The organism is Mycobacteriales bacterium (assembly GCA_030697205.1).
GTDB lineage: Bacteria > Actinomycetota > Actinomycetes > Mycobacteriales > SCTD01 > JAUYQP01.
Map to the genome: position 1 here is coordinate 1 of JAUYQP010000024.1, position 51,148 is coordinate 51,148.

The 51,148-nt window shown below is 71.7% G+C and carries 49 protein-coding genes, 1 pseudogene and 1 other annotated feature; of the genes and pseudogenes, 36 read left to right on the plus strand and 14 right to left on the minus strand.

From position 1 onward, the window contains the following. Positions 1 to 408: hypothetical protein (locus Q8R60_07750; GenBank protein MDP3712362.1), on the minus strand; the 408-nt coding region annotated here is incomplete at its 3' end. 158 nt (positions 409 to 566) lie between these two features. Between Q8R60_07750 and Q8R60_07755 the strand changes: the two genes are divergently transcribed. Continuing rightward, positions 567 to 1,505: a hypothetical protein gene (locus Q8R60_07755; GenBank protein MDP3712363.1), complete on the plus strand. Its 939-nt coding sequence runs from the start codon at positions 567 to 569 to the stop codon at positions 1,503 to 1,505. A gap of 372 nt (positions 1,506 to 1,877) precedes the next feature. Here Q8R60_07755 and Q8R60_07760 read toward each other — a convergent pair whose 3' ends face one another. Then, positions 1,878 to 2,387: a hypothetical protein gene (locus Q8R60_07760; protein ID MDP3712364.1), complete on the minus strand. Its 510-nt coding sequence runs from the start codon at positions 2,385 to 2,387 to the stop codon at positions 1,878 to 1,880. 137 nt (positions 2,388 to 2,524) lie between these two features. Then, positions 2,525 to 5,629: an isoleucine--tRNA ligase gene (gene ileS / locus Q8R60_07765; GenBank protein MDP3712365.1), complete on the minus strand. Its 3,105-nt coding sequence runs from the start codon at positions 5,627 to 5,629 to the stop codon at positions 2,525 to 2,527. A gap of 824 nt (positions 5,630 to 6,453) precedes the next feature. On the opposite strand from ileS, the gene Q8R60_07770 reads away from it, so the two are divergent. From Q8R60_07770 to Q8R60_07790, 5 genes are read left to right on the plus strand one after another with little or no spacing between them, the layout of a single operon-like run. After that, positions 6,454 to 7,158, plus strand: a complete 705-nt coding sequence (locus tag Q8R60_07770; GenBank protein ID MDP3712366.1) for a TraR/DksA C4-type zinc finger protein — start codon at positions 6,454 to 6,456, stop codon at positions 7,156 to 7,158. Further along, complete coding sequence (gene lspA / locus Q8R60_07775; protein MDP3712367.1) at positions 7,122 to 7,688, plus strand: signal peptidase II; 567 nt, start codon at positions 7,122 to 7,124, stop codon at positions 7,686 to 7,688. The genes Q8R60_07770 and lspA overlap by 37 nt, the downstream gene beginning before the upstream one ends. 7 nt (positions 7,689 to 7,695) lie before the next feature. Then, positions 7,696 to 8,625: an RluA family pseudouridine synthase gene (locus tag Q8R60_07780; protein ID MDP3712368.1), complete on the plus strand. Its 930-nt coding sequence runs from the start codon at positions 7,696 to 7,698 to the stop codon at positions 8,623 to 8,625. Then, positions 8,622 to 9,614, plus strand: coding sequence for a hypothetical protein (locus Q8R60_07785; protein ID MDP3712369.1), 993 nt, complete (start codon positions 8,622 to 8,624; stop codon positions 9,612 to 9,614). Before Q8R60_07780 ends, Q8R60_07785 begins: the two co-directional genes overlap by 4 nt. Further along, positions 9,611 to 10,072, plus strand: coding sequence for a GNAT family N-acetyltransferase (locus Q8R60_07790; GenBank protein ID MDP3712370.1), 462 nt, complete (start codon positions 9,611 to 9,613; stop codon positions 10,070 to 10,072). The genes Q8R60_07785 and Q8R60_07790 overlap by 4 nt, the downstream gene beginning before the upstream one ends. Here Q8R60_07790 and Q8R60_07795 read toward each other — a convergent pair. Continuing rightward, positions 10,064 to 10,258 carry a hypothetical protein gene (locus Q8R60_07795; protein MDP3712371.1) on the minus strand — a complete coding sequence of 65 codons (195 nt, stop codon included), beginning with the start codon at positions 10,256 to 10,258 and terminating at the stop codon, positions 10,064 to 10,066. The two genes, Q8R60_07790 and Q8R60_07795, sit on opposite strands and share 9 nt — an antisense overlap. Beyond that, the gene (locus Q8R60_07800) at positions 10,255 to 10,893 is read right to left on the minus strand and encodes a hypothetical protein (protein ID MDP3712372.1); all 639 of its coding nucleotides are present in this window, start codon (positions 10,891 to 10,893) and stop codon (positions 10,255 to 10,257) included. The genes Q8R60_07795 and Q8R60_07800 overlap by 4 nt, the downstream gene beginning before the upstream one ends. 48 nt (positions 10,894 to 10,941) lie before the next feature. On the opposite strand from Q8R60_07800, the gene Q8R60_07805 reads away from it, so the two are divergent. The 7 genes and pseudogenes from Q8R60_07805 to Q8R60_07835 all read left to right on the plus strand — a co-directional run bounded on the left by Q8R60_07805 (position 10,942) and on the right by Q8R60_07835 (position 20,920). After that, complete coding sequence (locus tag Q8R60_07805; protein ID MDP3712373.1) at positions 10,942 to 11,370, plus strand: GNAT family N-acetyltransferase; 429 nt, start codon at positions 10,942 to 10,944, stop codon at positions 11,368 to 11,370. Positions 11,371 to 11,559: 189 nt separating this feature from the next. Then, complete coding sequence (gene dnaE / locus Q8R60_07810) at positions 11,560 to 15,084, plus strand: DNA polymerase III subunit alpha (GenBank protein ID MDP3712374.1); 3,525 nt, start codon at positions 11,560 to 11,562, stop codon at positions 15,082 to 15,084. Between the two features lie 79 nt (positions 15,085 to 15,163). Beyond that, positions 15,164 to 15,364 carry a hypothetical protein gene (locus Q8R60_07815; GenBank protein MDP3712375.1) on the plus strand — a complete coding sequence of 67 codons (201 nt, stop codon included), beginning with the start codon at positions 15,164 to 15,166 and terminating at the stop codon, positions 15,362 to 15,364. Positions 15,365 to 15,394: 30 nt separating this feature from the next. Then, positions 15,395 to 16,641 (plus strand): annotated as a pseudogene (locus Q8R60_07820) (IS3 family transposase). Next, positions 15,673 to 15,801, plus strand: a sequence feature (AL1L pseudoknot). (Overlaps the previous pseudogene by 129 nt.) A 139-nt stretch (positions 16,642 to 16,780) precedes the next feature. After that, positions 16,781 to 18,007, plus strand: coding sequence for an FIST N-terminal domain-containing protein (locus Q8R60_07825; protein ID MDP3712376.1), 1,227 nt, complete (start codon positions 16,781 to 16,783; stop codon positions 18,005 to 18,007). Continuing rightward, positions 18,004 to 19,299, plus strand: a complete 1,296-nt coding sequence (locus tag Q8R60_07830) for an adenylate/guanylate cyclase domain-containing protein (protein ID MDP3712377.1) — start codon at positions 18,004 to 18,006, stop codon at positions 19,297 to 19,299. The genes Q8R60_07825 and Q8R60_07830 overlap by 4 nt, the downstream gene beginning before the upstream one ends. Before the next feature lies 1 nt (position 19,300). Further along, on the plus strand, positions 19,301 to 20,920 hold the full coding sequence (locus Q8R60_07835; protein MDP3712378.1) for a sialidase family protein: 1,620 nt from the start codon (positions 19,301 to 19,303) through the stop codon (positions 20,918 to 20,920). Positions 20,921 to 21,283: 363 nt separating this feature from the next. On the opposite strand, the gene Q8R60_07840 is transcribed toward Q8R60_07835, so the two are convergent. The 3 genes from Q8R60_07840 to Q8R60_07850 form a co-directional block, all read right to left on the minus strand. Next, entirely contained in the window at positions 21,284 to 22,567 is a 1,284-nt protein-coding gene (locus Q8R60_07840; protein MDP3712379.1) for a site-specific integrase, read from the minus strand. A 433-nt stretch (positions 22,568 to 23,000) separates the two neighbouring features. Further along, complete coding sequence (locus Q8R60_07845; protein MDP3712380.1) at positions 23,001 to 24,284, minus strand: MFS transporter; 1,284 nt, start codon at positions 24,282 to 24,284, stop codon at positions 23,001 to 23,003. Then, entirely contained in the window at positions 24,281 to 25,639 is a 1,359-nt protein-coding gene (locus Q8R60_07850; GenBank protein MDP3712381.1) for a rhodanese-like domain-containing protein, read from the minus strand. The genes Q8R60_07845 and Q8R60_07850 overlap by 4 nt, the downstream gene beginning before the upstream one ends. A gap of 143 nt (positions 25,640 to 25,782) precedes the next feature. On the opposite strand from Q8R60_07850, the gene Q8R60_07855 reads away from it, so the two are divergent. The 11 genes from Q8R60_07855 (at position 25,783) to Q8R60_07905 (ending at position 36,195) form a co-directional block, all read left to right on the plus strand. Next, a complete protein-coding gene (locus Q8R60_07855; GenBank protein ID MDP3712382.1) occupies positions 25,783 to 26,451 on the plus strand; it encodes a metalloregulator ArsR/SmtB family transcription factor in 669 nt (222 codons plus the stop codon). 17 nt (positions 26,452 to 26,468) lie between these two features. Continuing rightward, a complete protein-coding gene (locus tag Q8R60_07860; protein MDP3712383.1) occupies positions 26,469 to 28,013 on the plus strand; it encodes an HD domain-containing phosphohydrolase in 1,545 nt (514 codons plus the stop codon). Between the two features lie 62 nt (positions 28,014 to 28,075). Then, a complete protein-coding gene (locus Q8R60_07865) occupies positions 28,076 to 28,492 on the plus strand; it encodes a nuclear transport factor 2 family protein (GenBank protein MDP3712384.1) in 417 nt (138 codons plus the stop codon). Between the two features lie 41 nt (positions 28,493 to 28,533). Further along, positions 28,534 to 28,896, plus strand: coding sequence for a DsrE family protein (locus Q8R60_07870; GenBank protein MDP3712385.1), 363 nt, complete (start codon positions 28,534 to 28,536; stop codon positions 28,894 to 28,896). Positions 28,897 to 28,906: 10 nt separating this feature from the next. Further along, on the plus strand, positions 28,907 to 29,623 hold the full coding sequence (locus Q8R60_07875) for a hypothetical protein (protein MDP3712386.1): 717 nt from the start codon (positions 28,907 to 28,909) through the stop codon (positions 29,621 to 29,623). Further along, complete coding sequence (locus tag Q8R60_07880) at positions 29,620 to 30,399, plus strand: methyltransferase domain-containing protein (GenBank protein ID MDP3712387.1); 780 nt, start codon at positions 29,620 to 29,622, stop codon at positions 30,397 to 30,399. Before Q8R60_07875 ends, Q8R60_07880 begins: the two co-directional genes overlap by 4 nt. A gap of 338 nt (positions 30,400 to 30,737) precedes the next feature. Next, entirely contained in the window at positions 30,738 to 31,481 is a 744-nt protein-coding gene (locus Q8R60_07885; GenBank protein MDP3712388.1) for a GAF and ANTAR domain-containing protein, read from the plus strand. A gap of 198 nt (positions 31,482 to 31,679) precedes the next feature. After that, positions 31,680 to 32,393, plus strand: a complete 714-nt coding sequence (locus Q8R60_07890) for a response regulator (protein MDP3712389.1) — start codon at positions 31,680 to 31,682, stop codon at positions 32,391 to 32,393. Continuing rightward, positions 32,390 to 33,880 (plus strand): bifunctional diguanylate cyclase/phosphodiesterase, encoded by a 1,491-nt coding sequence (locus tag Q8R60_07895; protein ID MDP3712390.1) that lies wholly within the window; start codon positions 32,390 to 32,392, stop codon positions 33,878 to 33,880. Before Q8R60_07890 ends, Q8R60_07895 begins: the two co-directional genes overlap by 4 nt. After that, complete coding sequence (locus tag Q8R60_07900) at positions 33,877 to 34,917, plus strand: EAL domain-containing protein (protein ID MDP3712391.1); 1,041 nt, start codon at positions 33,877 to 33,879, stop codon at positions 34,915 to 34,917. Before Q8R60_07895 ends, Q8R60_07900 begins: the two co-directional genes overlap by 4 nt. 75 nt (positions 34,918 to 34,992) lie before the next feature. Beyond that, complete coding sequence (locus tag Q8R60_07905; protein MDP3712392.1) at positions 34,993 to 36,195, plus strand: PP2C family protein-serine/threonine phosphatase; 1,203 nt, start codon at positions 34,993 to 34,995, stop codon at positions 36,193 to 36,195. A gap of 33 nt (positions 36,196 to 36,228) precedes the next feature. On the opposite strand, the gene Q8R60_07910 is transcribed toward Q8R60_07905, so the two are convergent. Continuing rightward, on the minus strand, positions 36,229 to 37,380 hold the full coding sequence (locus tag Q8R60_07910) for a helix-turn-helix domain-containing protein (protein MDP3712393.1): 1,152 nt from the start codon (positions 37,378 to 37,380) through the stop codon (positions 36,229 to 36,231). A gap of 85 nt (positions 37,381 to 37,465) precedes the next feature. Here Q8R60_07910 and Q8R60_07915 point away from each other — a divergent pair, with 85 nt between their 5' ends. From Q8R60_07915 to Q8R60_07935, 5 genes are all read left to right on the plus strand, one after another. Then, positions 37,466 to 38,536 carry a ferredoxin reductase gene (locus Q8R60_07915; protein MDP3712394.1) on the plus strand — a complete coding sequence of 357 codons (1,071 nt, stop codon included), beginning with the start codon at positions 37,466 to 37,468 and terminating at the stop codon, positions 38,534 to 38,536. A 15-nt stretch (positions 38,537 to 38,551) separates the two neighbouring features. After that, a complete protein-coding gene (locus tag Q8R60_07920) occupies positions 38,552 to 39,679 on the plus strand; it encodes an acyl-CoA desaturase (protein MDP3712395.1) in 1,128 nt (375 codons plus the stop codon). A 109-nt stretch (positions 39,680 to 39,788) separates the two neighbouring features. Then, positions 39,789 to 40,673, plus strand: a complete 885-nt coding sequence (locus Q8R60_07925) for a universal stress protein (protein ID MDP3712396.1) — start codon at positions 39,789 to 39,791, stop codon at positions 40,671 to 40,673. A 127-nt stretch (positions 40,674 to 40,800) separates the two neighbouring features. Further along, positions 40,801 to 42,342 (plus strand): diguanylate cyclase, encoded by a 1,542-nt coding sequence (locus Q8R60_07930; GenBank protein ID MDP3712397.1) that lies wholly within the window; start codon positions 40,801 to 40,803, stop codon positions 42,340 to 42,342. A 59-nt stretch (positions 42,343 to 42,401) separates the two neighbouring features. Beyond that, on the plus strand, positions 42,402 to 42,575 hold the full coding sequence (locus Q8R60_07935; protein ID MDP3712398.1) for a hypothetical protein: 174 nt from the start codon (positions 42,402 to 42,404) through the stop codon (positions 42,573 to 42,575). A 6-nt stretch (positions 42,576 to 42,581) separates the two neighbouring features. Here the strand turns inward: Q8R60_07935 and Q8R60_07940 are convergent, their stop codons facing one another. After that, positions 42,582 to 43,697, minus strand: coding sequence for a PLP-dependent cysteine synthase family protein (locus Q8R60_07940; protein MDP3712399.1), 1,116 nt, complete (start codon positions 43,695 to 43,697; stop codon positions 42,582 to 42,584). Between the two features lie 31 nt (positions 43,698 to 43,728). On the opposite strand from Q8R60_07940, the gene Q8R60_07945 reads away from it, so the two are divergent. From Q8R60_07945 to Q8R60_07960, 4 genes are all read left to right on the plus strand, one after another. Then, positions 43,729 to 44,589, plus strand: coding sequence for a 3-methyladenine DNA glycosylase (locus tag Q8R60_07945; GenBank protein ID MDP3712400.1), 861 nt, complete (start codon positions 43,729 to 43,731; stop codon positions 44,587 to 44,589). A gap of 38 nt (positions 44,590 to 44,627) precedes the next feature. Further along, positions 44,628 to 45,377 carry a pirin family protein gene (locus Q8R60_07950; GenBank protein MDP3712401.1) on the plus strand — a complete coding sequence of 250 codons (750 nt, stop codon included), beginning with the start codon at positions 44,628 to 44,630 and terminating at the stop codon, positions 45,375 to 45,377. Continuing rightward, positions 45,374 to 45,844, plus strand: coding sequence for a VOC family protein (locus tag Q8R60_07955; protein MDP3712402.1), 471 nt, complete (start codon positions 45,374 to 45,376; stop codon positions 45,842 to 45,844). Before Q8R60_07950 ends, Q8R60_07955 begins: the two co-directional genes overlap by 4 nt. Before the next feature lie 94 nt (positions 45,845 to 45,938). Further along, the gene (locus tag Q8R60_07960; protein MDP3712403.1) at positions 45,939 to 46,127 is read left to right on the plus strand and encodes a DUF1508 domain-containing protein; all 189 of its coding nucleotides are present in this window, start codon (positions 45,939 to 45,941) and stop codon (positions 46,125 to 46,127) included. Between the two features lie 110 nt (positions 46,128 to 46,237). On the opposite strand, the gene Q8R60_07965 is transcribed toward Q8R60_07960, so the two are convergent. The 3 genes from Q8R60_07965 to Q8R60_07975 form a co-directional block, all read right to left on the minus strand. Next, on the minus strand, positions 46,238 to 46,447 hold the full coding sequence (locus Q8R60_07965; protein ID MDP3712404.1) for a hypothetical protein: 210 nt from the start codon (positions 46,445 to 46,447) through the stop codon (positions 46,238 to 46,240). A gap of 354 nt (positions 46,448 to 46,801) precedes the next feature. Beyond that, positions 46,802 to 47,026: a hypothetical protein gene (locus Q8R60_07970; protein ID MDP3712405.1), complete on the minus strand. Its 225-nt coding sequence runs from the start codon at positions 47,024 to 47,026 to the stop codon at positions 46,802 to 46,804. Positions 47,027 to 47,047: 21 nt separating this feature from the next. Beyond that, positions 47,048 to 47,584, minus strand: coding sequence for a VOC family protein (locus Q8R60_07975; GenBank protein ID MDP3712406.1), 537 nt, complete (start codon positions 47,582 to 47,584; stop codon positions 47,048 to 47,050). A 79-nt stretch (positions 47,585 to 47,663) separates the two neighbouring features. Here Q8R60_07975 and Q8R60_07980 point away from each other — a divergent pair, with 79 nt between their 5' ends. Beyond that, positions 47,664 to 48,146, plus strand: a complete 483-nt coding sequence (locus Q8R60_07980; GenBank protein MDP3712407.1) for a MarR family transcriptional regulator — start codon at positions 47,664 to 47,666, stop codon at positions 48,144 to 48,146. Here Q8R60_07980 and Q8R60_07985 read toward each other — a convergent pair. Beyond that, entirely contained in the window at positions 48,143 to 49,336 is a 1,194-nt protein-coding gene (locus tag Q8R60_07985) for a right-handed parallel beta-helix repeat-containing protein (GenBank protein ID MDP3712408.1), read from the minus strand. The two genes, Q8R60_07980 and Q8R60_07985, sit on opposite strands and share 4 nt — an antisense overlap. A 267-nt stretch (positions 49,337 to 49,603) precedes the next feature. Between Q8R60_07985 and msrA the strand changes: the two genes are divergently transcribed. Beyond that, on the plus strand, positions 49,604 to 50,266 hold the full coding sequence (msrA, locus tag Q8R60_07990; GenBank protein MDP3712409.1) for a peptide-methionine (S)-S-oxide reductase MsrA: 663 nt from the start codon (positions 49,604 to 49,606) through the stop codon (positions 50,264 to 50,266). Positions 50,267 to 50,297: 31 nt separating this feature from the next. Then, entirely contained in the window at positions 50,298 to 51,011 is a 714-nt protein-coding gene (locus Q8R60_07995) for a hypothetical protein (protein ID MDP3712410.1), read from the plus strand. Positions 51,012 to 51,148 lie beyond the last annotated feature (137 nt).

The window sequence follows — 51,148 nt, forward strand, 5'->3', positions numbered from 1 at the left end:
GCCGCCTGCCGCGCCGCCTGCCGCGCCGCTTCTCGTTGCGCGACCCGTCCCCGCTACCCCCGCCGCTCCTGCGGCACCGCCCGCGCCCGCGCCCGCCGGACCCGCCCCCGTGGCGCTCTCACCGGCGTCCCAGCCCGTGGCACCGCCGACTGCGCCGCCCCAGCCCTTCTCGGCGGCGCCCAGGCCGAGCATCAGCACCCTACCTACGGACAGCGAGACGGACAGCGAGACGGACAGCGGCACGGACAGCGACGGGGTCAGGCAGACCCCCGCCTTCGGGGGGAGCTCGGCGCTTGCCGACGCCGCGAGGGAGCTGGCCGACCGAGTCCCGCCCCGACCGGAGAGCCCGCTGCGCGCTGTGCCGCCGCTGACGACGGAGACCGGACCCGAGCCGGTGGGTCCCTTCACGGTCGTTCCCCCGAGCGGGATCGTGGAGCAGGTCGACGACGGTCCCGAGCCCGGGGACCGAACGTGACGCGCGTCGCGACGTCCGCCGCTCCTACCGCCGCTACGATGCCGACGACCTCAGCACCTGTCGTGCTGGACCTGCCAGAGGGACCTCATCTGTGATCGTGATCAGCGGTGCGCTTGTCGCCGTCGCCTTCGTCCTGCTCGTGATCGGGCTCTTCACGCCCGAGCTCGACTTCGTCTACGCCTCCATCGCGGTGAGCGCAGCGGCCTTCGTCTTCCTCATCATCGGGATCTTCCAGCGCCGTGGCGAGGTCAGCGAGGCCGCGGACGCGACCTCGCCGACCGTCGCGCTCGCCGACGCGTCGGCGGCGGAGCCATCCGTCACGACCATCCCGACCTCGCGCGAGACGCCTGCGGCGTCTGAAACCGACACCGACACCGGGGCCCTGTCCGGCACGGTGCTCGTCGTCGCCGACCGCCCGCGCTACCACGTCGCGGGTTGCCGCTACCTGGCCGGCAAAGACGCCGAGGAGGTCGAGGTCCGCGAGGCTCGCGCCGAGGGCTTCACGCCCTGCGGTGTCTGCAAGCCTGACGCGCAGCTCGTCACCGCGACGTCTGCGGACACCGTCCTCGACACCGACGAGGACGGCGAGCTCGTCGACGAGCCCGCGCCCGTCGAGAAGGCCGATGCCCTCGAGCGGGAGGACGCCGTCGTCGCCGCGCCCACGCCGCGTCGCGGGACGGCTGCGGTGAAGAAGGCGCCGGCCAAGACCGCTGCCCCTGCGAAGAAGGCCGCTCCCGCGAAGGCTGCTCCCGCGAAGGCTGCGTCCGCCATCAAGGCTGCCCCCACGAAGGCTGCCCCCACGAAGGCCGCCGCTGCCAAGGCCGCGCCTGCGAAGAAGGCCGCTCCTGCGAAGGCTGCCAAGGCCGCCGCGCCGGCCACGAAGCCCGGGACCGTCGTGGTCATCCCGGACCGCGGCAAGTTCCACACCGCCGAGTGCCGCTACGTCCGCGGCGTCGACGGCGCGCAGGAGCTCACCAAGGCTCAGGCCACCCGACAGGGCTACGACGCCTGCGGGGTCTGCAAGCCCTGACCTTCCCGCACCGCCACGAGGCCGGCCCCCGCAGAGCGGGAGCCGGCCTCGTGGCGTGAGGGGGCGGGCGCGGTGGTCGCGGCCGCGCGATCCGTTGTGCTTCCAGTCCCGGGCCAGCGCGGACCCGTGACGCGTGGGCGTCCGCGCGGCACGTAGGGACTGGAAGTCCGTCGGATCGCCTCCTACGCCGCGACCCGGCCCGGACACCCGACCCGGCCCGGACGCCCGACCCGGCCCGGACGCCCGACCCGGCCGGACACCCGACCCGGCCGGACACCCGACCCGGCCGGACACCCGACCCGGCCGGACACGGGACCGGCCGCCGGCCCGGGGGGAGTGGGTCGGCGGCCGGTCGGGCCGTACGGGGAAGGACTAGCGGAGCAGCTCGCGCTCCTGCTCCGAACGGGCCACGAGGTCGACCGAGCGGAAGGGGTCGCGCGGAGGCGGGACCGGCAGCGTCACGCGGTCGCCCTCCAGCGAGAGCCCCGCGAGGTTGAGGACCCGGGCGAGGACCGAGTTGGTCGTCTCGCCGGCCTCGACGCCTGACGCGGTGACGAGCACGCGGTAGATGGTGATGTAGTGCCGGACGGGGGTGTCGTAGCTCCAGTCGACTGAGCCCAGGTGCACCGCGGAGCCCTTGCTGCCGCCGACGCCGTCCCAGGGGCCGCTCCACACCTGGATGCCCGCGGGGCCGGCCGAGTAGCAGCCGCTGCCGCCGACGTCCTCGCGGCCGGCCGCAGTGAGCAGCGCCCGGCCCTCGCGCTCAGGCAGGACCATCGCCGGGCGGACCTGGCTCGACAGCGCCGTCGGCGCGCCGGGACGGGTCAGGCGGAAGCTCCGGTGCACCGGGCGGGGGTCGAGCTCGACGGTGTGCACGGTCACCGGGTCCTCCTGGGTGGTTCGACGCTGCTCCGAGCGGATCAGTCGCATGAGGCATCGGATCCGGCAGAGCCTGTTCTGACGGGGCCATCCGGGTGATGTTGGTCCGACTGCGCCGAGCGCTCAGCCGTTCGGCGCAGTCACGCGCCCGCCTGCCGCAGCCAGAAGACGAGGCCGAGGTCGGGGTCCTCGTGCGGCTTGAGCGCGGCGGCGGGACTACCTGCCGTCACCGACACCGCGAGGACCTCCTCGCCGAGCCGGGCGGCACCCTCGGTGACCGCCTCCGCCAGCTCTCCCTGCGCCGACCACCACAGCTCGATGCGGTCGCTCACGTCGAGGCCCGTGCTCTTGCGGGCCTCCTGCACGAGTCGCACGACGTCGCGCACCAGCCCCTGCCGGCGCAGCTCGGGGGTGATCTCCAGGTCGAGCGCCACCGTCTCACCCTGCCCTGAGGCCACCGCCCAGCCCTCGCGCGGCGTCTCGGTGACGACGACCTCGTCCGGCGAGAGGGCAACGGTCTCGCCGTCGACGACGACGGACGCGGTGCCGGCCCGCAGGGCGGTCGCGAGCGCAGCGGCGTCCGCGGCCGCGACGGCGGCCGCGACGGCCTGCACGCCCTTGCCGAAGCGCGCGCCCAGTGCCCGGAAGTTGGCCTTGGCCGTGACGTCGACGAGGTCACCCGACAGGCCCTCGAGGGTGACGACGTTGAGCTCGGCGGCGACGACGGCCTGCAGCTCCGCGGGCAGCCGCTCCCAGCCGGTCGCGGACACCAGCGCCCGGCCGAGTGGCTGGCGGGTCTTCACCTTCGACTCGGCGCGGGCGGTCCGCCCGAGGTCGACGAGCCGGCGGACCAGCGCGACCTGCTCGAGCAGCTCGGCGTCGACGAGCGAGCCGTCGACGACGGGCCAGCGCGCCAGGTGCACCGAGTCCGGCAGCTCCGACCCCGGGCCCGTGAACAGCCCGTCCCAGACCTCGTCGGCAAGGAACGGCGTGAACGGCGCGAGCAGCAGCGTCACGACGTGCAGGCACTCGTGCAGCGTCGCGAGCGCCGACGGGTCGCCGTCCCAGAAGCGGCGGCGCGAGGTCCGGACGTACCAGTTGGACAGGTCGTCGACGACGGTCGCGATCCGCCGGCCGGCCCGCAGCGAGTCGAAGTCCTCCAGGGCGGCCGTCACCTCCAGCGCGGCTGCGTGCACCTGCGCCAGCGCCCAGCGGTCCGTGAGCGGCCGCTCGGAGACGGCAGGGGCGACGGAGCCGGGCTCCCACGCGTTCGCCCCGGCGTACAGCGTGTGGAAGGCCGCGGTGTTCCAGTACGTCAGCAGGACCTTGCGCACGACCTCCTCGACCTGCTCGTGACCGATCCGGCGGGCAGCCCACGGGCTGCCGCCGCAGAGCATGTACCAGCGCAGGGCGTCGGCGCCGTGGCGCTCCATCAGCTCGAAGGGGTCGAGCACGTTGCCGAGGTGCTTGCTCATCTTGCGGCCGTCGGCGTCGAGGATGTGCCCGAGGCACAGCACGGTCTCGTAGGAGCTCCGGTCGAAGACCAGCGTCCCGATCGCCATCAGCGTGTAGAACCAGCCGCGGGTCTGGTCGATGGCCTCGGCGATGAACTGCGCCGGGTACGCCGGCTCGACGCCGCTGTGGGGGTACCCGACCTGGGCGAACGGCATCGAGCCCGCGTCGTACCAGCAGTCGATGACCTCGGGGACTCGTCGGGCCTCGGCCCTGCAGGTCGTGCACGGCACGACCACGTCGTCGACGAAGGGGCGGTGCGGATCGAGCGCCGACAGGTCCTGTCCCGCGAGCGCGCCCAGCTCGGCGAGCGACCCGACAACGGTGAGGTGCGCCGCGTCGGCGGTGCAGCGCCAGACCGGAAGCGGCGTGCCCCAGTAGCGGTTGCGCGACAGCGCCCAGTCGATGTTGTTCTCGAGCCAGTCGCCGTAGCGGCCGGTCCGGATCGTCGCGGGGTGCCAGTCGGTCTTGGCGTTCTCCTCGAGCAGCCGGTCCTTCTTCGCGGTCGTGCGGACGTACCAGGACGGCAGCGCGTAGTAGATGAGCGCGGTGTCGCAGCGCCAGCAGTGCGGGTAGGCGTGCTCGTAGGGCTTGTCGAGGTAGAGCAGCCCGCGCTCGCGCAGGTCCTGGACCAGGCGGGCGTCGGCGGCCTTGAAGAACACCCCGCCCACCAGGGGCACCGACTCCTCGAAGGTGCCGTCGAGGCGGACCGGGTTGACGACCGGCAGGCCGTAGGCCTTCGCGACCTGGAGGTCCTCCGCGCCGAAGGCGGGGGACTGGTGGACCAGGCCCGTGCCGGACTCGGTCGTGACGTAGTCGGCGAGGCCGACGAAGTGCGCGTCGGGGATGTCGACCCAGTCGAAGGGGCGGGAGTAGGTCGTGCGCTCCAGCGCGGTGCCGGGGAAGCGCTCGAGCACCTCGACGTCGTCACCGAGCACGTGCAGCAACGGCTCCGCCACGACCAGGACCTCGTCGCCGGTGCGCGCGCTGACGTAGGTGACGCCCGGGTGCACCGCGACGGCGGTGTTGGACACCAGCGTCCACGGCGTCGTCGTCCAGACCAGCAGCGCCGCACCCTGGGCCGCGAGCGGCCCGCTCGTCACCGGGAAGCGCACGTAGACCGACGGGTCGACCACGTCCTGGTAGCCCTGGGCCACCTCGTGGTCGGACAGGCCGGTGCCGCAGCGCGGGCAGTAGGGCGTGACGCGGTGGTCCTCGACGAGCAACCCGTCGTCGTAGACCTTCTTCAGCGACCACCACACCGACTCGACGTAGGCCGGGTCCATCGTGCGGTAGGCGCTGGCCATGTCGACCCAGTAGCCCATCCGTCGGGTGAGCTCCTCGAACTCGCCGACGTGGCGCAGCACCGACTCGCGGCACTTCGCGTTGAAGGCCGCGATGCCGTAGCCCTCGATGTCGCCCTTGCCGGAGAAGCCGAGCTCCTTCTCCACGGCGAGCTCGACGGGCAGCCCGTGGCAGTCCCAGCCGGCGCGGCGCGGCACCGAGCGACCCTGCATCGTCTTGAAGCGCGGGAAGAGGTCCTTGAAGACGCGCGCCTCGACGTGGTGCGTGCCGGGCTTGCCGTTGGCGGTCGGCGGGCCCTCGTAGAACACCCACGGCTCGCCGTCGGCGGTCTGCTCGAGGGTGCGCTCGAAGACGCGGTCGCGCTCCCAGCGCGCGAGCACCCGGTGCTCGAGGGCGGGCAGGTCGACCTGCGCGGGCAGCTGCTTCACGGTGGCTCCTCCGTCGGTGGTGCTCGACAGAGGGACGAGAGCTCGCGCTCCCGCGGTACCACCCTCCTTGGGGTGCTGGGCACCCCCGCTCTGGGTCCTGCGGGTGACGCTCAGGGGGTGATCTTCACGACGCGCACGCCCCCGGGCTCACACCGTCCCCGGATCGCTCTGCGCTGCGTGCGCCGCTACTCGTCCCCATCACTGCGTCGGGGCGAGCCTAGTCGGGTCTGCCACGCGCAGACAACGACGTTGCCTCGGGAGTGCCACCCGCGTGCCAGGACGTGCCACGGGGGTGCCACGGGGTTCCCCTTCGGTAAGACCTCACCTGCCTCGAAGGGACCCAGACGTACGACGGAGGCGCGCTGGCCCCTCGTGCCGTGTGGATCCCGCGCGTCGGCGCACGGCGTGGTGCTTCGACGCGGGCCTGCGCGACCCGTATCCTCGCCAACGCTCGTGATCATGCCGAAACCGACGATCCGGACACGCGAGGGGGCCCGATGGCTGCGGACAAGGCCCGTGGCGGCGGAGTGCGCAGGTTGTTCGGCCGCGGCAAGAAGGACGACGCGTCCCTCGCTGCTGCCCCTACGCCTGCCTCGTCGTCCGCACCTGTGTCGAAGCCCGCCGCGCCCGCGTCGCGTTCCGCGGGGACGCCGGCACCGAAGGCCGTGGCGAGGCCTGCCGCGAAGGCTCCAGCGAAACCCGTAGGTCCGGCCAAGGTCGTCACGAGCTCGTCCGCGCCCGCCACGCCGGCGCCGTCCAAGCCTGCGACGATCAAGGCTCGACCGTCCACGCCGGCGACGATCACGAAGGCAGCGTCCACACCTGTGAAGAAGGCCGCGAAGGCGCCCGCACCCCCCGCGCCCGCCACCAAGGCTGCTCCGGCGAAGAAGGCCGCGCCTGCGAAGGCGGCTCCGGCGAAGAAGGCCGCGCCCGCGAAGGCCGCGCCCGCGAAGGCCGCTCCGGCGAAGAAGGCCGCGCCCGCAAAGGCGGCTCCGGTGAAGGCTGCTCCGGTCAAGGTGGCGCCCGCCAAGGCGCCCGCCAAGGCGCCCGCGAAGGCGGCGGCTCCCGTCGTACCCCCTGCTCCTGCTCCCGTGAAGGCCGCTCCTGCCAAGGCGCCCGCGAAGAAGGCCGTCCCGATCCCGTCCGGGCCGCTGACCGGTGCCGACGCGTGGAGCAAGTCCGAGCTCAACGCGGTGCGCAAGGAGCTCGAGGCGCAGGCACTCGACCTGCGCGGGGAGATCGACGACGCCGAGCAGATGACGCAGAGCCTCAAGCGCGACGCCGGGTCCGAGGGCACCGGTGACGAGGCCGACGCGGGCACCAAGACCTTCGAGCGCGAGCACGAGATGTCGCTGGCCAACAACAGCCGCGACCTGCTGCAGCAGGTCGAGCGGGCGCTGTCCCGGCTCGACGACGGGACCTACGGGCGCTGCGAGAACTGCGGCAACCCGATCCCGAAGATGCGGCTGCAGGCGTTCCCGCGGGCGACGCTGTGCGTGAGCTGCAAGCAGCGCGAGGAACGGCGCTGACCGACCAGCCCGACCAGCCCGACGAGCCCGCGCAGTCCGTCCTCCCGGCCCGTCGCGCGGGCCTGCTCGCCGTGGTCGCCCTCGTCGGCTACGTCCTCGACGTCGCCACCAAGGTCGCGGTCGTGGCCGAGCTCGAGGGCCGTCGCACGATCGACCTCGGGCCGTTGACGCTGCGGGTGAGCCGCAACCCGGGCGCGGCGTTCTCCTTCGCGGAGGGCTACACCGTGGTCTTCACCCTCGTTGCGGTCGCGGTGGTCGTCGTGATCGCCCGCACCGCGACCCGGCTGCGCTCGGTCGGCTGGGCGCTCAGCCTCGGGCTGCTCCTCGCCGGCGCACTCGGCAACCTCACCGACCGCCTGCTGCGCGACCCGGGTTTTGCGCGCGGCGCCGTCGTCGACTTCCTCGACCTCGGCTGGTGGCCGAGCTTCAACGTCGCGGACAGCTGCATCGTCGTCGGGGGCGCCCTCGCGGTGCTGCTGTCGGCGCGAGGTCGCGACATCGACGGGACCCGCGAGCACGAGACGGCATGATGGTGGGGTGACCCAGCGCCGCACCCTGCCCGTCCCCGAGGGGCTCGACGGGCTGCGCCTCGACGCCGCGATCAGCCGGCTGTTCGGCCTGTCGCGCACCGCCGCGGCCGACATCGTCAGCGCGGGTGGAGCCACCCTCGACGGCAAGGCGACGATCAAGAGCGACCGGGTCCTCGCCGGCGCGAGCCTCGAGGTCGACCTGCCGAGCCCTGACGTCACGCCGTCCGCACCCCCGGAGGTCGTCCCCGGCCTGCGCGTCATCCACGAGGACGACGACGTCATCGTCGTCGACAAGCCGATCGGTGTCGCTGCGCACCCGAGCCCCGGCTGGGAGGGCCCGACCGTCATCGGCGGGCTGGCCGCCGCCGGCCACCGGGTCAGCACCAGCGGGGCCGAGGAGCGCCAGGGCGTCGTGCACCGCCTCGACGTCGGCACCAGCGGGGTCATGGTCGTCGCCAAGAGCGAGCGCGCCTACACCGTGCTCAAGGACGCCTTCCGCGAGCGCACCGTCGACAAGCGCTACCACGCGCTGGTCCAGGGCCACCCCGACCCGCACACCGGCACCGTCGACGCCCCCATCGACCGCCACCCGACCAGCGCCTACCGCTTCGCCGTCGTCGCTGGCGGCCGCCCGAGCGTCACGCACTACGAGACGATCGAGGCCTTCCGCCACGCGAGCCTGCTCGACATCCACCTCGAGACCGGCCGCACCCACCAGATCCGGGTGCACATGGCCGCGCTCAAGCACCCCTGCGTCGGAGACATCACCTACGGCGCCGACCCGACGCTGTCCAAGCGGCTCGGGCTCGAGCGGCAGTGGCTGCACGCCGTCCGGCTCGGCTTCGCCCACCCCGACGACGGTCGTTGGGTGGAGTTCGAGAGCGCCTACGCCGAGGACCTCCAGCGGGCTCTCGACCGGGTGGCAGGCGCCTCGTGAGCAGGCTCTCCGAGCTCGACGACCGGATCGTCCCCCTCCTCGCCGCACGTCTGCGCGCGCTGGTCGACGGCGTGGGCGGCGGCGCTGCCGGGGTCCGTGGCCGGGTCGTGGGGCTGCGCTCCGGTCTCGTGGGCGTGCTGCGCAACCCGCGGGGTGGCCTGCTCCAGCGGCTCGACGACCGCTACGCCGCGCGCGGCCCCCTTGCGCTGCTGCGCGAGGTCCCGCAGCTGGGCCTGCTCGTCGTCGCCGCGCTGTTCCTCGGTGGTGCCGGGGTCGCGCTCGCCCGCTCCGGTCCGTCCGGCGAGGCGCCGGGCGGTCCCGGCTCGGCGATCGGGGCGGGGGAGGTCGTCACCGTCGGTCCCGAGGTGGGCGACACCGTGGCCTCCTACATCGACGCGACGAAGGCCCGGGTCGTCGACCTCAATCGCGCTGACCCCGACAAGCGCTACACCGCGCTCGTCAGCTTCGTCGCCTACGCCAAGGTCGAGGACATCGCGACGCTGGTCGAGGAGGTCGCGACCGAGCGCGTCTTCAGCCGCGCCAAGGCCGCGGGGATGACCTCGGAGGTCCTCGAGATCGAGGTCGACCAGATCGTCCCCGACACGCTGCGGGTCTTCGCCGCGACCGCAGAGCGCAAGGCCCTCGACCAGGAGGCCAACCTCAGCCAGGCGCGGTCGATCACCAGCACCGTCCCGACCGAGGTTGCCTTCAAGGCCGAGTTCGTCCGCCAGGCCGCGGTCGAGGGCAAGGAGGCCGCGGCCTACCGCACCAGCTGCGAGTGCGTCTTCGCGGTGCTCGTCGAGGCGACCGCGCGCCAGCTGTCGGAGCTCGTGTCGGTGCCGGGGGTCCGCACGGTCGACGTCGCCGTCGCGGGGGCCACGGCCAAGGACGTCGACGTCGAGCAGTACTTCCTGCCCGAGGACAAGGGCAGCATCCCCGCGCGGCCGCGACCCTTCGCGCAGGACTACGCCGCGACGGGCGGCTCGTGAGCGACGAGCTCGAGGTACGGCTCGCCACGACCGACGACATGCCCGCCGTCTTCGCGCTGCGCCACGAGGTCTTCGTCGTCGGCCAGGGCGTCCCCGAGGAGCTCGAGCGCGACGACATCGACCCGCTCTGCGACCACGCTGTCGCGCTGCGCGGCGACCGGGTCGTGGCGACGGGTCGGCTCGTCCCCGGCACCGTCAGCGTCGACAACGTCCTCACCCCCGGGCCGGTCTCGACCGTCGGCCGGATGGCGGTCGATGAGTCCGAGCGGGGCGAGGGCATCGGGGCGCTCGTGCTCGGGCTGCTCGAGCAGCAGGCCCGCGAGCGCGGGGTCGAGGTCGTCGAGCTCCATGCCCAGACCACGGCCCGCCGCTTCTACGACCGGGCCGGCTACACCCCTGTCGGCGAGGTCTACCTCGAGGCCGGCATCGAGCACCTCACGATGCAGAAGTCACTCTGACGGTCGCTGGTAGCGCCCCCGCACGATGTCGAGCAGCGTCATGAAGACCGTGAAGGTCAGCACCACCAGCGCCGACTGGCCCGCCGACGCGCCGAGGGCGTAGTCGCACAGCACGAAGACGAGCACGCCCACGACGACCGCGGTCACGACGCCCTCGCGCGGCGACTTCGGGGGCAGCGCGCTCACAGGCTGCTCGGCTGGGGGAAGCCCGCGTGGGTGACGCCCCACCCGGCGAGCACGGTCACGGCGGGGACGAAGGCCCAGAGCAGCAGCGACCCCGCTGTACGCCGGGTGCGCGCGCCCCACCCGACGAACGCGAGCGCGACCGCCAGCGAGCCGACCGCCGTGCCGCCCTCGAGGCCGTTGGTGGCCCAGGTCGTCCCCACTGCCACGGCGAGCGCGACCGGGACCAGCCCGCGGGGGCGCGGCTCAGCGACGAGAGCCCGCGCGAGCGCGAGCAGCACGAGGGCGAGCCCGGCGTACCAGACGTAGTGGCCCACGACCTCGTCCCACAGGTGGGTGACGTCGGACGGGGTGCGGCCGGCGGCCTCGGTCTCGTCGGAGACGGAGTTGGCGGCGAGGTGGATGCCGTGGCCGTGGGTGTAGGCGAGCGCGCCCACGCCGGCAAGCACCCAGCCGGTGCGGTCGGGGCGCACGGCGAGCAGTGCGGCCAGTGCGGTGCCGAGGACGAGCCACGGTGTGGCCAGGTCGACCAGCGTCGCGACCGTCACGTCACCGACCGCGCCGAGGTCGACGGCCCCGATGTGGTGGGTCAGTGACACGGCCGTGGCACACAGTGCCACCCGCTGCCACGTCGTCACTCGCGAACCCTGCCACGGCAGCGCCGTCCGGTGCTGCATCCTGTCGGCGTGGTGCTGCTGCGGGAGGTGAGGGACGGCGACCTGCCGGCGCTGTTCGCGCACCAGGCCGACCCGGTCGCCGCGGCGATGGCCGACTTCCCCTCGCGCGACCAGGCCGCCTTCGACGCCCACTGGGCCCGCATCCGGGCCGACCCGACGTGCCTGGTCCGCGCGGTGGTCGTCGACGGCGAGGTCGTGGGCAACATCGGGTCGTGGGTCGGCGAGGACGGCCGCGAGCTCGGCTACTGGATCGGACAGCCCCACTGGGGCCGCGGCATCGCGACTGCGGCCGTCGGCGCCCTCCTCCGGCTCGACCCGGTGCGGCCGCTGCACGCGCACGTCGTCGCCCACAACCTCGCGTCCCTCAGGGTGCTGGGCACGCACGGCTTCGCCGTCGTCGCCACCGGCCCGGACGTCGTCGACCTCGTCCTCAGGTGAGTGCGCCTGCCCTGACGGGCGGTCACGCTTGCGGGAGGCGCGCGCGCACCCGGCTTCCCGTCGTACGTCCTGCGAGTCTCCGCCGAACCGTCGGACCGGCGTGGAACACTGGGGACCCCGCACAGCACGGCCCGCCTTCCCCTCGGACCGACGCTGCTCTTCTGGCGTACCCGTAGGAGCGACACCACCGTGGCCGACTCGTTCGTGCACCTGCACGTGCACACCGAGTACTCCATGCTCGACGGCGCGGCGCGCCTCGACGACCTGTTCAAGAAGGCCGTCGAGCTGGAGATGCCGGCGATCGCGATGACCGACCACGGCAACGTGTTCGGTGCCTTCGACTTCTACAAGAAGGCCAAGGCCCACGGCATCAAGCCGATCATCGGCCAGGAGTCCTACCTCGCGCCGGGCAGCCGGTTCGACAAGACCCGCGTGAAGTGGGGCGCGGGTGGCGAGGACGACGTGTCGGGCGGTGGCGCCTACACGCACATGACCATGCTCGCGACCAGCACCGCGGGCATGCACGCGCTGTTTCGCATGTCGAGCCTGGCGAGCCTCGAGGGCTACTACTACAAGCCGCGGATGGACAAGGCGCTGCTCTCCGAGCACGCCAAGGACATCATCGGCACGACCGGCTGCCCGTCGGGTGAGATCCAGACTTACCTGCGGATGGGGCAGTACGAGAAGGCCAAGGCGAGCGCGGGGGAGTTCCGCGACATCTTCGGCGCGGAGAACTTCTACTGCGAGCTGATGGACCACGGCATCGACATCGAGCGCCGCGCGCAGAAGGACCTCATCCGGCTGGCGAAGGAGATGGGGATCCCGTTCCTCGCCACCAACGACCTGCACTACACCCACCCCGAGGACGCCAAGGCCCACGAGGTGCTGCTGTGCGTCCAGTCCGGCAAGACGATGGCCGACCCGGGGCGCTTCAAGTTCGACGCGCAGGACTTCTACCTCAAGAGCGCGCGCGAGATGCGCGAGCTGTGGAGCGAGTTCCCCGAGGCCTGCGACAACACGCTGCTCATCGCCGAGCGCTGCGAGGTCGAGTTCAACGAGGGCGCCGACCTCATGCCGCGCGTCGACGTCCCCGAGGGCCACACCGAGCAGTCGTTCCTGCGCGAGGAGGTCCACCGCGGCCTGGCCCGCCGCTTCGACGGCGAGGTCCCCGAGGCCCACCGGGTGCAGGCCGACTACGAGGTCGACGTCATCTGCCAGATGGGCTTCCCCGGCTACTTCCTGGTGACCGCCGACCTGTGCCGCTACGCCAAGGACAACGGCATCCGCGTCGGTCCCGGTCGTGGCTCCGCCGCGGGGTCACTGGTCGCCTACGCGATGGCCATCACCGACCTCGACCCGATCAAGCACAAGCTGCTCTTCGAGCGGTTCCTCAACCCCGAGCGCATCTCGATGCCCGACATCGACCTCGACTTCGACGAGCGCCGGCGCGGCGACATGATCCGCTACGCCACGGAGAAGTACGGCGAGGAGCGGGTCTCGCAGATCATCACCTACGGCACCATCAAGGCCAAGCAGGCCGTCAAGGACAGCGCGCGCGTCCTCGGCTACCCCTTCGGCGTCGGCGACAAGATCACCAAGGCGATGCCGCCCGCGGTCATGGGCAAGGACATCCCGCTCGCCGGCATCTTCGACCCGAGCCACAAGAGGTACGCCGAAGCCGGTGAGTTCCGCGCCCTCTACGAAGCCGACCCCGATGCCAAGGCCGTCGTCGACACCGCCCTGGGCCTCGAGGGCCTGAAGCGGCAGTGGGGCGTCCACGCCGCCGGCGTCATCCTGTGCCGCGAGCCGCTGCTCGACGTCATCCCGATCCAGCGCCGCGAGGCCGACGGCGCGATCATCACGCAGTTCGACATGGGCGCCTGCGAGACGCTCGGCCTGCTGAAGATGGACTTCCTCGGCCTGCGCAACCTCACCGTCCTCGACGACTGCCTGCGTCACATCACCGACAACCGCGGTGAGACGGTGGTGCTCGAAACCCTCGACGAGATGGTCCCGGACAAGCTCACCTACGAGCTGCTGTCGCGGGGCGACACCCTCGGGGTCTTCCAGCTCGACGGCGGGCCGATGCGCTCGCTGCTGCGCTCGATGCAGCCGGACTCGTTCGAGACGATCTCCGCGGTGCTCGCGCTCTACCGGCCGGGGCCGATGGGCGCCAACGCGCACAACGACTACGCCGACCGCAAGACCGGGCGCAAGCCGGTGGTGCCGATCCACCCCGAGCTCGCCGAGCCCCTCGAGGAGATCCTGGGCGACACCTACGGGTTGATCGTCTACCAGGAGCAGGTCATGGCGATCGCGCAGAAGCTCGCCGGCTACACCCTCGGCGCCGCCGACCTGCTGCGTCGCGCGATGGGCAAGAAGAAGAAGGAGATCCTCGACAAGGAGTACGTCCCGTTCCGCGACGGCATGGTCGCCAACGGCTACTCCGAGGGTGCGATCAAGACGCTCTGGGACATCCTCGTCCCCTTCTCCGACTACGCCTTCAACCGCGCCCACACCGCCGGCTACGGGCTGGTCAGCTTCTGGACCGCCTACCTCAAGGCCAACTTCCCCGCCGAGTACATGGCGGCGCTGCTCACCTCGGTCAAGGACGACAAGGACAAGAGCGCCCTCTACCTCGCCGAATGCCGGCGGATGGGCATCAAGGTCCTGCCGCCCGACGTCAACGACTCCGACTCCGACTTCACGCCGCGCGGCACCGACATCCGCTTCGGGCTGTCGGCGATCCGCAACGTCGGGACCAACGTCGTCGCCTCGATCGTCGCGACCCGGACCTCCAAGGGCCGCTTCAGCGACTTCAGCGACTTCCTGCGCAAGGTCGAGGCGGTCGCCTGCAACAAGAAGACCGTCGAGTCGCTCATCAAGGCCGGCGCCTTCGACTCCCTCGGCCACACCCGCAAGGGCCTGGTCCACGTGCACGCCGAGTCCATCGACGCGGTCATGGAGACCAAGCGCGCGGAGGCGATCGGGCAGTACGACCTGTTCGGCTCGATGGGCGAGCCCGACGACGGCAGCGGGCCCGGCTCGGTTTTCGAGGTCGCGATCCCGATGGGGGAGTGGGACAAGACCCTGCTGCTCGCCTACGAGCGCGAGATGCTCGGCCTCTACGTCTCGGACCACCCGCTGTTCGGCGTCGAGCACGTCATCGCCGCCGCGGTCGACTGCCCGGTGTCGGCGCTGCAGGACCGCGACGACGGCTCGACCGTCGTGCTCGGCGGCATCCTGTCCTCGGTCACCCGCAAGATGACCAAGAAGGGCGACGCCTGGGCGCTCGTCGTGCTCGAGGACCTCGAGGGCGCGGTGGAGTGCATGTTCTTCCCGCAGAGCTACCAGGCCGCCGCGGTCCAGCTCGTCGAGGACGCCGTCGTGCTCGTGCGCGGCCGGGTCGACAAGCGCGACGACGTCCCGAAGATCATCGCCAACGAGGTCATCGTCCCGGACCTCTCGACCGGCCCGCGTGGTCCCGTCGTCGTGTCCCTGCCGACGCAGCGCTGTACCCCGCCGGTGGTCGAGCGGTTCAAGGACGTCCTCGCCTCGCACCCCGGCACGACCGAGGTGCACCTGCAGCTGGTCAACGCCGGCAAGACCACAGTCGTCCGCCTCGACGACCGGCTGCGGGTCACCGCCACGCCGGCGCTGTTCGCGGACCTCAAGGCGCTGCTCGGCCCGGGTTGCCTGCCCGTCGCCGGCTGACGCGCGCGAACCCGCCGAGAGGCTACGGGCTCTTCCTCGCATGACACGTCGTCCCGTCGGGCTGTTACTCGCTGTCGCCTTGGCCACCTGCTGGGTGCCCGACGCAGCCGCAGCCCGCGCCACGGGGGCGGTTGCCACTCCCGTGGTCGCGGTCATCGACAGCGGCCTGCGCGCCAGCCACCAGGAGTTCGACTACCGGGGGGCGCGCTCGGCGACCGACCAGGTCGTGGCGTGGTGGGACTTCACCGCCACCCGGGGGCCTGTCTCGTGCCGGGTTTGATGGAGACCATCAAGCCACGGAGGATGACGGATGGCGGCACCACGGAAGTACCCGGATGAGCTTCGGGAGAGAGCGATCCGGCTGACGCTGGACGCGCGCAAGGATCCGGCCTCGCGGCCGGGGGCGTGTGCGCGGATCGGTGAGCAGCTGTTGGTGAACCCGGAGACGCTGCGTGGCTGGGTCACGCAGGCCGAGATCAACGAGGGGCAGCGGCCGGGGACGACGACCTCGGACGCGGACAAGCTCGACAAGCTCGAGCGGGAGGTCAAGGAGCTGCGTCGGGCGAACGCGATCTTGCGTTCGGCGTCGGCTTTTTTCGCGGCGGAGCTCGACCGCCCGTCTCGCTGATCGTGGACTACATCGATCAGCACAAGCAGGAGCAGGGGGTCGAGCCGATCTGTGCCGCGTTGACTAGCGCGGAGCTCAAGATCGCCCCGAGCACCTACTACGCAGCGAAGAAGCGCATGCCGTCGGCACGCGCGATCCGCGACGAGGAGCTCAAGCCCGTGATCGCGAGGGTCCACGAGGAGAACTACGGCGTGTACGGGATCCGCAAGATGCACGCCGCGCTCGCGCGGGAGCCGGTGCTGGCCGACAGCCGGCCAGTCGCGCGCTGCACGGCCCAAAGGTTGATGGCCGAGCTCGGCCTACGGGGGATCTCGCGCGCGAAGGGCCCTCGCACGACGATCCCGGGCAGCGGCCCGGACACCCGCCCCGACCTGGTGGACCGCCAGTTCACTGCCGAGGGCCCCGATCAGCTGTGGGTCGCCGACATCACCTACTGCCGGACCTTCGCCGGCTGGGTCTACGCCGCGTTCATCCTCGACGTCTTCAGCCGCCGCGTCATCGGATGGCAGCTGTCGACCTCGCTACGCACCGACCTGGCCCTCGATGCCCTGAACATGGGCCTGTGGACCCGGCAGCGTGAGAACCATGACACCAGCGCGCTGGTCCATCACAGCGACAAGGGCGTGCAGTACCTCGCGATTCGCTACACCGAGCGACTCGCCGAGGCCGGGCTCGTCGCGTCAGTCGGAAGCACCGGCGACAGCTATGACAACGCCATGGCCGAAGCCTTCAACAGCCTGTTCAAGGCCGAGCTCGTCCGCAACCGCGGGCCCTGGAAGAACATCGACGACCTCGAGATCGCCGTTGCCGAATACATCGACTGGTTCAACCATCGACGCCTTCACGGCGAGATTGGGCTGCTCCCACCGGTCGAGTACGAGACCCTGCACCGCAAGTCCAGCCTCACCGAAGCAACCCGCTTCGCGTGAGTTCAGACCCTCCATCAAACCCGGTACTTGACAGGGGTCGTGCCGTTCTGCGGACACGGACCTCGCCTCCATGGCCGCTGTGTCTCGGCTGGGCTACCGTCGGTGCGTTGCGCAGCAGACCATCCGGGGGTAGGTCCAGGTGAGCGATCAGGTGTTGCCGCGGGCGGGTTCGGCGTACGTCGACCTTCCTTCGTCGCGTGACGCGGGCACCGCGGCGGCACGCGCTGCTCTCGACAGCGCGGGGCTGCAGACGGCGGATCTGGCGTTCTGCTTCCACCACGGACGTCATGACCCGGCCGAGGTCGTCGCTGGTGTGCGCGAGGCGCTGGGCCCGACAACGCGGATCGTCGGCGGCACCGCGATGGGCGTCATCACCAACGCGGATGTCAGCTACGAAGGGCATCAGGTGGGCGTCGCCGTGCTCGGTGGGCTCGACCCCGCCAGCGTCGTCTTCGCCTCCGCGTCCGGGTTGGCGGCGCGCTCCGAGTACGACGTCGGGCGAGACCTGGCTTCGGATCTGTCGGCCGCGTCCGACCTTGCGGCCCTCGACGTGCTCCTGCTCTACAGCTCGATCGCTCGCGGGCTGACGCATCCCGATGGGCTTGCTCTCAACTTCGGCACCCCTCTGCTCGCCGGGCTCCTGGAGGTCGCGGGTGCGCCGAGGTCGGTGTCCGGTGCCGGGCTCGTCGACTCGGGTCAGCCGACGTGGTCGCACGTGTACGTCGATGACGTCGCCGACCGGGACGCCGCTGTCGCGGTCGGCTTCCAGGGCAGTCTCCGGATGGACACGGTCGTCCTGCACGGCTGTCGACCCGCCGGCTCCTACCGAACGATCACCAAGACGGCCGGGCCGGTCGTGCTGGAGATCGACGGTCGTCCTGCCCTCGAGGTGGTCGATGAGCTGCTCGGCGGGGCGCTGCCTCGCGCGGAGTACCCGTTCAACGTGATCCTCGGCGTCAACCGGGGCGATCGCTTTGCGGACTTCGACGAGGAGCAGTACCAGACGCGGCTGTGCCTGGCCGTCGACGAGTCGAGTGGTGGTCTGGTCATGTTCGAGCCGGACCTGGAGGCAGGCTCGCTGGTGCAGCTGATGCGGGTCTCCACCGACTTCGCCTACGTCGAGGACCGCGTCGCCAGCGTCCTTGCTCAGGTCGGAGACCGGACCCCGCTGCTCGCGCTCTACCTCGACTGCGCCGGACGGTGCGTGATGGGTTCCGCGATGCCCGAGGAGGAAGGCCACGCCGTACGACGGGCTCTGGGTGACATCCCCCTGCTCGGTGCCTACACGGGCATCGAGATCGCTCCCGTCGTCGGGACGCCCCGACCGCTGGACTGGACCGGGGTGCTGTGCCTGATCAGCCGTTGACCGAGGCTGAGGCAGAGCTCCGTTACCTGCGCCGGCAGCTGGACGAGGTCGCTGCCGAGACGGTGAAGCTCACCCGTCGTGCGCAGTCCGCCGGCGGTGAGCTGGAAGTACGGCGGCGCGGGTTCTCGCTGCTGGCGAGCCTGGGTCAGTCGCTGGGTGCGCACACCAGCCTGGAGCCCGCGCTTGCCTCCGTGCTGCCGCTCGTCGAGGCGAAGCTGCACGTCCAGCGGACGGTCGCACTGCGGCGTTTCGGTGCGGTGTACGAGCCCTACTCCTGGACCGGCTTCCCGCCCAGTTCGCCACCGACCGGACCGGTCGAGCTCCCGGACTCGATCTTCGAGGCGGACGGGGTAGCTGTCGCTTCGGACGAGCAGGTGGCCGAGTGGGTCGCGGCGGCTCGCTTGAGCTTCGGGGTGCCCGAGTTCATCGCGGTTCCGGTGGTCGACGGTGAGTGCGTGCTGGTAGTCGGGCGGTTGGGGGCGCGCTCCGGTTTCTTCGCTTCGCTGAACGAGGTGGACCTCGACACCGTGCGCGCGGTCGCCGGCCTCGTCGGCGCGGCGGTCCAGAACGCGAAGATGGCGGCGTTGAACGAGGTGCGCCGGTTCCTGGCGCCGGCGGTGGTCGAGGAGCTCATGCAGGGCCATCTGACCCGTACCGAGGTCCACGAGCGCCGGGAGGTCACGATCCTGTCCGCCGACATGGTCGGCTTCACCGCATTGGCGGACCGGGTCTCACCGGCCGTCCTGGCGCGTGTCCTGGACTCCTACCTGCGTGACATGACCTCGGTGGCCTACGCGCACCAGGGGACAGTCGGAACATTCGCCGGTGACGGCATCCTCGTCATCTTCGGTGCCCCGACGGTGATGACCGCCGAGGAGCACGCCTGGAACGCCGCCCAGGCAGCCTTCGCGATGAGGTCGCAGATGCCACGTCTGGTCGAGGCGCTGAGCGCCGAGGTCGGCCCGCTTGAGCTGCAGGTGCGCATCGGCGTCAACACCGGGTCCTGCGCGGTCGGCGTCTTCGGCTCTGACACCCACCGCGTCTACACGGCGATCGGCATGCCTACGAACCTGGCCGCGCGCCTCGAGGGTGCCGCGGCACCTGGCGAGGTCCTCGTGTCGCCGCGGACGCTCGAGCTCCTGACCGGACGTGTGACCGGCACCTCGCGCGGTCCGCTGACGCTCAAGGGCATCTCCGCCCCCGTCGTCGCCTCTGCGATCGAGCCCACTGACGGCTGTCGAGTTCCCGACAGTCCGGCAGGAGACGACGGCCGGGAGTGGGAAGGTCACTAGCGTGCGCCGACTCGCTGTTCCGGTTCTGGTTCTTTCGCTGATGCCGGCTGCTCTTGGGCAGCCGGCCGGCGCTGCCAGCAGCAATGTCGTGCGGGTGTCGGGTGCGAGTCCGTACGCGGCCGACTGCTTCGACGTCGAGGACGGCGGGTTCGGGACCGGTTTCAGCGACGCGGAGACCGAGGTGACGCTCGCGGCTGACCCGCGTCGCCCGACGCATCTGGTCGCCGGGTGGATGCAGGACCTCTACAACGGCTACGTCACCGCGACCTCCGTCGACGGCGGTCGGACGTGGTCACGCCCGACCGTCGTACCCGGCGTCTCGGCCTGCTCGGGCGGCGACGCAGACCTGGGCTTGGATCCCTGGGTGTCCATCGGCGCCGACGGCACGGCCTACCTCTCGGGCTTCTCGCTCGACCTCCCCGACGCGACCGTGCCGGCTCCTGTGCGGTCCCGCCTTCAGGTCAGCACCTCTCAGGACCTCGGCCGGCAGTGGTCGCGGCCGCGTGTCATCACCGACGACCCAGTCGTTCTGAACGACAAGCCGGCGGTGACGGCAGACCCGAAGAAGGCGGGCCGCGCCTACCTGGTGTGGACGCGCGAGTCGACGGCCTTCGGGCCGCTGTCGACCGGGATCTCCTTCACGCGGACCGATGACGGCGGTGCGACCTGGAGCGAAGCCCGCACCGTGCTCGCGCCCAACCCGCCGACGCTTATCCCGCACGGCAGTGAGCTGCTCGTCCTGCCGGATGGCTCGCTTCTCGTGATCGCCACCATGCTTCCGGGGCTGGTGCCGGACACGGGCCGCTTCCTCCCGCACACCGTGCAGGCGGTGCGCTCCACCGACGGCGGTCAGACGTGGTCAGCGCCCGTGACCGTCGCGGAGTTCACCACCGCCGATGGCAGCTTCCACTCGGGTGCGGACCCGGACAGCGGCGACCGGTTGCAGGCGCCGAGCGCCTTCACTGGCGTGGACGTCGCGCCCGACGGCACGGTGTACCTGGTGTGGCGGCACGCCCTGTCCGAGCAGCAGAGTGAGCTGCGCTTGTCCCGCAGCGCTGACGGTGGACGGACCTGGTCCTCCCCGCGCGCCGTCACTGCGCCCAGGACCGCGACGTTCCTGCCCCACCTCGCGGTGGCCGGTGACGGGACCGTCGGACTCAGCTACCACGACACCCGTCGAGACGTTGCGGGCGATGACGCGTTCACCGCCGACGTGTGGTTGGCGCGTTCGCGTGACGGGGGGCGGACGTGGCAGGAGGAAGCCCTGATCGGACCGGTGGACCTGCGCCGGGCTCCGATGCGGGAGATCCCCCAGGCAGGTCGGTTCGTCGGCGACTACCACGGATTCGTCGGGCTCCCGCAGGGGTTCCTGGCAGCTCTCGCGCTCCCAGCTCCCATCGCGCAGGTGGGGACGACGGACGTGTTCGCCGTCCAACGGTCCTCGTCCGTGACCCGACGCCCGGCGGCACCTGTGGACCGGCCTGCAGGTCCAGCGGGACTGGCCACAGGACAGCTGCCCGCCACCGGCATTCAGGAAAGCGCTGCAGCACTCGGATTCGCGAACATGCTTGCGCTGGCGGTAGTCGTCCGACGGCGTCGACAGCCCTCCGTGCGCGGGTAGCGCCGAAGGGGGTCCGGCCACTCGCTTCCCAGCGCTCGGCGGCCAGCGAGCAACGCCCTTTCCCCGTCGCCGGGGAACAGACCCTGAGGCTTGCTCTCAAGCCGCCGCGGGCACATCCTGAACAGGGACGAAGCCCGACCTGGACGGAGGTGCGATCACAGTGCGTGACACCCGACTGGCTCCCACATCGCGCGCCCTCCGTAGCACGCCCGGCGTGCCCGCTACGTGCCCGATCGAGAGAGATCTCTACAGCTCCAGAGCGCCTACAACAACTCCAGAGCGCCTGGAAAATAAGGAAAGTAGGCTCATCACGAGGGGCTAAGTCCGAACTGGCAGTGTGGAGGTCGGCGAGCCCGCGGCCGGTCAGCTAGGACGCTTGCGAATCCGTGCAAGCGCGTCCAACGCAGTGTCGTCGGCCGTAGGCAGTGTGTGCAGGTAGCGCTCGGTCGTGGCGATGCTTGCATGACCGAGCCGCTCCTTTACGACCTGCAGGTCGGCACCACCGGCGAGAAGCCATGACGCATGGGCGTGGCGTAGGTCATGCATGCGCACGCTCCCCTCGAGGCCGGCGGCCTTGCATGCCGGTGTCCACACGTTGTTGCGGAACCAGTCACGGGACAGGTGCCCGTCACCGGCGACGACACGAGGCTGGCTGCCCCCGTCGCTGCCCCCGGCGCGCCGACGGGCGCGGTAGGCGGCGAACACCGCCCGGCACAGCGCGCAGCGGCACCTGCCGGCGGTGTAGGCCGACAGAGTCGCGTGCCGGTAGGTCCGGCCCTTGTCGTTCGGCTCGGTGCGGCCGCTCTCCGCACTCGGGACGGGCACCAGCCGCGGCGGGGCCTCCGGCTCCGGCTGGGTGAAAAGCAGGTCGTCCGGCGCCAACCCGTTGTCCCGCACGTACTCGGCGACCCGTGCGGCGACGGCGGTGCTGAGCTTGAAGCGGCGGCTCAGCTTGCCCTTCGGGTAGGGCTTGACGTGGAACCTGCCGCCCTCCGGATGGAACTTCGGGTTCACCATCACCACGGCCCGGCTGACCGTCAGGATCCGGCTCGCCGCGTCGAGGTCGGCCGGACGCAGCTCGGTGATCTCGCCCCACCGCAGCCCGGAGTCGATCGCCACCTCGACGAGCAGCTGGCTCATCTCGTCCGGCAGCGCGTCGTAGATCGTCTCGAACTGCTCCGGCGTGACGATCCGGAACTCCTTGCGCGCCACCGTCGGGGTCTTCACCCCACGGCACGGATGCAGCTGCACCACCGCGTCGTTGAGCGCGGTCGTGAAGATCGCCGACAGGATGATCTTCTGGTGCCGGATGTTCGCCGGGCTGACACCGGCCGCTACGCGGTCGCTGACCCACTCGCGGACGTGGCTGGGCAGGATGGTGGTCATGCGCATCGTGCCGAAGAACGGCACCAGGTGCTTGTCGATGGAGTAGCGGTAGGACTCGCGGGTGCTCGGCTCGAGCACGTGGTGCGGGAACCACACCTCGTCCACGTACCGCTTGAACGGCAGCTTGCCGACGTCGGCACCCGAGAGCTTGCCCTGCCCGACCAGCACCGAGGCCTGCGCAGCGGCGGCGGCCGCCTCCCGCTTGCTGGCAAAGGTGCCGGCGCTGCGGGTCTGGCCGCGGGCGTCGCGGTAGCAGGCCATGAACCCCGGCCGGCCGTCGTCGCAGGGGCGGGCGCGCACCCAACCGAGCGGCACCGCGTCCACCTCCTCTGACGTCCGTGCGGCCCGAGGGTCGCTGATGTCCGCAGAATGTCCGCAAACTCAGACGACTCTGAGCGACCGGGAGCGTTCTGCAGCGACCCAGAAATACCCTCTGACCTGCGGTTTTGCCAAGTGTACGCCCATCGGGACTGTTGGTAAACGCCGCTCATAACCCAGAGGTCGTAGGTTCAAATCCTACCCCCGCTACACATATCAGAGGGCCCCTCACAGTTCGACTGTGCGGGGCCCTCTGCATTGTGCGACACGGCTCAGACGTGCGTAGGCCCAGAACGAGGGCAGGGCTTCGGGATCGTGGCTGTCCAGGACCAGTCCCAACAGGCGTACGGACACGTGGCCTTCAGCACGGCTTCGGTCACGGCGACTGTGTCGCGGCTACAGGCCGGTGGGTCTCGTACATCCGCACCGCGACGACAGCGCCGGAGGCAGCGGTGATGGCGGCGACCGCCCAGACTGCGGTCGGGATGCCATAGGCGTCGGCGAGGACGCCGGCGAGCACTGCGCCGACGGCGAAGCCACCGTCACGCCAGAGCCGGTAGACGCCTACGGATCGGGCCCGCCAGGCGGGGTGGGCGACGTCGCCGATCGCGGCGAGCAGCGTCGGGTAGACCATCGCGGTGCCGGCGCCGAGAAGCACGGCGGCGACCGCCCAGGTGCTGAACGTGTTGCCGAGCGCGTACAGACCAAGCGCCAATGCCTGGACCCACATGCCGGCGGCGATGAGCCACTTGCGCCCGATCCGGTCCGACAGGCCGCCGGTGATGAGTTGCCCGATGCCCCAGACGGCCGGGTAGAGCGCGGCGAGGACGCCGACCTGGCTGATCGTCAGGCCGTGCTGGGTGAACAGCAGCGGGAACAATCCCCAGGCGAGGCCGTCGTTGAGGTTGTTCACCATGCCGGCCTGGCTGGCGGCCGACAGGGCCTTCTCCTTGAGGGAGGTGAGCATCAGGATCTCGCGGGTGGTGAGCTCGCCGTGCAGGTCGCTGTTGGTGGTGACGTGTGCGGCGGCTTCGTGCAGGGCGTGCCCGCGGGTCTCCTTCACGCCGAGAGTGGACAGGCCGAGGCCGAGGGCGATGTAGGCGGCTCCCAGCAGGAAGGGCGCCGGTCGCAGGCCGTAGGTCTGGGCGAGCCAGCCGGTGGCCAAAGCGGTGATGGCGAGCGCGCCGTAGCCAGCGGCTTCGTTGAAGCCCATCGCGAGTCCGCGCCGGGCTGGTCCCACGAGGTCGATCTTCATGATGACGGTGGTGGACCAGGTCAGGCCCTGGTTGATCCCGAGCAGCACGTTGGCGGCGATGACCCACCACCAGCTGGGAGCCCAGATCAGCAGCGCCGGGACGGGCAACGCGACCAGCCAGCCAGCGACGAGCACGGGCTTGCGGCCGTACCGGTCGGAGAGGGTGCCGGCGAAGAAGTTGGTGGCGGCCTTCACCAGTCCGAAGGCGACGATGAAGGTCAGGGCGGCGCTGTAGCCGTCGAGGTCGAAGGTCTGCTTGGCCAGCAGTGGGACGACGGTGCGCTCCTGGCCGAGCGTGCCGCCGACGAGGGCGTTGACGGCGACGAGGAGGCTGAACTGGGCCAGGTTCTCCTTCAGGCCCAGCCGGATCCCGCCCCGCTCGGCCGGCTGGTGCAACACCGTCACGGACCGACCTCGAGGGACGCGCCGTGCGCCGCGGACCAGTCGCCAGGGCCGCCGGTGACGATGCTGACGTCCTCGCACCCGCTGGCAGCGAGCAGGCTCGCGGCTGTCGCGGCGCGTTCGCCGTGGCCGCAGATGGTCTGCAGCGGACCCGTCAGTCCCGCGGTGCTCACGGTGGCGAGCTCGGCGTTGCGGGCCCCGGGGAGATGCCCGGCGGCAAACTCGTTGCGTTGGCGGATGTCGACGACCCGTGTCGGATCCGCGTGCGCCGCCTCGATCAGCGGCAGCGAACGCACGGTCCCGCCCGCGGCCTGCCACGCTGCGAGGCCGCCGCCGAGTTCGCCGGCGAGCTGCTCGACGCCGACCTTGAGGGCCTGCCAGACGATCTCGTCCGGGTCCTGGTCAGGGTTGCGCACGATGACGACCGGCCGGGTGGGATCGGTGAGCCAGCCGAGCCAGGTCGCGAACGCGGCGCGCAGCTCGATGGACAACGATCCGGGTACGTGCCCGGCGGCGAACTCGGTGATGGGGCGAGCGTCGATGACCTGCGCGCCTTCACCCTGCAGCCCTACGACCTGCTCGACGGTGAGTGGTGCCAGACCCGGTGTGCCGGACAGGACGGCCGGGCCGCGCCGGTTGAGCTCGCCAAGGCGCCCGAAGTACGCCGGGTACGAACCGAGGCTGTCGAGCAAGGTCCGCACGAAGGCGTCCTCATCAGGAGCCGCGAGCAGCGGGTTGGTGGCCCTCTGCTCCCCGATCGTGGTGGTCCGGGCCGCCCCGGGCGGGGCGGAGCAGAACGAGCCGGCGCCATGGGTGGGCAGCACGGCTGTCTCGTCATCGAGCTCGTCGACGAGACGGTGCAGCGAGCGGTACTGCGCGCGGGTGAGTGCCTCGGTGTTCTCGGCGCCGGCGAGGTCGGTGCGGGCTGCCGCCCCGACGATGAGTGACCCGCCGGTGAACACTGCGAGCTGCTCCGAGCCATCCATCAGCAGATAGGACAGGTGCTCCGGCGTGTGGCCAGGAGTGACCAGGGCGCGCAGCGTGAGTCCGCCGAGGTCGACCTCATCGCCCTCGACGAGCCCGCGGTGATCGAAGCGTCGATGTCCGGTCGCGGAGCCGAGAACCTGGGCGCCCTGGTCGGCGGCAAGCTGCACCGAGCCGGTGAGGAAGTCCGCGTGCAGGTGCGTCTCGGCAGTGAACGCCACCGTCAGGCTGTGGAGGCCAGCAGCCTCGCGAAGCGACCGCAGGTCCCGGGACGGGTCGACGGCCAGGGCACGACCATCGCCGAGGTCGACGAGGTACGCAGAGTTGCCCAGCCCCTCGTCGACGAGGGGGACGATCAGCGGGCTGTTCTTCACGAGCTCTCCAAGGCGCGTCCGCGGTCTGAGCACGTGCCGGACATGCTCAAGTGATCCCTTGAGGAAGGTTCGTCGACGGCCTCGGCCATTGTCAAGTGTTCGTTTGAATGGATACTGTCGCTGTGTGCTGGCGGGTGCGCAAGATGGGTGACCGAGCGTCCAAGGACGCCTTGTTCGATGGCTTCGCGCTGGTCGGCAAGGCGCTGGGCAACGGACGGCGCGCCGAGCTCGTCGACGTGCTGGCGCAGGGTGAGCGTTCCGTCGAGGAGCTGGCCGGCGAGATCGGGCAGAGCGTCGCGAACACCTCGCAGCACTTGCAGCAGCTCCTGCGCGCCGGTCTGGTCACGACCCGCAGGGAAGGCACCCGGGTCTACTACGCACTTTCCAGCGCGCAGGTGCGGGACCTGTGGCAGGGGCTGCGTGAGGTGGCTGCCGCGCACGTCGCCGAGCTGGACCGGCTCGCCGAGGCCTACCTGGGCGATCGTGCCGGACTGGAGTCGATCGGCCAGTCCGAGCTGCGCAGCAGGCTCCGAGCCGGTGACGTGGTCGTGCTGGACGTCCGGCCGACACCGGAGTACGCGGCGGGGCACATCGCCGGCGCGCGTTCCCTTCCGCTGGCCGACCTGGCCCGACGACTGAAGGACCTCCCCAAGGACACCGAGGTCGTCGCGTACTGCCGCGGTCCCTACTGCGTCTACGCCGACGACGCGGTGCGGCTCCTGTGCCGTCGGGGCTACCGGGCCAGCCGGCTCGTGGACGGGTTTCCGGAGTGGGAACGTGCGGGGCTCCCCACAGCCTCGGATGCGCTGTGACAGGTGCTGCGGGTGGAGTGCGGCTGGCCGAGCTCGTGGCTGCCCTGTCGCTCGCGACCGATCTGGGGCTGGGGCAGCCGCAGGAGCACATCATCCGGCAGACCCTGATCGCGATGCGGGTCGCGGAGCTCGAGAACCTGTCCGACGACGAGCGGGCGGCGATCTTCTACGTGTCACTGCTCGCCTGGGTCGGGTGCGTCGCGGACGCGCACGAGATGGGCAAGTGGTTCGGCGACGACATGAAGGTGCGTGCCGACAGCTATCTGGTCGACCTGACCGGGGTGCCGATGATGCGCTTCATGCTCGGCCATGTCGGCGGCGGTAGCTCCCCGATCCGACGACTGACGATGATCGGCAAGTTCCTGGCCGGCGGGTCGAACGAGGTACGTGCCTCGATGGCCTCGCACTGCGAGGCCTCCGGCGACCTGTCGTTGCGCCTGGGGCTGGGAGCGGAGGTCCGTGATCCGCTTCAGCAGGCGTTCGAGCGCTGGGACGGCAAGGGTTCCCCGGCCCAACTGCACGGCGATGAGATCGCACGCATCATGCGAATCGTCCACATCTCCAACGACGTGGAGATGCTGCACCGGCTCGGCGGCGTCGAGGCTGCCTGCGAGATGCTGCACTCCCGCCGGGGCACCGAGTTCGACCCGGAGCTCGTCGACCGGTTCTGCGCGCACGGCGGTGATCTTCTTGCCTCCCTGGAAGAGCTCGACGGCTGGGACACGCTGATCGGCGGGCACGAAGGGCTGCAACGGCAGCTCAGCGACGACGAGCTCGACGTAGCGCTGGAGGCGTTCGCCGACTACGCCGACGTCAAGTCGCCGTACACGCTCGGGCACTCCCGCGGGGTCGCCCTGTTGGCCGCAGCAGCCGCCGCCAGCGTCGGCCTGCCGGTCGACGACGTCACACTGGTACGGCGGGCGGGGCTGGTGCACGACGTCGGCACGATCGGAGTCGCCTCAGGGATCCTGGACAAGCCCGGGCGGCTCACCGAGGCCGAACGAGAGCGCGTCCGCACCCACCCGTACCTGACAGCACGCACCTTCTCCAAGCCCGCTGCGCTCGGCGCCATCGGACAGCTGGCTGCGCTGCACCACGAGCGGATGGACGGCTCCGGGTACCCGTCGGGAGTGACGGCCGACGGCCTGCCGATGGCTGCCCGGGTGATCGCCGCCGCCGACGTTTACCACGCGCTGCTGGAGCCTCGCCCCCACCGTGCCGCGCTGCCGCGCGAGGAGGCCCGGAAGATCCTCACGGCCGAGGTGACTGCCGGCCGTCTGGACGGTGACGCCGTGCGGGCGGTGCTGGACGCCGCCGGGCACCGGGTGCGGCGCAGGACCGAGCACCCGGCAGGCCTGACTGCGCGCGAGGTCGAGGTCCTCGTGCTGCTGGCGCGAGGCCGGACCAAGCAGCAGATCGCCCAGGAGCTGAGCATCTCCGCCAAGACGGTCAACACCCACGCCGAGCACATCTACGGCAAGATCGGCGTGACCTCCCGCGGTGCCGCTGCGCTGTTCGCGATGCGGCACGGGCTGATCACCGTCGCCGAGATCTCGGACTGACCGCACGAAGATCGGGCGAACGCCCGACGCGACGCCGCCCGGGTGCGCCGTAGAACGAAGGCATGACTCGTTCAGGTGAAGCGAAGGGCGCGACGGCAACCCCTTCGTGGTCCGTCGGAGGCCTGTTCCTGGAGGCCCTGGCCGTCCGCGACTTCGACCGGATGGCGGACTGCTTCACGCCCGAGGCCACGATGAGAGCGCTGATCCCGCCCGGTCTGACCGAGTGCGAGGGCGCCGCGCAGATCGTCGACAACATCCGCTGCTGGTTCGGCGCCGCGGAGGCGTTCGAGGTCCTCGACGGCACCGTCGGTGAGGTCGGCGGCCGGGTGCATGTCTCCTGGCGGCTGCGGCTGCATCCGACGCCCTGGGGTGATGACTCCTGGCACGTCATCGAGCAGCAGGCCTACCTGCGTGCCGGCGACCGCATCGAAGCCATCGACCTGCTCTGCTCCGGCTTCCAGCCCGACACCCACGCCTGACCTCGCCCTCACTCCACCACCTTCACGAAGGGAAGTACGACATGAGCAACAAGGCCGCCATCAGCCTCACCACCGGGCTCGAGGACACCGAGAAGGTCATGATCGCGTTGCTGGTCGCCGTCGGCGCCGCCGAGAGCGGCAGGCCCACCCTCACCTTCCTCACGAAGGAGGCCGTGCGACTTGCCCTGGGGGGCACCGCCATCGGCACCGCCTGCGACGGCTGCCCGAGCCTGCCCGACCTGATGAAGCGCTACGAGGCCGCCGGCGGGGAGCTGCTGGTCTGCCCGATCTGCTTCAACTCCAAGCAGCTCGACCCAGACGGCCTCGTATCGAACGCGAAGCTCGGCGGCACGGTGCAGCTGTGGGAATGGATCGGCGACGGCGCCACCACCTTCAGCTACTAGGAGACCTCTCGTGCTCAACCTCGCCGCGACGCTCAGTGCCTTGCCCGAACGGCAGGGTGACCCGCCCTGGGCCGGTCATGAGTACGTCAAGGGCTGGGGTGTGTTCGGGCTCCCGTTCGACTCCGGGAACGTCCTCGCCCTGCGGGTCTTCCCGGAGAACGACTTCTCGCCGTACCGGACCTTGTGGCACTGCGACCCTGAAGGACGGTGGTCCATCTACGTCGACGGGCCAAGCGTCGACACCGCCTGTCCGCGGTACTACGGCCCGGCCTGCGCACACGTCGGATACGCGCAGATCCAGCTCGAGTGGACCGGGCCCGCCTCGCTGCGCGTCACCGTGGACGAGCCAGCTGTGGACTGGACGCTCACGGTTCTGGAGACCCCGATGCTGCGGGCCATGAACGCGATCAGCCCCCGGCTGCCGCTGAGCACCTGGCGGTCGCCACGACTCGTGCACGCTCGCGAAGTGATGGCCCGGCGAGCGCTCGGCCTTGGGGAGATCCGGATGTCGGGGACGATGCCCAGCGGTCACGAGGGAGTCCTGATGCCCCAGCGCATGTACTTCATCGACGAAACCTCCGCGGTCCTCGACGGCGTCGACCTCGGCTGCGCCACCCGGGTGAGTCCCAACCCCCAGATCGGTCAGGTCCCACTCCCCGCCCGTGGCGTGCTCGCCATCGGCCAAGGCGCGTGGGAGATCCCCAACAGCAAAGGAGTACGACGATGACGAAGACTGCGCAACTCGACACCGCGGACCTCGAGCGGCGCGTCAAGGACGTCTACCGGCACGTCGCGGAGCACCCCGAGGAGCAGTACCACTTCGAGATGGGCCGCCCTCTCGCAGCCCGGCTGGGTTATCCCAGCGAGCTCCTCGACGCGATCCCGGCAGCCTCCCTCGCCTCCTTTGCCGGCGTCGGCTACTACCTGGACCTGCTCGGCGACCTCACCGGTCAACGCGTGCTCGACCTCGGGAGCGGTTCCGGCACCGACTCCTTCGCAACCGCGCACCTGGTCGGACCGACCGGGTCGGTCACCGGCGTCGACATGACCCCCGAACAGCTCGCAAAGTCCGAGCGGCTCAGAGCAGTCGCAGGCATTTCCACGGTCCGCTTCGTCGAGGGCTACATCGAGCAGCCACCCGTACCTGATGGCTGCTTCGACGCGGTCGTGTCGAACGGGGTCGTCAACCTGTCGGCCGACAAGCCCGCTGTCTTCCAGGCGGTGGCGCGAGCGCTCGTCCCTGGTGGGCGGCTGGCCTTGTCGGACATCGTCACCGAACGGCCCCTCACCGAGGCGATCGTGTGCAGCGCCGAGCTCTGGGCCGCCTGCATCGGTGGCGCAGCGCAGATCGACGACTACCTCGCCGCGATCGAAGCCGCCGGGCTGCACGTGCAGGAGGTGCGCGACAACCCGGCGTACGCCTTCCTGTCCGACTCGGCCCAGGGCGCCACGCAGACCTACGGCGTCAAGAGCATCTCCCTGATGGCGGTCAAGCCAGCCTGAGCAAGCCGACGCCAACGAGCTTCACCGGCGGTCGGGCGAAGCCCGTCGGTTGCGGCGCATGCCGGCTGTGTGGTGTCCGGTCGACCAGGCTTCCTCGCCTTCGTGCGAGCACTGACACCGACCGGAATCTGTCGCGCCGAACCTGGCGCGTCGCCGCCAACCTGGGTTAGTACACGGGCATCACGGGTGCTCCCTGCGACGAGGCATGCAGGCTCGGCGGTGAAGGTGGGCTTGCGGTGGTCTTTGGCAGGCGCGCGCCTGGTGACGCCCGGCTGGCGTGCGCCTAGAGTGCGGATGATCGAGGCAGCAGGCGCGTCCTCCTGAGGAACCGAGGACCCATGAGCAGTCGCACGCCCACCTCCGAGGTCTCGATGACCCTCGCCGAGACCTTCGTGGACCTCGCCGACACGCTCGTGGACGACTACGACGTTGTGGACCTGCTCGGCCGGCTGGCCCAGGCCTGCGTCCAGCTCTGCTCGGTCGGTGCGGTCGGCATCCTGCTCGACGACCAGCGGGGCAACCTCGTCCTGGTCGCCTCGAGCACGGAGGAGACCCGGCTGCTCGAGCTGTTCCAGATCCAGGCCGACCAGGGACCCTGCCTGGACTGCTTCAGGACGGGCGAGCCCGTGTCGTGCCCTGACCTGCGTGACGCATCGCCCCGGTGGCCGAACTTCGCGCCTGCGGCCGTCAAGAGCGGCTTCCGCTCGGTGACGGCCCTGCCCATGAGGCTGCGTGACGCCACGATCGGGACGCTGAACCTCTTCGACAGCAGTCCCCGGGCCCTGCTCGAAGGTGACATTGCCCTTGCCCAGGCCTTCGCCGACATCGCCACGATCGGCCTCCTGCAGCAGCGCAGCGTGGACCAGAGCCAGCAGGTAGCCGAGCAGCTCCAGCGCGCGCTGACGACCCGCGTGGTCATCGAGCAGGCCAAGGGGATGGTCGCGGAGTGCAACGGCACGAGCGTGGAGGAGTCCTTCCACGCGCTTCGCGGCTATGCCCGCGACCACAACCTCAAGCTCTCCACGGTGGCCGCCGACGTGGTCGCGGGTGCGCTGCGCGGGACCGAGCTGGCGCGAGCCTGACTCCTCCTCGGGGGTGTGACGGGTCCAGGTCGTCCGTTGACGCGCCGATGCACCTGATGTCCACTGTCTGCAGCCGGTTCGCCTGCTTTCAGGCAGAGGATCCAGGTAGCACCCGGCTCCTGACTTGCTTGTCACCAAGCTTCGTGGCCCGTCCAGACCTCGCGCCGCGCGTCGCTTCCAGCCCAAGGGCGGACGACCATGACCGTTGGCGACCTGATCGTCACCTCCCTCTCGCGGGTCGACTCCCTCACTGCCCTGGTGGCCGAGCTGCCGGCCGTGTCCGACCTCGAGACCGCCCTGCACGACCTCGTGGCGCAGTTGTGCGCCGAGGTCTTGGCTGCGAATCAGCAGGAGCGCGCGGCCGAGGTCCCGATGGTCGGTGCGGCTGACCGGGCGGAGCGCCTCCTGCGCTTCGACGAGTGCCTCCGGCTCGTCGCCTCCTGCTCGACCGAGGGACCGGTCGCCCCCGTCGAGCGCGCGCCGGGCGGCCTGGTGGAGCTGTCGACGCTGCCGCCCGTGGTCATCGTCGAGGACGACACCTCGTGCCGGGTGCTCGCACAGCTGAACCTGCAGGCACTGGGTGTCGCGAACCCGCAGGTCGTCGCCTCGACGGGCCTGCTCGCGCTGGAGGTCCTCAGCGCCCTGGTCGCCGCGGGCACGGTGCCGGCGCTCGTGCTCCTGGACGGGCACCTACCAGACCTCGACGGGCTCGAGGTCCTCCGCTGGATCCGCGCGCAGCCTGCCCTGAAGGAGACGCCGGTGGTGATGCTGACGGGGGAGTCCGGTGTCGCCTGGATCGGACGGGCCTACGCCCTCGGCGTCGCGGGCTACCTCGTCAAACCGATCGGAGCCGAGGGCCTCGGGGACGTCCTGCGGGCCCTCCCGGTGCCGTGGGCGCTGCTGCCGTCATGAGAGGGGCAAGCCTGCCTGCGCGCGTCGTCCTGCGACGTCTCCTCGACACCCTGCCGCGGCCGGCCCGCGGCGGGCCAGGTGGCGCCGCGGAGTGCCGGCACGACCGGCAGCTCCGCCTGACGGCCGAGCGGGGACGACCGTTCCGGACGGACTCGCTCACGGGTGTGGACGACCGGGTCGCCCTTCGCCACGCCGTCGTGCGAGCGCTCGCCAGGACGCGGGTGCCAGGACGGGCTGCCGGTGCGCTCCTGCTGGACGTGGACGGCTTCACGTCCGTCAACGACTCCCACGGCCAGCACGGCGGCGATGAGCTGCTGCGCCAGGTCGCCGCCCGGCTCCTCGCGCTGTGCCGGTCGGGCGAGGTCGTCGCACGCCTTGGTGGGGACGAGTTCATCGTGCTCGCCGGGTCTGCGCGGCTCTCGGACTGCGTCGAGCTGTCCGAACGGATCGTCGCCGCGCTGCGGGCGCCGTACGACCTGGGCGGTTCCAGCGTCGTGGTCAGCGCCAGCGTCGGGGTGGTGTACGCCGATGACGAGCAGGACCACGACGCCTTCCTGCAGCAGGCAGACGTCGCCATGCGCGTGGCCAAGGCGGCCGGCGGCGACAGGGTCGTGGTCTTCGACGCCGCGACGCACACGGTGCTGCTGGACCGGCAGGCACTGGGACGGGACCTGCGGACCGCCCTGGGCCAGGGTCAGCTCAGCCTCGTCTACCAGCCGATCATCGACCTCCGCACCGGAGCCACCTGCGGAGCCGAGGCGCTCATGCGCTGGACGCACCCGACACGCGGAGCGGTCTGCCCGACGGTGTTCGTGCCGATGGCCGAGAGCGCCGGCCTCATCGGACGGCTGGGTGCGTGGGTGCTCGAGCAGGCCTGCCTGCAGCTGGCCGCCTGGGACGCGCTCGACACCGGTGGCCAGGGACTGCACATGGCGATCAACGTCTCGCGCCGCCAGCTCGACGGGGAGCTCGCCGACACCCTCCGCAGGATCACCTCCCGGACCGGCATCGCTCCCGGTCGGCTGTTGCTGGAGATCACCGAGACGGCGTTCGTCGAGGGCGACGTCGACCTCGCCCAGCAGCTCGAGGACCTGCGCGCCGTGGGCTGTCGGATCGCCGTCGACGACTTCGGGACCGGCTACAGCGCACTGAACGAGCTGCGACGCATCCCCGTCCAGGTCCTGAAGATCGACAAGTCCTTCGTCGACGGGATCGCCAGCAGTCGCGAGGAGCTGGCCGTGACGACCGCGATCGTCCGGCTCGCCCAGAGCCTGCACAAGACGACGGTGGCGGAGGGGGTGGAGACGGGCGCCCAGCTCGCCCACCTGCTCGGGCTCGGCTGTGAGCTGGCGCAGGGCTTCTTGTTCTCCCGGCCTCTCGACCCCGACGCCTTCACGGCCTACCGCAGCGCGACGCCGGTCTACCAGCCACTGGCCTCGGCGGGCTTTCGAGGCCTCACCGACTGGTCCGTCGCGGGCCTGTCGTGAACCGCGCAACGACCCGCGCCGTCGAGCCCGAGGTGTCGCGGGCGGAGGCTCCGGCGCCCCACGCCCACGGTGCTCTCCTCGGAGCGGGGGAGAGCACGTACGTCGTGCAGAACGGCCAGCTGCGGGTGGTCTACCAGCCCGTCGTGCAGCTCACGACCGATGCGGTCGTCGGAGCCGAGGCAGTCGTGCGATGGGAGCACCCGCGCCTCGGCGCCCTGCAGCCTGTGCAGTCGCTCGCCCTCGCTGAGAGCAGCGACCGGGCTCCCGACATCGCGAACTGGGTGCTGTACGAGGCCTGCTCCGCGCTGGAGGCCCTGCGGGACAGACACCCGCTGTGCCAGACGGTGTCGGTCGACCTGTCCGAGCACCAGGTCCTCGACCCGTCGCTGCCCGAGCGCATCAACCAGGTGCTGGAGAGCACGAGCACCCCGGCGACCGGACTCGTCCTGCGGGTCAGCGGTCGCGGACTCGACCTCGATGCCGCGAGCAGGTGCCTGACGGCACTGCACGACGTCGGTGTGCGGCTGGCCCTCGACGACTACGGCATCGGCCATGCCGGCCTGCTGCTGCTGCGCGACCTCCCGCTCGCCCTGGTCAAGATCGACCGGACGTTCACGCGCGGGCTCACGAGCAACCCGGCCAACCGCGCCATCGTGCGGTCGACACTCGCCCTGGCCGCGAGTCTGGGCATCGAGTGCGTCGCCGAGGACCTCGACACCCCCGCGCAGGCGTCGGCCCTCACCCGGATGGGCTGCGCCCTGGGCCAGGGCGAGATGTGGGCCGGACCGCTGCCCCTCAGCCAGCTGGACGGGTGGCTCGCCGAGCGCCTCGTCGCCTCCTCGGCCAGCACCAGCGTGCCGGAGACGGCCCCCGCGCACCTGACCTTGCCCGAGCTGCTGGACATGCGGCGCAACGGCGCCAGCACCCTCACCCTGGCGGCCATCCTCAACAGCCGCGGGCAGCGCACCCGCGACGGCGTCCGCTGGACCGGCGCGCGCGTCAGTCACGTGCTCCGTGGACGCGAGAGCCTCATCTGATCGACCGCGGAGCGGCACCGGACCCGGACGATCGGTGAGCCCTGTCGCGCACCGTCGTGCGTAGGGTGGGCCCGGATGATGTCCACAGGTGAGACCGACGACGCGCTCGCGTCGCTCGCGCGCGATGCAGAGGTCGCCGCGCCCCACGACCTCGCTGGGCTGTTCGCGGCCTGCGGTCGCGAGCTCGGTGCGGACGACGTGCTGGTCTACGTCACCGACCTCCAGCAGCGGGTGCTCCAGCCGCTGCTGGATCCGACACCGACAGCGGCGCAGGCGGCACTGCCGGTGCTCGGTGTCGACGGCACGCTCGCCGGTCGGGCTTACCAGACGGTCCAGCCGCAGCTGCAGCTCACCGACGACGGCCGCACCCGCGTGTGGCTGCCGCTCGGCATCGGCTCGCTCCGGCTGGGGGTGCTCGTCGCCGTGGTCGCTGACCCCCCGGACGACGAGCAGGTGGAGGCGCTGCAACGCCTCGCCGCTGCTGCAGCCGTGCTCCTGCAGGCCAAGAGCGTCTACGGCGACACCGTCGTGCGGCTTCGGCGCAGCCACCACCTCGGCGTCGCGGCGGAGCTGCACTACTCGGTGCTGCCGCCGCTGTCGTTCTCGGGCGCCCAGGTGACGGTGTCAGCGGCGCTCGAGCCCTGCTACGAGGTCGCGGGCGACGTCATCGACTACTCCGTGGACCCCGGGCGGACGCAGGTCGCGATCTTCGACGGGATGGGTCACGGGCTGCACAGCGCGCAGTGCGCTGTCTTCACGGTGGCGGCGTACCGCTGTGCCCGTCGTGCCGGGCTGGGGCTCGTGGAGGTGCTCGACAGCGTCGACGAGGCGCTCGTCGAGGGGCTCGGCGGCGAGCTGTTCAGCACCGCCGTCATGGCCGACCTCGACACCACGACGGGCCTGCTGCACTGGGTCAACGCCGGCCACCCGCCGCCGCTGCTGCTGCGCGGCGGCAAGGTCGTCAAGGCGCTCGACACCGAGCCGCGACCACCGCTCGGCCTCGGCCACCTCCTCGCCGACGAGACGTGGGAGATCGGCGAGGAGCAGCTCGAGCCGGGCGACATGGTGCTGCTCTACACCGACGGTGTCGTCGAGGCCCGCGCCCCAGACGGCGAGCTGTTCGGCGTCGAACGGCTCGCCGAGCTCGTCCGGGTCCAGCTCGCCGGTGGCCTCGACACGGCGGAGACCATGCGCCGCGTCGTGCGCGAGCTGCTGTCGCACCACGCGGGCCAGCTGAGCGACGACGCCACCCTGCTCATGCTGGAGTGGCGCCGCTAGCCGGTGACGACAGCCGGTGTCGGCCGGCTTCCGTCAGCGAGGCGTGAGAGCGATGACGGCGTCGCGCAGGAAGGCGGGGTCGGTGAGCGCGTCGCCGTAGAGCTCGCGCAGCTGCTGCACGCGGTAGCGCACCGTCTGCGGGTGCACGTGGAGCTCGGCGGCGACGGCCTCGCGGCGGCCCTGGTGCAGCAGCCAGGAGCGCAGCGTCTCCTCGAGTCGCTCCGCCGCAGCCGGCCGCAGGTCGGCCATCGGCGCGAGGACCGCCGCCCGCAGGTCGGCCAGCGCCGACGGGTCCGCACCGACGACGAGGGCGGCGAGGTGCGCGTCGGTGTCGAGCACCGCGGCGGGCGCGGGCAGCAGCTCGAGCGCCCGCTCGGCGCGCTGGAACGACCCCGCGACCGCGGCCCACGGGACCGTCGGGCCGACCACCGCAGGAGTACGCCGCAGGGTGGCCAGCAGCGCGGGCCGACCGGGGGAGACCGCGAGCCACACCGCCTGGTCGGCCAGCCCGACGACGTCGCCGGACAGCGCGAGGCTGCGACCGTCGAGGGCGGCGGCGGCCGAGCGCGCCTGTGCCGCCGGGACGACGACGGCGGTGAGCGTCTCCGGTGGGGACCACTGGGCGAGCTCGGCGAGGCGCTCGACGTCGGGGTCGCCGGCGAGCAGCGCGGTGGCGAGCCGCTCGAGGTACTTCTCGCGGACGCGGCCGCTCTTGGCCAGCTCGTCGGCGTGGCCGGCGGCGCTCGCCGCGGACAGCGAGTCGATGTAGGCGAACACCAGCTCGGCGAAGGCGGCCACCGCCTCTGCCGTCACGCCCGCCGCGACGGCGGTGGCGCTCCAGTCCCGCCAGGCCGCGCGCGACCCGACGCGGTAGGCCGACAGCAGCGCTTCCATGGTGCGGGTGTCGCGGGCCTCGCCGCGGCCGAGCGCGTAGGCCGCGTCGAGCGCGGGCGCGAGCAGGCCGTCCTCCTCGTCGGGCCGCTCGGCGAGCCGCAGGAAGGTGGCGAGGGCGAGCTCGACGGCGTGCGTGATGGTCGTGGCCATCCCGCCGCCGGTGCCCGTGGCCTGCCAGGCGTCGGCGTACTCCGGCACCTCGGCGATGACCGCGGCGACGGTCCGGCCCGCGACGGGCGGTAGCTCCTCGCGCAGCGCGGCGAGGACGGCGGGTGGCAGAGCGGACGGCATCTTCACCTCCTGTGAACAAAGAACGGGGACAAGACCACTCTGCCAGGCCAAGCGACTAGCCGCCAGGAACGGTCATCCTCAGTGCATGGCAGTCACCGCGACCCTCACCCGCATGGCGTCGTCACTCGCGTCCTCGCTGGCCACCCCCTTGGTGCCGAGCGACTACCTCGACCTGTTCGCTCCGCTGCGCTCCGACACCCTGCGCGCCCGGGTCGTCGAGGTGCGGCCCGAGACCCGCGACGCCGTCACGCTCGTGCTGAAGCCGGGCCGCGACTGGCAGGGCCACACGGCCGGCCAGTGGATCCGCCTCGGCGTCGACGTGCAGGGCGTCCGGTTGTGGCGCGCCTACTCGCTCACCTCGCCGCCGCGGCCCGACGGCCTCATCACCGTCACCGTGAAGTCGCTGCCGGACGGCGTGGTCAGCGGCCACATCACCTCCCGCGTCCAGCCCGGCGACGTGCTCCACCTCGACCAGGCCGCTGGTGACTTCGTCCTGCCGGCGACCCGCCCGGCCAAGGCGCTGTTCGTCACCGCCGGCAGCGGCATCACTCCCGTGATGGGGATGCTCCGCGCCGCGCTCGACGAGCTGCCCGACGTCGTGCTCGTCCACTCCGCCCCGACCGCCGACGACGTCGTCTTCGGCGAGGAGCTGCGCGGGCTCGCCGCCGCCGGCCGGATCCGCCTGGTCGAGCTGCACACCGACACCGACGGGATGCTCACCACCGACCGGCTCGCCGAGCTCGTGCCCGACCTCGCCGACCGCGAGACCTGGGCCTGCGGCCCCGTCGGGATGCTCGACGCGATCGAGGCCGAGTGGGACCGCCGCGGCATCGTCGAGCAGCTCCACGTCGAGCGCTTCCGGCCCAGCGTGGTCGTCGCGGGCGACGGCGGCACCGTGTCCTTCGGGAGGACGGGCGCCGGCTCCGACACCGTCGTCGAGGCCGACGGCGCGACCCCCCTGCTCGACGTCGGCGAGGCCGCCGGCGTGCTCATGCCGTCGGGGTGCCGGATGGGCATCTGCTTCGGCTGCGTCCTGCCGCTGCGCGAGGGCGCGGTGCGCGACCTGCGCACCGGAGAGACCACCACCGCCGGTGACGGCGTGCTCGTCCAGACCTGTGTGTCCGCCGCGGCCGGCGCCTGCCGGCTCGAGGCCTGAGGAGAGGGACCCCCCATGACCGCGATGCAGAAGACGATCGACAACCCCGTCGCCCACCTGAGCCGCGAGGACATCGAGGCGATCGGCAAGGAGATGGACGCGATCCGCCAGCGCGTGCTGGACGCCCGCGGCGAGAGCGATGCGGCGTACATCCGCAAGGTCATCGACGCGCAGCGCCGGCTCGAGCTGGGAAGCCGTGCGGTGCTGCTGGCCTCGCTGTTCCCGCCGGCCTTCGTCGCCGGCACCGTCGGGCTGTCGGTCGCGAAGATCCTCGAGAACATGGAGATCGGCCACAACGTCATGCACGGCCAGTGGGACTGGATGCGCGACCCGAAGATCCACTCCACGACGTGGGAGTGGGACAACGCGACGCCGTCGGACATGTGGAAGCACTCGCACAACGAGCTGCACCACACCTACACCAACGTGCTCGGCAAGGACAACGACCTCGGCTACGGCATCATGCGCGTCGACGAGGACCAGCGCTGGACGAAGTTCTTCCTCCTGCAGCCGGTCTGGAACGCGGTGAACGCCGTCATCTTCCAGTACGGCATCGCGGCCTACGACCTCGAGGTCGGCAAGGTCCTCGCCGGGCGCAAGGACAAGAAGGACTTCCTGCGCCAGGGCAAGGGCGTCCTGCGCAAGATCGCCAAGCAGGTCACCCGTGACTACGTCGTGCACCCGCTGCTGTCGGGCCCGTCGTTCGTGCCGACACTGGTCGCCAACGCGACCGCCAACCTCGCCCGCAACGTCTGGACGCACTCGGTCATCATGTGCGGCCACTTCCCGGCCGGGGTGCAGGTCTTCGAGAAGGCCTCGATCGAGGGCGAGACCCGCGGTGACTGGTACCTCCGCCAGATGCTCGGCGCCGCCAACATCGACGGCGGGCCGCTCATGCACCTCATGACCGGCAACCTGTCCTTCCAGGTCGAGCACCACCTCTTCCCGGACCTGCCGAGCAACAGGTACGCCGAGATCGCCCCGCAGGTGCAGGAGGTCTTCGAGCGCTACGGCCTCACCTACGTCTCAGGACCGTTCCTGTCGCAGCTGGCCAGCGCGTGGTGGAAGGTCGTGCGGCTGTCGCTGCCCAACGACGTCGTCGCGAAGGTCGAGCAGGAGCGCCCGGAGCTGCTCGCGGCCTGACCGCTGTCCGGCGCGGGGTCCTGGTCGAGGCGGGACCTTCGGCACTGTCGGAGCGAGTGCCACCGACGAGACAGTGGTTGTCGGACGCAGACGATCACGGAGGTGCCCCATGCACGAGGTCCTGGCTGGAGTCGACGGCACGCCCGCGGGTGACGCGGCGCTGAGGTTCGCCCTCGAGGAGTCGATCACCCGCGACGTCGACGTCATCGCGCTGCAGGCCTGGCAGCTCCCGTACACGGGCAGCTACGGCCTCTACCCGCCGGTGGTCGTCGACGTCGACCTCGCACCCGGCATCCAACGCGGCGTCGAGGCCCGGCTCGCGCGAGTCCAGGAGCTGGTGCCCGTCCCCGCCCGTATCGGCGGACCGGCGGCAGGGCACGCGTCCGCCGTGGCGGTGCGCGGTCCCGCGGCACAGGTCATCGAGGAGCAGGCCCGCACCGCGTCGCTGCTCGTGCTGGGTCGCCACCAGCGCAGCGCCGCGGCCCGGATGGTCGTCGGGTCGGTCGTCAGTGCCGCGCTGCACCACGTTGACTGCCCGGTCGCTGTGGTCCCAGACACGTGGGAGGGCGCCGTACCGTCAGGCCGCGTGCTCGTCGGCGTCGACGGCGACGGCGCCTCCGACGACGCGCTCGCCTGGGCGGCCGGGTTCGCCGCGCGCCACGGACGCCGGCTCGTCCCGGTCCTGGTGCGGATGCCGTCCGACCCGGGTGGCCCGGGCTGGCCCGACGCCGCCGCGCTCGACGCCTCCGCGCTGAGCGAGCTGACGAGAAAGGCCCACGAGGTCACGGCGACGGTGCTGTCGGCGTCCGTCCACCCCGAGGTCCTCGTCGGTCACGCCGGTGAGGAGCTCGCGCGCTTCGCGGAGCCCGACGACGTGCTCGTCGTCGGCTCGCGGGGACGCGGTGCGCTGGCGGGCTGGCTGCTCGGCTCGACGAGCAACCACGTGGCGCACCACGCCTCGTGCCCCGTCGTCGTCGTGCGACAGCACGACTGACGCGGAGGGAGTCGCGAGCAGCCCGCCGATGGTCGTGCGAGGCGACTTCTGGTCCCTTCTCCTGGTTCGTCCTGCCGATCGCGCCGATTCGCTGACGGAAGGTCAGGTCACGCCGCACACTGCCGTCGTGTCCGAGGTGCGGCCCGCCCCAGCGCTCCAGCGGCTCGCGCGGTCCGTCCCGGGACCGCCGCGCAGCGCGCTGGCCCAGTTGCTGCTCCTGCTGTGCGAGCAGCTCGGTCTGGAGCTCGCCTTCGCCGCGACGCTGGGTGCCGACGGCACCCGGACGCTGCGGGTCGCGGTGACCGCGTCCGGCGGGCCGGTGCCCGGGGTCGAGGGGCGCACCGAGCCGCTCGACGAGACGTGGTGCGGCAGGGTCGTCGAGCAGGGCGTGCTGCTGGTCCCCGACGTCGCGCAGGAGCCGGAGCTGCAGGTGCTCCGATCCACAGCCGCTTTCGGCATCGTCAGTCACGCGGGGGTGGTCGTCCTCGACGGCAACCGCGTGATCGGGACGCTGTGTGCCGTCGGTCCGGCGCCGCAGGCCTTCCGGGCCAGCGACGTGCCCGTGCTGCGGGCCCTCGCCGACGCGGCAGCACCCTGGCTGCTCGAGCTGGACAGGTCGGCCGGCACGTCGATCCCCGCCCCGCGGACGGCCACCGACCTGCAGGGTCTCGCCGAGGTGCTCTTCCGCGCGGACGACCTCGAGACCCTCAGTCGCCCGCTGCTGGACGCCCTGCACGAGCTCACCGGCCTCGGGTCGACCTACCTCACCGTCATCCACGAGGACCGCGACGTGCAGGAGATCCGCTACAGCACCAACACGCGGCCCGGCCTGGTCCTGCCGGAGGGTCTCGAGGTCCCCTGGGGCGACACGCTCTGCAAGCGCGCGCTCGACGAGGGTCGTCCCTCCACCACCGCCGTCTCGCAGGTCTGGGGCGACTCGCAGGCCGCGGCCGAGCTCGGGATCGAGGTCTACCTCTCCGTGCCGATCACCCTGTCCGACGGCACGCTCTACGGCACCCTCTGCGCCGCGGACCGCGTGGCGGCAGAGCGCGTCGAGGACCACCTGCCGACGATGCAGCTGTTCGGTCGGCTCATCGCCGCGGAGGTCGAGCGGGGCCGGGCGGTCGCCGCGGCCACCGCCCTGGCTGATCGGGCCGTGCGGCTGGCCGAGACCGACCCGTTGACGGGCTGCTCCTCCCGGCGCGTCGTGGAGCCCTGGCTCGCGTCGACGCTGGCCGGTCTACCCGACGAGCACGTCCTGCTGGTCGCCTTCGTCGACGTCGACGACTTCAAGAGCGTCAACGACCGACTCGGGCACGCCGGTGGCGACGCTGTCCTCGTCGAGGTCGCCACGCGGCTCCAGCTCGCGTCACGACCTGGTGACCTCGTGGCGCGCATGGGTGGGGACGAGTTCGTCGTCGGGGCGGTCGTGCCGCGGTCGGCTGCGGGCGCGATGGAGGCTCGGATCCGGGCGACCGCCGACGTCGCGCTGCGCGTCGAGGGCGGACCGCTGCGGGTGCGCACGTCGGTCGGGGTCGCGGTGAGCGACGGCCCGGACGCGTCCGCGCTTCTCGCTGCCGCCGACGCGGCCATGTACGCCGTGAAGCGCGCCGCTCGGGACGCGCCCGAGGGTGGGCGCCAGGCGCCGTTGCCCTCAGCGGGGCGATGACGCCGAGGTTCGGCCGTTCCACAGGCGTACGACGGGGTGCGGCTGGGCAGGAGGTCCCCGTGGCTGCGGACGAGGCGGGGGAGCGGGCGACTCGACGCGAGCGCGCCCGACGGCGCGAGGAGCTGCTTGCGGAGCGCGCCGCGGCCGCCGCGCGCACCCGGCAACGGGGGGTGCGGATGCGCCGACCGGTGTCGCAGCCGATGCCCGACAGTGCGGCCCGGCGCAGCGCCTGACCGGTCCTACCCGGTCGTGCGCTCGGCGAGCCAGTCCTGCCAGGGCGCGAGGTCGAGGCCCTGCCGGTCAGCCCACGAGCTGGTCTCGCTGCCGGTCTCGCTGCCCGAGCGGTCACCCGTGTCGTGGACGGTGTCGAGGTAGCGGTCGCCGCGGTCGCACAGCAGGGTGACGACGCTGCCGGCCACCCCCTCGCGCCGCATCTCGTCGACGAGGTGCAGCGCGCCGACCAGGTTGGTGCCGGTGCTGCCTCCGGCGGACCAGCCGGTGCGCTCGCGCAGCCAGCGGGCCGCGGCGACGGAGGCGGCGTCAGGCACCCGCAGCATCCGGTCGACGGCGCCGGGGACGAACGACGCCTCGACCCGCGGTCGACCGATGCCCTCGATGCGCGAGGCAGTGCCGGTCGCGGCCGACGAGCCGCTGACCCAGCCCGGGTAGAACGCCGAGCCCTCCGGGTCGACGACGCAGACCTGCGTGGGCAGTCGGCGGTAGCGCACGAAGCGGCCGAAGGTCGCCGACGTCCCACCGGTGCCGGCGCCGACGACGACCCAGGTGGGGACGGGGTGCCGCTCGGAGCGCAGCTGGTCGAAGACGCTCTCCGCGATGTTGTTGTTGCCGCGCCAGTCGGTCGCCCGCTCGGCGTAGGTGAACTGGTCGAGGTAGTGGCCACCGACGTCGGCCGCGACGCGCGCGGCCTCGGCGTAGAGGGTCGTGGGGTCGTCGACGAATCGGCAGGTCCCGCCGGCGAACTCGATGAGCTGCACCTTCTCCGGCGACGTCGACCGGGGGAGCACCGCGACGAACGGCAGGCCCAGCAGGCGCGCGAAGTGGGCCTCGCTCACCGCGGTCGATCCGGACGACGCCTCGACCAGCGTCGTGCCCTCGTGGATCCAGCCGTTGACCAGGCCGTAGAGCACGAGCGATCGCGCCAGCCGGTGCTTGAGCGAGCCGGTCGGGTGCGACGACTCGTCCTTGAGGTAGACGTCGACGTCCCAGGCCGTCGGCAGCGGCAGCAGGTGCAGGTGGGTGTCGGCGCTGCGGTCGGCGTCGGCCTCGAGGCGACGCACGGCCTCGGCGACCCAGTCGCGATCGGTCGGCCGCCGGGTGTCCTCGATGCCGCTCATGCCGGCAGCATCGCAGCCCTAGCCTGGAGGGGTGACGAGGCTCGACGAGGCGACCTGGCGCGCCCTGGAGGCCGCGCACGAGCAGCGGGTCGATGCCTGGACCGGACCGGTGCTCGACCGGGCGCGGCGACGTGAGAAGCACCCGGTCGAGGACTTCCTGTTCACCTACTACTCCCACCGGCCGGGGCGGCTGCGGCGCTGGAGCCCGGGCCCGGGTGTGGTCCTCGAGGGTCGGGAGCCCGACCAGCACTGGGAGGCGGTGCCCGACGGGGAGCTGCCCGGCGGGGCGGTGCTCGGCGGCGTGCCCCCGAAGGTCGACGCCCGGGCGCGCTGGGTAGTCGCGCTGTCCGCGGCGGTCGCGTCGCGGCCGCCGCGCTTCGGGTGCTCCGGCCTGCACGAGTGGGCGATGGTCTACCGCCAGGACCCCGCCGAGGTGCGGCACGCGCAGCTGCCGCTGCGGCTCGGCGCCGCCGGCACCGCGGCCGTGGTCGAGGAGCTGCCGCTGACCTGCACGCACTTCGACGCGTTCCGGTTCTTCACCCCCGAGGCGGTCCCGCGCAACAGCGCGCAGCTCGACCGCGACGGCCGTCTCGACCACGAGCAGGGTGGCTGCCTGCACGCCAACATGGACCTCTACGCCCACGCCGCCGCGTTGTGGCCGTGGGTCGCGTCCGACCTCGTCGCCGACTGCTTCGAGCTGGCCCGTCGCGTGCGGGTGCTCGACATGCGGGCCTCGCCCTACGACGTGAGCGGCCTCGGCCTGTCGGCCATCGCGGTCGAGACCGTCGACGGACGCAGGGACTACGCCGAGCAGCAGCGCGCCTTTGCCGCCGAGGCCGCCGTGCTGCGCGAGCGCCTCGTCGCGGCCGCGCGCCGCCTGCCTGCCGCCTGACCCGGAAGCCCCACGCCCCCGCGCGCGTTACGGCTGGCATGACCACCCCTGTCCTCGACGTCCGCCGGGCCGCCGACCGCTTCGCGACCAGGATCGACTGGCTCGACTCGAAGCACTCGTTCTCCTTCGGGCGGCACTACGACCCGGCCAACACCCACCACGGGCTGCTGCTCGTCAACAACGACGACGTCGTCCGTGCGGGCGCGGGCTTCGAGACGCACCCGCACCGCGACATGGAGATCGTCACCTGGGTGCTGCGCGGCTCGCTGGTCCACCAGGACTCGACCGGCCACACCGGCGTCATCTACCCCGGGCTCGCGCAGCGGATGAGTGCCGGGCGCGGCATCCTGCACTCGGAGAAGAACGACTCGTGGCGGTTGTCCGGTGACCCGCACGACGAGCCCGTGCACTTCGTGCAGATGTGGGTCCTGCCCGACGAGCGCGGCGTCGAGCCCGGCTACGAGCAGCGCGAGATCGACGCCGACCTGCTGTCCGGCGCGCTCGTCCCGGTCGCCTCGGGCATGGACGGCCACGACGCGGCGATCCGGATCCGTCAGCGTGACGCGGCGCTGCATGCCGCGCGGCTCGCGCCGGGGCAGAGCGTCGTGCTGCCGGAGGCGGCGTACCTGCATGTGTTCCTCCCGAGGGGGAGCGTCGACCTCGAGGGGGCCGGCCCGCTCCAGGCGGGTGACTCGGTGCGGCTCACCGCGACCGGCGGGCAGCGCGTGACCGCGGTTGACGACGCGGAGGTGCTCGTCTGGGAGATGCGTGCGACGGTGGCGGCATGACCGATCGCGAACAGCTCATCGAGACCTACCTGCGCCCGGCCGCCGAGCGCCCGCAGTCGTCGGCGCGCGGCCTGCACCACACGGCCCTCATCTCCAGCGACGTGGAGCGGACCATCCGCTTCTACCAGGGGGTGCTGGAGTTCCCGCTGACCGAGCTCATCGACAACCGCGACTACCCGGGCTCGTCGCACTTCTTCTTCGACATCGGCAACAGCAACCTGCTGGCCTTCTTCGACTTCCCCGGCCTCGACGTCGGGCCCTACGCCGAGGTCCTCGGGGGGCTGCACCACGTCGCGATCTCGGTCGAGCCGCAGCGGTGGGAGCACCTGGTCGGCAAGCTGCGCGAGGCCGGTGTGGAGCACGAGGTGCACAGCGAGGTGTCGGTCTACTTCCGCGACCCCGACGGCGCCCGGCTCGAGCTGATCGCCGACCCGCTCGGTGAGATGTACGGCAACCAGGTCCTCTGAATCCGCCCGAACGCCTACCGCTGCGCGCCGCACCGGTCTAGGGTCGGCCACCACGGTCGGCATCGGGTCGGTCGCAGTGGCAGGGGTGTGGGACATGCCGGGCAAGGGCGAGCTCTTCAAGCGCAAGGACGGCAACTTCGGCTTCCGGGTCTACGCCAGCAACGGCCAGGTCGTCGCGACCGACGGCGGCCAGGGTTACAGCAGCAAGGCCAGTGCGAAGAGCACGTTGGAGAAGCTGCTCAAGGGCGCGTACGACGGCCCCGTCTCCGAGGTCGAGAAGTAGCAGCAGGGCTGACCGTCCCACTGTCCCCGGAGGCCGCGCTCGCGAGCTACGAGCGCGGCTTCCGGCGTGCCGGGATGCCGTCGTTCATCGCCGAGCGCACCGAAGCGGCCTCAGCGGGACAGGCTCGCGACGACGAGGCGGCGGCCGCCGGAGTCGACGAAGGACAGCAGCTGGCAGGTGCCGGCGAGGTCGGACTTGTCGACCCGCGACGTGCGCTTGTCGACGTAGAGGTAGGGGTCGAGCGAGGTGACATGGCCGGGGGGCGTGACGTCCTGCCAGGTCCGGCCGCGGTCCTTCGAGCGCACGACCTTGGTCTGCACGTCGGAGAAGACCGTGCCATCGGCGGTGACGCCGATGGTGGGCTCGGCGGCGCCGGTGAAGGTGGTCCGCGACGGGACGAGCCGCCAGCCCTTCGCGGGCTGGACCGTGCTGCCGCCGGCGGTGAAGCGTACGACGCCGTCCTTCGGGACCGCCGCGTCGCTGGGCAGGCCCGACAGCGCGCCCAGTAGCGCGAGGAGCTGCCGAGCAGGGCGAGCCGCGTCGGCGTACGTCGTGTCATGTGGGGGTCTTCGCCACCCACCCCTCTCTCCTTCCGCCTGTGCGCCGCTGTCGGCGCTACGGCACCGCGCTAGCGCCGACCCGGGCGCACAAGCGAAAGGAAGGAGGCGGCGGGGTCAGGAGGGGGTGGGTGTGGGGGCGGCGACGCAGTAGGTGCCGCCGGCCTGCTTGTCCAGAGCGGTGCAGACGCTGCCGCGGGCCAGGGCCGCGAGCCCGGCGACGACGGTCGCCCCGACGATCACCAGGAGTACGACGCTGACGCGCGCGGCGCGGGCGCGATCGCTGAGGGTGCGCGTCAGCAGCTGCTCCGCGCTCCGGTCGAGGTCACGGGGTCCGGGCACCGGGACAGTCTGCCCCAGCGCTCAGACGCGCACCTCGGCGGTGACGCCGAGCGGGACGGAGATGCCGAGCCCGCCGCGGGTCGCGCCGCCGTAGCGCGCCTTCTCCTTCGGGAGGTCGAGCGGGCGGATGCCGGAGCGACCCGCGTCGATGGCCGCCTGGCCGAGCAGGTCGGCCGGCACCAGCCAGACGACCTCGAACTCCAGACCGTCGGGGTCCTTGGCGTAGAGGCTCTTGGTCGTGCCGTGGTCGGAGGCGCCGACGAGCGCACCGGCGGCGGCGAGGGTGATCTGCAGCTCCTCGAGCTGCTCGAGGGTCTCGACCTCCCAGGCGAGGTGGTACATCCCGACCGTCGAGCGTCCGGCGGCCGACGCGCCGGCGTTGGGGCCGAGCTGGAAGAGCCCGAGGTCGTGGTCGTTGGTCGACCCGCCGGCCTGCAGGAACGCCGCGCCGGGGAAGCCCATGACCTTGCGGAAACCAAGCAGGTCGGAGTAGAACGCCACCGAGCGCTCCACGTCGCGGACGTAGAGGACGGCGTGGTTGAGGCGGGTGACGGCCATGACAGTGCTCCTCGTGACGGTGCGGACATCAGACCACAACGTGGTTGAGTGTTCAACTGTTCCGGGTAGGGTCTGAGCCATGACGAGGTGGCTGGACGACGACGAGCAGCGGACCTGGCGCGCCTTCCTGCACGCGACGGCCGCCCTGCACGCCCAGCTCGACCGGGAGCTGCAGCGCGACTCCGGCATGCCGCAGAGCTACTACGAGGTGCTCGTGCACCTGTCGGAGGCGCCCGCGCGCACCGTGCGGATGAGCGAGCTCGCCGACCGCACACGCAGCAGCCGCAGCCGGCTGTCGCACGCCGTCGCCCGACTCGAGGAGCAGGGCTGGGTGCGGCGCGAGGCCTGCGAGGGCGACAAGCGCGGCCAGATGTGCGTGCTCACCGACGTCGGCCTCTCGGTGCTCGAGAAGGCGGCTCCGGCCCACGTCGACGGCGTGCGGACCCATCTCTTCGATCAGCTCACCCGCGAGCAGGTCACAGCCCTGCGGGGCATCTCCGACGCGCTGGTCACCCACCTCGACGGCCTGTGCGAGCAGGCCGGCGCCCGTGCCGAGAGCTAGGGCTTCTTCTTGCCCGGCGTGAAGTAGACCGGCGGCTCGCTCGAGGCGGTGGCGACCGCGCCGGTCTGGCAGTTGTTGCCCTGCCAGGTGTTGGCGTCGACCGGGTTGCCCTCGCCGCAGCGGACCTTGCTGGTGCTCGACACCGTGTTGTCGCGCAGCACGTTGCCGACCGCGTGGCCCCGGACCCGGTTGACGAGGATCGCGTAGTGGCTCGAGAAGCTGTTGCCGACGACGACGTTGCCGGTGACGTCGCGGTTGCGGGCGCACATGAACAGCGCCGACGCCCCCGAGCCCGCTGGGCCGCCGGGGCAGTTGACCTTGCCGCGGCCGCGCGGGTTGCTCGCGGTGTTGCCGCTGATCACCCAGTTGCTCGCGTCGACGAGGCTGATCGCCGCGAAGCCGTCGACCTTGCTGTTGTCGGTGATGGTGTTGCCGGACAGCACCCCGCCGTCGACGCCGTCGAGGTCGACGCCGCTGCCGTCGTTGTCGCGGATGGTGTTGCCCGAGATGATCACCCGGTCGGTCGCGTCACCGACCGGGTGGATGTAGATGCCGGCACCGGGCGGTGCCGCGGCCTTGGTGCACTCGAAGCCGTTGGAGTGGATCGTGCTGACGGTGATGACGGTCGTGAAGAGGTTGAGCGACACGAGGTCCTCGTAGGCGCTGATCCCGACGCAGCGCGCGTTGCGGACCTCCACGTCGTGGACGATCATCGACGGCGCGCTGATGCCGACGTGGGCGCCGTCGCGGACGTCGGCCCGACCTTGCAGGGAGTGCTTGCGCTGGCTGTTGCCGTCGACGGTGATGCCCGTGATGGTGACCGGGCGCTCGTACGGCGGAGCCGACTTCACGACGCCGATCTCCTGCGGCCAGGGCGCGTTGCGGCGGGCCAGGAGCACGACCTCGTTGCGCGCCGCGCCCTCGACGCCGCGCAGCAGGTGGCCGCCGGGGACGCGTAGGGCGCGGTCGAGCACATGGGTCCCGCGCGGGACCGCGACGCACTGGTGGGTGTCGACGGCCAGCTGCAGCGACCCGTTGGCGGGCACCCACGTGTGGCACGCCTCGGGCAGCCCGGTCGGCACGTCCGGCACGGAGATGCCGGACACGGAGACGCCCGGCAGGGCCGTGGCTGTCGAGGCCAGTCCGAGCAGGGCGAGCGGCAGGGCCGCGAGAGCGGTGCGCGTGCGCAAGCTGTCCTGTCCCCCCGTGCCGTGCTGCTGGATGCGGCGACTGTAGGGCCAGACCCGTGCAGACCCGGACAGGGCCTGCGGGGCGTGTCCGGCCCGTTGCACTCGCTGTGTGCTCTCGACAACGGCCGGGGCGCTCTGGAGTGACGGGCGGACACCCTCATGTCACCCGTCCGTGTCACCGGTCCGTCACGAACGTCCCGGGAACGACCGGCCCGCCCGGCCGGTTGAGCAGAGCAGAGCGTTCCGTCGTACTCCTGGAGGTCCCTCGTGTGGTCGCTGCGCAAGAAGGTCGAGCTGCCGACTCCGGAGGAGGCGCTGCCCGGCCGTGACACGCCGATCCGGCTCAGCGAGCCGCACACCGTGCTCGGCACGCCGCTCGAGGGCCCCTACCCCGACGGCCTCGAGGTGCTCGACGTCGGCATGGGCTGCTTCTGGGGCGCCGAGAGGTCGATGTGGAAGCAGCCCGGCGTCTGGACGACGCTGGTCGGCTACCAGGGCGGGATCACGCCGAACCCGACCTACGAGGAGACCTGCACCGGGCTGACCGGTCACACCGAGGTCGTGCGGGTCGTCTTCGACCCGACGCAGACGACCTACGAGGCGCTGCTCAAGGCCTTCTGGGAGGCCCACGACCCGACGCAGGGGATGAGGCAGGGCAACGACGTCGGTACGACGTACAGGTCGGCCGTCTACACCCACTCCGACGCGCAGCTCGCGGCCGCCCGGGCGTCGCGGGAGGCCTACGCCGCAGCGCTGGCACGCGCGGGCAAGGGCCCGATCACGACCGAGATCGTGCCGGCTGGGCCGTTCTACAACGCCGAGCCCTCCCACCAGCAGTACCTCTCCGACGCCAAGAACCCGCACGGCTACTGCTCGATGACGGGCACCGGAGTGTCCTGCCCGATCGGCACGGGCGTCGCCTCGGACTGACCGCTGCGCTCCCGGCGGTTAGCCTCGACAGGTGCCCGCCGACCTCCGGACCCCCGCGGTCGTCGGGGTGTGGGTGCTCGTCGTGCTCGGGCTCGACCAGGTCGCCTCGCTCGGGCAGCAGCGGCTGCTCGGCCTCGGCACCTGGGCGCTGCTCGCCGTGCTGCTGCGGGCCGAGTGCCGCGAGACGCGGGTCCAGGTCGGCGTCGTTGTCGCTTTCGCGACCGTCGTCGAGTACGTCTTCGCCGGCTGGCTCGGGGTCTACGTCTACCGCCTCGACAACGTCCCGGCCTTCGTCCCGCCGGGCCACGGGTTGGTCTACCTCGCGGCACTACTGCTCGGCCGCTCCGCCTGGGCGGTCCGCCACGAGCGGGCCTTCGTCGGCACGACGCTGGCGCTGTGCGGGGCCTGGGCCTTGTGGGGCGTCACGCTGTCGGACCGGCCGGACGCGCTCGGGCTGTTCTGGTTCGCCTGCCTGGTGGTCTTCACCGTGCGGGGCCGCAGCCCGCTGACCTACGCCGGCGCGTTCGTCGTCGTCAGCTACCTCGAGCTGGTCGGCACCGGCCTCGGCACCTGGGCCTGGCAGACCCACGACCCGACCGGGCTGATCACGATCGGCAACCCGCCCTCGGGGATCGCCGGTGGCTACGCGTGGTTCGACGCGGCGGGGCTCGCCGCCGCCCCGTGGCTGCTCGCCCGGTGGGACGCGCGCCGCCGGCCCGCACCGGTCGAGGCGCTGGCCGACTAGTGTCGTGCGGCATTAGTTCCTTTACATAGCCGGCGTTGGCAGTCACGATGGCTCATGCCATCTACTGCTGTGGTGGAACTGACGGAGCAAGACCGGGCGACGTTGGAGTCGTGGACGCGGTCGACGACGATGCCGGC

Excerpts from the sequence above, each read along its gene's own strand:
- Q8R60_07910 (MDP3712393.1), bottom strand. The coding sequence starts at position 37,380 with ATGCCGTCCGCTCTGCCACCCGCCGTCCTCGCCGCGCTGCGCGAGGAG.
- Q8R60_07890 (MDP3712389.1), top strand. The coding sequence starts at position 31,680 with ATGACCGTTGGCGACCTGATCGTCACCTCCCTCTCGCGGGTCGACTCC.
- Q8R60_07975 (MDP3712406.1), bottom strand. The coding sequence starts at position 47,584 with ATGGCCGTCACCCGCCTCAACCACGCCGTCCTCTACGTCCGCGACGTG.
- Q8R60_07915 (MDP3712394.1), top strand. The coding sequence starts at position 37,466 with ATGGCAGTCACCGCGACCCTCACCCGCATGGCGTCGTCACTCGCGTCC.
- Q8R60_07905 (MDP3712392.1), top strand. The coding sequence starts at position 34,993 with ATGATGTCCACAGGTGAGACCGACGACGCGCTCGCGTCGCTCGCGCGC.
- Q8R60_07855 (MDP3712382.1), top strand. The coding sequence starts at position 25,783 with ATGGGTGACCGAGCGTCCAAGGACGCCTTGTTCGATGGCTTCGCGCTG.
- Q8R60_07885 (MDP3712388.1), top strand. The coding sequence starts at position 30,738 with ATGAGCAGTCGCACGCCCACCTCCGAGGTCTCGATGACCCTCGCCGAG.
- Q8R60_07980 (MDP3712407.1), top strand. The coding sequence starts at position 47,664 with ATGACGAGGTGGCTGGACGACGACGAGCAGCGGACCTGGCGCGCCTTC.
- Q8R60_07955 (MDP3712402.1), top strand. The coding sequence starts at position 45,374 with ATGACCGATCGCGAACAGCTCATCGAGACCTACCTGCGCCCGGCCGCC.
- Q8R60_07925 (MDP3712396.1), top strand. The coding sequence starts at position 39,789 with ATGCACGAGGTCCTGGCTGGAGTCGACGGCACGCCCGCGGGTGACGCG.
- Q8R60_07940 (MDP3712399.1), bottom strand. The coding sequence starts at position 43,697 with ATGAGCGGCATCGAGGACACCCGGCGGCCGACCGATCGCGACTGGGTC.
- Q8R60_07920 (MDP3712395.1), top strand. The coding sequence starts at position 38,552 with ATGACCGCGATGCAGAAGACGATCGACAACCCCGTCGCCCACCTGAGC.
- Q8R60_07960 (MDP3712403.1), top strand. The coding sequence starts at position 45,939 with ATGCCGGGCAAGGGCGAGCTCTTCAAGCGCAAGGACGGCAACTTCGGC.
- Q8R60_07880 (MDP3712387.1), top strand. The coding sequence starts at position 29,620 with ATGACGAAGACTGCGCAACTCGACACCGCGGACCTCGAGCGGCGCGTC.
- Q8R60_07870 (MDP3712385.1), top strand. The coding sequence starts at position 28,534 with ATGAGCAACAAGGCCGCCATCAGCCTCACCACCGGGCTCGAGGACACC.
- Q8R60_07895 (MDP3712390.1), top strand. The coding sequence starts at position 32,390 with ATGAGAGGGGCAAGCCTGCCTGCGCGCGTCGTCCTGCGACGTCTCCTC.
- Q8R60_07840 (MDP3712379.1), bottom strand. The coding sequence starts at position 22,567 with ATGGCCTGCTACCGCGACGCCCGCGGCCAGACCCGCAGCGCCGGCACC.
- Q8R60_07950 (MDP3712401.1), top strand. The coding sequence starts at position 44,628 with ATGACCACCCCTGTCCTCGACGTCCGCCGGGCCGCCGACCGCTTCGCG.
- Q8R60_07865 (MDP3712384.1), top strand. The coding sequence starts at position 28,076 with ATGACTCGTTCAGGTGAAGCGAAGGGCGCGACGGCAACCCCTTCGTGG.